This window comes from uncultured Dokdonia sp. (assembly GCF_947492535.1).
Lineage (GTDB): Bacteria > Bacteroidota > Bacteroidia > Flavobacteriales > Flavobacteriaceae > Dokdonia.
In genome coordinates, this window is record NZ_CANLNH010000001.1 from 461370 (window position 1) to 519040 (window position 57671).

Below are 57671 nucleotides of genomic sequence, written 5' to 3' on the forward strand. Positions count from 1 at the left end.
GCAACAAATATTAATAGGATAGAACCATCTAGACCTAATACATTTCAAGAATTGTTATTTGCTCCAGCAATAAATGCTAAAGTCAATAGCGATAAAAGTAAAAGTGTTGTAAGCTATGCAAGTGGACGAGATATATATTATGAGATGGCTTTTGATGATTTTAAAGCAAATCCTATTCTTGGATTAGGGCTAGGGAACTGGAAACTTGCCAATAAGGATAAGTATTTTGCGAGCGCAAAGAGAGATAAATTTATATATCCGTTACGAGTACATAACGATTTTTTACAGATTCTTGCAGAAGTAGGAATCGTTGGTTTTATTGCATATTTATTTATTTTTATTATACTTATATTTTTTATTCTAAAGTTGTTTTTTAAACATCAACATCATGATGATCGATGGATATATGCAGTTATTATTCTTTCCTTATTAGCCTATGGTTTTGATGCTTTGATTAACTTTCCATTGGAAAGAACTCCCATACAAGGACATTTTGTAGTGCTAGCTTCTTTAATTTTAGCTTTCTTTTATAGTAGATATAAGAAAGATGATGCTAAAAAAGTATCTATTGGAATGCCAATGATTACTACAATAGGGATTTTTGCTATAAGTGCTTCTGTTATTACTTTTATGAAATATCAATCTTATGTAACACAAAATTATGTTTTGGCAGATACATCGGGTAAAAACCTCATGCAGGATAAGTATGTGCTTTCTTATGATGAAATAGTAGAAGATCTTTCTGGTTTCTTTACCATAGCAGGAGTAGGTAGACCTAATGAACATGTAAAGGGAATGTATGCTATGAGTGAGGGAAGATTAGATAAAGCATTGTATCATTTAGATAAGTCTATTGAACTAGCACCAAATCACTACGAATCAAAAATGCTTAAAGGTATTATTTATGGGCAGCGTAGAATCAATCCTGATAGTGCTATTTTTTATGCTAAACAAGGTTTTGAAAAGTACCCAGCTATTAAAAATAATTATGTCATTCTATTAAATGCATACAGAGCAAAAGGAGATACTATAAGTTATTTTAATACAATAGATACCTTTTTAAAACGCGATCCAGATGATATTAGTCAATGGCAACTTAAAAGTCAACGCATCATAGATTTTTATAATGATACTGATCGTGCCATTGCAGTAATAGATGAGGCATTAGAGAAAAATCCAAATGATGAAGCATTAATTAAACACAAAGAAAAGTTTACAGTAAAAAATAGTGCCTCAGATATAAAAGAATGGTACGCAAAAGCATTTGAGTTTATTGGAGAAAAGAAATATAGAGAAGCCAAGTCTGAGTTTTTAAAAATATTAGAAATAACCCCTTCTAATAATCCTACACTCCTTAATCTAGGGATTATAGAAATAAAACTCAAAGAATATGAAAATACAGTAAAACACCTTACGAAAGTTATAGATTCAAAAAAGTATAAGGATGGACGTGCCGAGTATAATAGAGGGCTAGCGTATGAAAGATTAGGAGAGAAAACGAAGGCAGCTAAAGACTATCGAAAAAGTAAAGAATTAGGATATAAATTAGCGTTAAAGCTAAGTGATAGCAAATTTGAATAAATGCAAAAAATTTTAGGAATAGGATCTAGAATAGATCACCCTACTCACGGAGTCGGTGTAGTTACAAATGTAACCTCAGAATTGTACTGGGTTACTTTTATAAAAGAGGGTTTAGAAACCATTACAGTAGATGATACCTTTGAAATTATTGAAGCTGTAGAAGATGAGGTAGATACGGTAAGTTTTTATGAAGTAGAAAAAAGTTTAAGGGAAATGCTTAAACGGTATAGTGATATCTCAGAAGTAGTGCCTATTGCCGATAAATGGAAAGGTGGCACTATGACATTACGTCCTAAGGATACAAACCTTAGTTCTAAAGATATCCCGATAGATACATTTTTCCATAAAATTGTTATGGTACGAGATCGTATACGTGTCATGGAACAAAAAATTAATTCCAGCAAAACACTTGATGATCAAGATAAAATAGATTTACAACAGTATATCACAAGAATTTATGGAAGCTTAACAACATTTAATGTTCTTTTCAAGAATAGTACTCAGAATTTTAAAGGAGAGAGCTCTAAAAAATAGAAAATGTTTTTTTACGTTGTTATGGTATGCTTATAATTACTCAAGGATATGTTGAAGAATACGATTGGTTAATACCATATTTAATAGGATTTTTAATCTTATGGTTCCTCTATATATTCTTTCGGATTTATGAAAATTGGTATGCAAATAAGAATGATCGCTTATTGTATAGAGATATATTTGTTTTTAGAAAGCTTTCGCGAAAGCAAATAAAGGTGCTCTCCAATGAGTTTCACTTTTATACATTATTAACAGCTAAAGAAAAAAAACGTTTTGAGCACAGAGTTGCGTGTTTTATAAAAGATAAAGAGTTTATAGGAAGAGACAATCTTGAAGTGACAGATCGTATGATCGTGCTTATTTCTGCTATTGGTTGTATGCTGACTTTTGGAAGGAAAAATTATAAATATAAACTTATTGATTATGTTCTCATTTATCCAAAAGCGTTTTATAGTAGCATGAATGAGGAGTATCATAAAGGAGAGTTTAACCCTAGAGAGAAAGCACTTGTATTATCTTGGGAAGATTTCGAAAATGGATATCGTATTACCGATGATAATCTTAATCTAGGAATCCATGAATTTATGCATGCCTTGCAACTTGGGGCAAAACAGAGTAGTGATGTAGATGCTTTAAGATTTGAGCGTCAATTTCAAAAAATACTAAGAAGACTCACAGATCAAGATCTTAAAGACAAGCTAGATGAGGTGCGTTATTTTAGAGCATATGCCTTTACAAACGAATTTGAATTTATGGCGGTTCTGGCTGAATATTTTATTGAGTCTCCAAAAGATTTTGAAACACATTTTCCTCAATTATACGCATATCAAAAATGCTTGCTGAATTTTGATTTTGCAGGATATTAATCTATTTTAAAATAAATAATAATAACGAAACAATTAATAATTAAATCTATGGAATCTCCTGAATATCCTCAAATGATGCCTGTAAGTGGTTTGACCGATGAACGTCGTGCTGCTTTTTACAGGAAGACATATACACATGTTGCATTAGCCGTACTACTTTTTATAATAACAGAATTTTTGTTTTTCCAATCACCAGCAATTGTGAATTTTGCAGCTTCTTTGATAGGAGGCTGGAGTTGGTTACTACTGTTAGGAGTTTTCATGTTTGTTACAAACTATGCTGAAAATTTAGCATTAAAATCAGAAGATAAGAATACACATTATATCGCATTGGTTATATATGTGATAGCAGAAGCTTTCATCTTTATCCCAATGCTGTTATTTGCTTTACAAGCTATTGATGGTGTTCAAATGTTGCAACAAGCAGCTGTTATGACTATTGCTTTATTTGCTGGGCTATCTACTATTGTGTTTGTAACAAAAAAAGATTTTTCATTTTTAAAATCCATATTAGCGATAGGTTTCTTTGTTGCATTGGGTCTTATAGTCGCAGGTGTTATATTTGGATTTGATTTAGGATTATGGTTCAGTGTAGGAATGGTATTACTAGCTGGAGGGTCTATACTATATACGACATCAAATATGATTCATAAATATGAAGAAGAGCAATATGTGGCAGCTGCCCTAGGCTTATTTGCTTCATTGATGTTATTGTTCTGGTATATTCTGAGAATTTTTATGTCAAGAGATTAGACATCGTACTATAGAGATTATAAAAAAAGCGATCCTATTTTAAAAAAGGATCGCTTTTTTTTAAGAAGCTAATTGTATTTGTGGTGCTATTTTTTTACAATCACTTTTTGTGATTCTTGTATTCCGTCTATTCCAACGATTTTAATAAAATAGATACCTTCTGTGACATCTATTGCATTCCAGAAAACGGTTTCTTGCTGTAGATCAAGAGTGGTTACTTTTTGACCTAAAAGATTATAGACAGTTATATTTTCTATTTTTGATGTATCAATAATGTCTATATTGAAGGTGCGCCCTATAGTAGGAGATATGATTACTTGTTTAGCCGAAAAATCTTCTGTAGCAAGTGTTACTTCTCTACGTACAATAGCATTAGGGGTAATTAGATTGCCGGCTCCACTTTCAATAAATACCTCTACAAGCACCCCATCGCTAGTGTATCGATTTACAGCACTGTTATTTCCGTCACCTATTAAAATATCTCCGTCTGGAAGAAAGGCAAAGCCTTCGGCAAAATTAATTTCGTCAATGAAGATTCCTATAAAATTACCTTCACTGTCAAACCTTTTTACAGTTCCTCCATTGTAATCTATAACAATCAGATCACCATTTTCTTCAAACCAAATATTAGTAGGACCTAAAAGATTAGAATCTATAAACGTTTCTAAGAAAACACCATTTTGATCAAATTTCTCTACAGAATCTCCAGTGAATGAAGCAACATAAAGATTACCGTCACTATCCCAATCTATTCCTATACTTTGAGGAACTCCTATATTCGTAAATTCATCTACAAAAGTGCCATCTAATTGATATCTAAATACGTTACCATTGCCTAGCCATTGTAATACATATAATAGACCATCAGGACCTATCTTCATTCTGGTAGGTCCATCAATTCCAGAAGCAAAGTTTTCAATAAACTCCCCAGTTTGAGCATTATGTTTTGTGATAAGATCTGTATTAAGACTAGAGATTAATACTTCATTTTCTGATTCAAGAAATAAAATGTCTTGTGGCCAAGCAATATGATCATCTATAAATACTTCTGGATTTTCTCCGTTTTCATCAAACTTGAGTATTTGCCAGGGTGGGTTATTGAAATTTCCAGCATCGCTTACATAATAGTGTACTTCTTGTTCTTGTGCATTACTATGTATTGCAGCTAAGAATAAAAGGAAAATGCAGTGTAATTTTAATGTTTTCATAAAATCAGATTTTTAAGGTTATGAAAACTAATTTCAATCTTATCTCATAAGATATTGTCCAAAATTATAAAGGTTACCTTGTCACGACAAAGTTTTACTTCTATGTAAAGACCTGTATTCAAGAGGTGTGCAGTTATGTTTGTTTTTGAAAATAGTATAGAACGTAGTTCTACTATTAAAACCTAGATGAAAATACATTTGATGTATGCTCATATCTGGTTCTTTTATAAGAAGTTCTTCAGCTTCTTTTAATCGATATTCATTAATGAATTGATTAAAGTTTTTATGTGACATCTCATTAATAAGTTGGGAGACAATATGTGTGGGTAATCCTATATGAGATGCAATATCTACAAGCCTTAAATCATTATTTAAATAAGGCCTAGTGGTTTCTATGTGTTGGGTAAGTTGTTTGTAAAATTCTTTTTTAGTTTCCGGACGTAGTGTTTCTTTTTCTTTTTTGGAAGGTTTAAAAAGACTTGTAAATAATTCGCCATTAAATATTTTTGGCTCCATGTATACCATGTACCCTATACCATATACACCAATTGCCATTGTAAAACTAATTATGTAATCCCAAGTAGGATTAAAAAATGAAAATTTCACTAATACATAGTAGCTTATATATGCTAAGACAAAAAGACTAAATAGTGACAAAAGAAATGTAATCCATTTACCGCGTAGTTGCGTAGCTATATTTTCTTTAGGAGGTCTGTGTATTTTTATAAAATCATAGCATATAATTATATATATAATGAGCATGCCTATAGCGACCCATGGAGATTTTAATGCCCAATAAAGTTTAAATGCAATCTCTTCTTTACTTTCCTTAAATTCTGTAAAACCTTCCGTCTTTATAAAATAGATAGCAGTAAGTATTGTAAATATAATTGGGATTATAAAATGAAGAAAGTTGACTTTATAATCCTTTATATAGAATTTTAAAATGTATACATAAAAGAGAGGTCCAAAGAAAAAATACCATGCCTCATCAAAAAAATAAGCATGAGGGTATTCTCCTCTATATTGTGTCCATACGAGAACATACTGAACTAGAACTAATGAGAATCCAAGAATGATAGAAGCGATTGGCCAGTTATTCTTTCTGCCATTTTTGTCTGTAAATAAAAGAATAGACAAAAAAGATCCTATCGCACTAACGACTAAAAATAATGAAGTCCAAGTAGAAAAAGAAGGCGCTGACATATAGTACATTATTCATATTTAATATACTTAATATCAGTAATTAATTTACAAGCTTTCTTAATTCTTTTACTGTGGTAACTGGATCACTTGCTTTAAATACATAGCTTCCAGCTACAAGTACATCAGCCCCAGCATCTACCAATTGTTTTGCATTTTTATTTGTAACACCTCCATCTATTTCTATAAGAGTTGAAGCATTTTTGCGTGTAATTAGTTCTTTAAGAGCACTTACTTTAGAATACGTATTTTCTATAAAGCTCTGCCCTCCAAATCCAGGATTAACACTCATTATGCAAACCATATCTAAATCTTGAATAACATCTTCTAATAGATGTACACTAGTATGTGGATTTAAAGCTACTCCAGCTTTCATTCCTGTAGCTTTGATTGCTTGTACAGTACGATGTAGATGCGTACATGCTTCATAATGGACTGTAAGAATAGTACTTCCAAGGTCTGCAAACGTCTGGATATACCTGTCAGGATCTACAATCATAAGATGTACATCTATTGTTTTTGTAGCATGTTTTATAATGTCACGTAATACAGGCATACCGAAAGAGATATTTGGCACAAAAACACCGTCCATAATATCGATGTGAAACCAATCTGCATCACTATTATTTATCATTTCTACATCACGTTGTAGATTTGCAAAATCTGCGGCAAGTACGGAAGGGGCAATCAGTTTTTCTGACATGAATAAGAGTTTATAATTTTTTGTAAAACTACATCTTTTTTAAGAATTCTTATCCAGCACTTATAAAAGAATTAACCGTTTTAGAGAGCGCTTCCATTTCTGAAGACTCTAGATAATTGAGTAAATTAAGATACGAACGTAAACTCTTCGTTTGATTTTCTTCTAAGATCGATGTAAAACCAGCTTTATATCCTGTGAAGTATAAAACATCTATTTCTTTTTCAAACAACGTAATAATATTTTTATGTCTTGGGTCTTTTTTGATTTTTGAATAATAAAGCTCTTTTATTTTTACTTCATCTCCTTCAAAATACTGCAAAAAATTTCCTGAGTTATGCAATAGTATACCACTTATGCCCCTCTTAATATTTTTAGTAGAACAGGAATCAAACAACTCTTTTAGTTCGTTACCCTCTAAGGCGTTTCTTAATGTGCTGACATAACATATACTATATAGCATAGATAATTTGGGGGATTGTCTAATTATTAATAAACAAGGTGCAAAAAAAATCCTCGGTAATCAGCCGAGGATTCATTCATCAATCAAAAAACGAACAGTTATGATAAACTGTTGTTACCGTAATTAGGAATATTATCCTAAATAAGTTTTTAATATTTTACTACGAGACGTATGCTTAAGTCTGCGTATTGCTTTTTCTTTAATCTGACGTACACGCTCACGAGTAAGATCAAAAGTTTCTCCAATTTCTTCAAGAGTCATAGGGTGTTGATCTCCTAATCCGAAGTATAAACGAATAACATCTGCCTCACGAGGCGTTAATGTTTCTAATGCTCGTTCAATTTCAGTACGTAATGACTCGTGTAATAATTCACGATCAGGATTTGGTGATTCACCAGAACGTAATACATCATACAAGTTAGAATCTTCTCCTTCAACAAGAGGAGCATCCATACTTACGTGACGTCCTGAGTTCTTCATAGACTCTTTTACGTCGTTAATCGTCATATCAAGTTCTTTTGCAATTTCTTCTGCACTTGGCGGACGCTCATGTGCTTGCTCAAGAAATGCATAGGTCTTGTTAATTTTATTAATAGAACCAATCTTATTAAGTGGTAAACGTACAATACGAGATTGTTCTGCTAGTGCCTGTAAGATAGATTGACGAATCCACCATACAGCATATGATATAAATTTAAACCCACGAGTTTCATCAAAACGTTGTGCCGCTTTAATAAGACCAAGATTTCCTTCATTAATTAAATCAGGTAATGTTAATCCTTGGTTTTGATATTGCTTTGCAACTGATACAACAAAACGTAAGTTTGCTTTGGTTAATTTTTCTAAAGCACGTTGATCTCCGGCTTTAATACGCTGTGCTAACTCCACCTCTTCATCTGCGGTAATCAGGTCAACTTTTCCAATTTCTTGTAGGTATTTGTCCAGGGAAGCAGTCTCACGGTTAGTAACCTGCTTGGTAATTTTGAGTTGTCTCATGTAAAAATCAACTTTAGTTTGAGTGTTGTACTAGTTATACGTAATAAAGTCGCATAATGTTACAAAAACTTTACATTAATTTTAAATTATATTGAAAATAATCCTTTTTCCGCTTTCGCGAAAGCGTATAATACCTCTAAAAATTTATAAAATAAGCGTCCGTTTTTTAAGCTTTATAAAATCATAAGGCTCCTATTATATCTTACATATTACGGGTTTCTCTTAAAAAAACAGAATAATCAATACAATACATGGGATTGTTAGCAGAAAATGCAAAAAATAAAATAGCGTTTCGTACAAACTGCAAGAAGTAGGAGGTAGTTCTGATAAGAATAATAAGAGGAAATTATAAAATTTGAATTGTATTAATAAACAAAAACCTTTTGTCTTGTTAATGTATAGTACCTCAAAATGTGGTAGTGTATCAAAACTTTAATCTTAACATATATTCCTATGATCTTCCCAATACAGTTATATAACAAGAATATAGCATTACAGGTTTTGCAAAAAGCAATGATAGAAAACCCAAATCTTTTATGGATGACAGGCACTTGTAAAAAACGACTTAATAACTTGTATGAGTTTTGTATACGACTAGCAATGTCAAAAAAAGGAGCGTATCTAAATTCAGATACAAAAGGAGTGGTGCTATTTTATAGAGAAGGAGATGGAGTTACTCTTATAGGTCTTTTGAAAAAGATACAACTCTATTTCTTCTTTGTTGTCTCTGTGATAGATATTTTCAAAATAATAGAAATGATGAAATTACAGCGATTGATTAAACGTAAAATGCCTAATGCACCGTATTTATATTGTTTAATAATGGCGGTGCATCCTGAAGAAAAAAGGACACAAACAATTATTCAAATGAGGGATTTTTTGTTTGAACAAAGTAAACAACAACAATTGCCTATTTATATACAAACCTCTTTGAGAAGGAATAAAATTCTTTTTGAACGCTATGGTTTTGAATGTTTTGATACGGTTGTAAATACATCTGCAAACTATACGCTTTGGTTATTAAAAAGAGATTATGAAAAATACGATGCCCTCACTTAAATTTAAAAAAGATGATATTTTTTTTAAGTATTTAAGAACTGAAATCAACGCCTATTTTACAGCTACTGCATTGACTAAAAAAGCAACCTCATTTTGGTATGTTAAAGCTTGGAGTTTTATCACTTTGTATATAGTTACTTATAGCTTTCTTCTCATTTACGGAAAGCATATCTCTGTGCTTTATGCTTGTTATGCAACGTTAGGAACTTTGTCAATATTGTTAGGTTTGAATATAGGTCATGATGCAGCTCATGGCTCAATTTCAAAAAATCAATCTGTAAATAAACGGTATGCTATTGTTTTTGATATACTAGGTGGTAATTCCTATATATGGCGTATACGTCATGTATATGCACATCACCCCTATCCAAATGTTATAGGGTTTGATAGTGATATTAAACAATCAAAACTAGTACGTATATTTCCTAGAGACGCCTATCTCAAGTTCCATAGATTTCAGCATATATATACGCCTATACTTTTGATTTTTAGTTATACCCTTAATTGGTTTTTAATTAGAGACTTTCAAGATTTTTATGTACAACGATTTGGAAAGAAAATCATAAAAAAACACCCAAAGGGAACCTTTCAAAAAATAGTTTTATTTAAGCTCTTATATTTGAGTTTTATACTCGTAGTGCCTCTTCTTAGTATGGGTATTAATCGTCATCTATTTTTTGGATTTTTAGTAATGAACGTTTTTTCGGGAATACTTATTAGTATTGCTTTAGTGTCTACACATGTAGGAGCTCATCATGAATTTCCTCTTCCTAATGCAGAAGGGGATTTTGATCATACCTGGTCTACACACCAAATAGCAACTACATCTGATTTTTGCACAAATAATAAACTAACTAATTTCTTTTTTGGAGGTTTTAATCATCATGTAATTCATCATCTTTTTCCAGACATAAACCACGTGCATTATGTTAATATCACTCCAGTTTTAAAAAAAGCAGCTAGAAAGTTTGATGTAAATTATAGAACAGAAGAAAATTTATTTCACGTTTTTAAATCACACATTACCTTATTAAAAAGAGAAGGGTATGAATATAATATCTTACACCAGGAAATCTAAAATTTATAGGATATTCCAAATTGTAATCCCAGATAATACGGTTTAAAATTACCTATATTATCAGTATATGGATTTAGTTGATACTTAAATGCGGGTTCTACATCTAATCTCCATTTGTCAGAAAAGTTATAATGAGTCCCTAATCCTAAGTTTAATGCTAAACTTAAATCTTTAAGGCTAGTTTCTCTTCCAATAAAGATACTTTCTCCACTATCTGCTGTTGCAAAAACTCTATTATTTGTTAGAACGAATAAGCTTAGTCCGGAATTAAAACTCATAGAAAGACGCTTGTTTAAAAAACGATATTGATAATCAATAGGGACTTCTATGTAAGATATATCTTGTTCTATACTAACAACATCATTAGAATTAAAAAAGGCTAATGCTTCAGGGCTAGGTTCAATACCTCCTGATTGTTCTAAGTTTTGAGGATCAATTCCTGAGAGTTGAAATATATTAACATTATTGTTTGTAATAAGTACTTGGAAATTTTCTGTTTTATATTGTAAAGGAGCTAGACCTATTCCAAAACGTATACTAGATCTTTCCGAAAATTTATAGTCGGTTCTTATACCATATCCTATAGTTCCTATAGCATCTCTTGGATTGTCTACAAGTCTATTATCTATTGAAGAGCCTTTCGTTAGTGATCCATAACTTAGTATATTAGTATATGGGGATATTGCAAATTTATAATCTACAGATTCTTTGCGATCTTTTTCTCGCTCTTCATCTGTTTTAGGGAGTTTAGGCGCTTTTTTCTTAACTGGTTTTTCTTCTTTTGGAGCTGCAGTAGCAAGCGCGTCTTTTTTGATTTTTTCTGCTTTTTCTATCGCTTGTAAAGAGTCTAACCATTTTTGAGCTGTAATTCTACTGTCTTCTTTTTGAGCAGCAATTGCGGTCGCTAATTCTTTTTTGATTTTTGCTTGATATGCAGTTTTTGCTTCAAGTTCTTTTTGATCTCTAGCTTCTTGGGAAGCACTTTTCATTGTTTGTAATATCCCTAAAATCGACGCTACTCTTGCATCATCTTGTACACTTGCATCATCTTGTACAGAAGTATTTATGGCTGTTTGATTTAAAGTAGTATTAGTTGTGTTAGTATAGCGACCAGTTGGATTCTTAGTGCCAATTGTTTTAGTAACTGTGTTTTTTATGTTGTTAGCGTTTGTGTTTTGAGAAGATGTAGCAACACCCGATGTATTTGTTGTTAGAGATGTGCTACTAGTAGTAGCATTATTATTTGATGTATTTTGATTTGCTATTGCTTCTGTTTCAGATGGTATAGAAGATGTGTTATCTGTAAGTTTCGTGTCTGTTTTTTCGTTAGAAATATTCCTTTCTATAGAAGAAGATGATGTGTTATTTATTTCATTTTGAGAAGCCTGAGTTGTACTTACAATTTCTGGTACTTCGTTTGTATTTGGAGCTAAGGTACTCCAAGGTGCCCAGTATAATAATCCTGTTAGCATTCCTACAATTAGAAAACCTCCAAAATATAACCATAATGGAGCTATTCTTCGATCATTTTTTTGATCTAGTTCTGAAGCAATAGTATCCCATAAATCTGCACCAGGTGCTTGTTCAAAATCCTTGAACCGCTCATTGAATAATTTGCCTATGTCTTTTCTATTACCCATTTACAATTGAGTTTTTTTGGGTGGTTGTATATGTTGCAGTGATTTTTTCTTTTAAAATTAATTTGGCTCTATGCAAGTTTGATTTTGAAGTTCCTACACTAATTCCTAAGATTTCACTTATCTCCACATGTGTGTGATTGTCTAATTCATATAAATTAAATACCAACCTGTATCTACTCGGAAGTTCTTGTATGAGTGCTAGCATTTGTTGCAGGTTTACAGGAACTTCATCAATATCTACTGTTGTGTCTTCTTTTAAATGTTGGTCTGTTATAGGTTCTATAAATGGTTCTTTTTTATAACGATCTATAGCTCTATTTATAGTAATTCGCTTCATCCATCCCTCAAAAGACCCTTTGCCATTATAGGTCTTGATACTTTGAAATATTTTTATAAAAGAATCTTGTAAATTATCTTCTGCTTCTGCACGATTCTTACAATACTTTAAACAAAGCGCAAAAAGCTTGTCCTTATATGTATTATATAGGATTTGCTGTGATTGTCGATCACTTTTTTTACATTTTTCTATGAGTTGGACGAGCTCCAAATACTTTAGTTTGTTTTAGAATAGACTGAATAATGACAAATGGTTGCGTCATTATAAAATAAAATTTATTTTTTTTGAAAAAAATCAAAAATTCCTTCTAATTTAAAGATACTCATAATTATGAGTATCTTTTCTATACCTAGTAGACTTATATGATTAAGAATGGTTGCGTCATTTCTTATGAAGAAAACAACCTATACTAGAAACCCTTAGTATGGATGGTTCATCATTTAGTGTTTAATGATTGGTTTTTAAAGAATCTGTTTTTATTTGATTTGCTTTTATAATAGAATCTATTTCTTTTTTATTTGTGGTTTTCATTTCTTGACCATCTTTACTATTGTAATAGTAGTATACTTTTTGAGTTGTTTGAGTAACAGGTACATCATTTCTATTTACAATAGTATCTATATCCATTGTATTTACAGTTGTATGTGATGGAGAAGTTGTTTTTGGATTTTTCTCTTTTGGAATAACAACTACGTTAGAAGCATTCTTAGTTTTGCCTTTTGAAGGTTGCTCTTTTATATTAGATTCTTTTTGGGTTGTAGTTGATTTAACTACACTTTTTGAAGTTGGTGTTTCTTGCTTCTTATTAATTTTAAGATCTTGTACTTCGTTTTCTTCGTTGTTTTTAGGATCTGTACCTGCGGTAACATCAGGAGCTACTTCATAACTTGCTTTTTCTTCTATAGATATAGCCTTAGTGTCTACATTTTCTATAGTTGTTTTTTCTTCAAAAACGGTCGTATTTATAGAAGAATGACTACTATAATTTATTATAAATAGAACACCAATTAGAACTAATAACCCAGCAGATCCTAATTTTATATAAAATGCAAATCTTCTTTTTTGTTTACGTTCTTCTAAAGAATGTTGTATTCTCTCCCAAGTAGCTTCATTAGAAACTTTCTCTGTTGCTTGTAGTTTAGTTTTAATTAAACTTCCTATATCTTCTTGTGATTTCATAGGTTATAAATTCAATATTTTGGCACTAGAAAATGCTAGTATTTTTTCTTTTAAAATTTGCTTAGCACGATGAAAATTAGACTTTGATGTCCCTACAGAAATTGATAACATTTTTGCAATTTCTTTATGAGAGTAATCATCTAATTGATAAAGATTAAATACAAGACGATATCTGCCTGGTAACTCTTGAATAGCTTTAAAAATAAAATCAATAGGTATATCTATATGTTCTTTATCAATAGTTACTTCGCTAGTGTTACTTTCTATTTGATAGGGTAAATCTGTCGTTTTTCTTTGTCTAAACTTATCTACAGCTTTATGAATTGTAATACGTTTTATCCACCCTTCAAAAGATCCTTTGTTTTTATATTTATGGATCGTTTCAAATATGATGATAAAAACATCATGTACATTATCTTCAGCCTCAGCTTCATTTCTACAGTACTTTAAAGATGTTGTGTATACAAGATCCTTATACTTTAGAAATAATAATTTTTGGGCTGCTAGATCATTTTTTTTGCATCCAGCAATAAGTTGTGTTTTTTCCAATGATTTGTTATTCAGTTTATAGCTATTAAACTTATCTTAATAGTCTAGCAAATAGAAAAAGGTTGCGTCGCTAATGCATTAAATGTATATAATTTTGCTTTCGCGAAAGCGTATAAAGAATATTTTACTCAAAATCCAAGGTCTCAGAAGCATTAATAAGATGCTCTAATGCTTGGATTTTTTTATGAATTTTATTGAAAAACGTATTCCTTTCTTTCTCTCCGGCAGTATTCAATAACTTAGAATGTTGCAATTGCTTGTCTAGATATGTTTTTGCATGATCACAGGTAATCCTATCTGAAGTACGATAATAGGAAAGGAGTGTAAAAGGAATATATAGTGATTGTTGGTCTTCAACTTCTGCATAGATATTATTGTTCATTAATAATAACTCATTATAATATAACAGATATGTTGAGTCTTTAATCACCCGTTGCGAAATAGTAGTGATTGTTTCTTTAAGACTTGCTGTAATCAGAATAGCATCCTTTTCTGTAAGATGTCCAGCTTTAAAGTAAAAGTAAATTTGCTTTAAAGTACCATTTATTGTTGTGAGATCCCATATTTCTGTAATAGGTAAGTCATCATAAAGAAGACCTAGGCGTTTTGCTATTTTTTGAATGTCAAGACTAGGAGTGAAGTCACTATAACTCACAGAATGAAAATTAGAATCTAATAATTTTAACCAGACATATATCTTAAAACGCATCATGATATCACTTTTTAAGTCATAAAAAATGGGAATGTCTTTTGCCGAGTATATTAATTTGCACCCCTTTTTACCTAATAAAGGGATGAGGTTTGTATATGAATTTTCAAAATAGATTTTTAATTCTTCTTCATTACGTATAGGAGCTGTCTTTTCTACAGAAACCCAATTGCTTTGCTTACTTACAAATAACTTATCTAAAGAGAGTTTAAAATACTTTGCTAATGTGACACTTTCTGATAGTGAAAACTTACTTTTTAAACTCGTTCTTCTATGTGCAGCATCATAACTTATATCAAGTGCTGTAGCAATAGCTTCAATTAGAGATGTGTTAGAAGCTATTGAGTGTCTGATTTCTTTTAAGAAAAGTTCTTGTTCCATGATATGAAAATACAATTTTTGTGATTATCACAAAAATTAAATCCAATACTTGTGTTTTGAATGAATAAATATGCGAATAGTGCAATAGTTTTGATCTAAACTTTTAACACATACACTTATGAAACATATTCCTTTAGCTCTCATTATTTTTAGATGCGTTGCTGCTTTTATGATTTTTGGAATGTCTTATGCCTATAGAGAAGCTGCTGTTCCGTTAATTTTAGTTCTTATGTATTTAGGATTAATATCTGATATCCTAGATGGTATTATAGCAAGAAAATATCAAATCGCCACAGCGACACTACGCAGGTTAGACAGTCAAGCAGATATGATATTCTGGGTATCAATAGGTATAGCCACTTGGTTTATCTACCCAAATCTTATATTGGATCATATTACAGAAGTGCGTATTCTTTTATGCTTAGAGGTTTTCTGCTATGTAGTAAGTCTACTTAAGTTTAAAAGAGAATCTGCATCACATGCATTCTTATCAAAATTATGGGGATTAACCCTTCTTGCAGTCTTCACATCCATGCTTGGATTTCAGTATGCAGGTACGGTATTTTATATTTCACTAATTATTGGATACATAGCACATATAGATAGACTTCTTATTACATTACTGTTACCACAATGGACACACGATGTTCCTAGCTCCTATCACGCATACCTTATTAGAAAAGGAATCTCTTTTAAAAGAAATCCATACCTAAACTAAATAAAGATTCTCGCACGATCATTCGATTACAACATTGCGAGTAGACCTAACATTTTAAAATTAACAATTATGAAAAAAATATATTTTGTCATAGTAATGAGCTTATGCACATACATGATGTCAGCTCAGTCAGACTTAAGTAAGCCAAAGACAGTTACAAATGAGTATTGGGAATATGAAAAAGAATGGCAACGCCCTAAATTTGAAATAGGAGGAGGGCTCTTCATCCCACAAGGGCAATTAGCTACATTTGTTAAGCCCTCACCATTTATAGATGTAAATGTTTATTTCCCTTCTAGAAGAAATAAATCTATTGTAGCAGTATTTCAATTTATAAGACCTTCTCAAGAAAATCAGTTTATACTTCAAAATGCAGACGATATAGATCAATTAGAAGCTGTTTCAACTGATTTTATTGTAAATTCATTTTTGAGTTTTAATCAGAATTTAACTTCAGAAAATAGTAAAAGTAGGGTTGAATTAGGGTTAGGCGTCGGTATTTCTACCATGATTGTTCAAACACCTTTTAGTTTTTTTAATAATGATGATAGAAATGCAAGTAGAGGATTGGTATCTTTTTTAATAGCTCCAGGGCTACATTGGAAATTTGCGCCTACAAAAAATACACATATAACACTAGGGGCAGATGTTCAGTATTCCCCATATAAATTGAAAGGAGCTATAGAACAAGATATAGGAGGACTTGCAATTTTACCTAAAGTACTTTATCGTTTTTAAATATACCTTTTATATATAGTATAACACATATTGATAAGATTAGCATTAAGTTGGTGAAAAATAGAAATATTTTTGTTTTGGCAGCTGGATCATCACACAAATCAAAGAGCTTTTATAGAAGACTAAATGAATGTAAAGTATAGCTGTAAAAAAAGGAGTTATTTTTATAATAACTCCTTTTTTTATAATAACTATTTGTTTTTACTCAACAGAAGTTACTACATTAAATACACTAATGAGTCCTCCATTGCTTCCTATGTTGTTAATAGAGAATACACGACCATCGGTTAATGTAACTTCAAAACGAGTTAAATACTGATCTCCAGTTGCAATACCATCAAGGGTATTGTTGGTAATAGATAAAAAATCTTCAGTTGTGATGACTAGATTGTGAACTGGAAAATCATTTTCTCCATTAGAGAAACTAGTATCTTCTATAGTACGTAATAATACTTCTTCAGTAATAGCATTTTCACTATTTCCTGCGTCTTCGGTTCTATCTAAATAAGTAATAAATACATCTAATTTATCTAATAAAACTCCATTTTCTGCATCTCTATATTCTAAGTTAGCATTTAAGTTTCCATCTAAATTACCATTGAAGATAACATTGGTTGTAATATCTGCAGCGAGTACAATTCCATTTTCAAAATCGTCCGAACGAACATTAGAATCATCGCTACTGCAACTCCATAAAGCTACAGCTGCAAACGTAAGTAATAGTATTTTTTTTATTGTCTTTTTCATTTTCATAATTATGCGTTTATGTATTGATAATGCCAAATTACTAAAGATATATATATTGAAGAAAAAAAGGGGTGGTAACTATTATCGGGAATTACTTTAACGTTGATCTTACTACGTTCATGAGTTCGCTTTCGCGAAAGCATACTTAGCCCTATATTCTAGGAGTTTAGGATGCTTATAAAGAAACTAATTTGAAATTATATGCCAAAAAACACTAAATTGCGACGCCCCTAATCTGAATATTGTTTAATGAATACATTAATTAATCGACTTTTTCAAAAGTCATCGGTCATTGATGAGACATCAATTGGCTCAAGTAGTCCTTATCAAGAATTTTTACAACATTTTTATTCTCAAGGAATTACATCTCAGAAACTTGATGCTCTTAAAGAGAAAATATCCAATATTGATTTTAATCCTGATCCTACAAAATCAAGCTATCAACTAGTTGAGTGTTATTTAGAAATAGAACATTATCTCCTTTATCATGATGTTGGATTTTTAGGGAATACGGTATCTCTTCGCAAAGAGTTACAAGATTTTTTCCCTTCAATAGCAAATGCTCAACCGTTTTCTGTTTTATATAAAAATGAGTCTACAGAAGAGATTGCTTTAGCTCTTTTGCTTTCAGACTATTTACACAAAGCAGCTACAGACTATTGCGGCTATGTTTCAGTGCTTGAACCAACTTTTATTTTAGATAAGAATATAAATTTAGATCTCTTAGAAGGTAATATTGTACACTATCTTTCTTGTAAGCGTAAGATTAGAGAATATATAGATGCGCTCAGTATTGAAACACATAAAATTTGTGAGAAAAAAGCGATCATTAATCCATTTCATACATGGTTTTCACAATTTACCAACTTCTATCAAAACCTAAAAGCTTCTGATAAAATCATGTATTATTTACCTGAGGAAGGGCCTTTAGCTTCATCTGAAACTATTCCGACCACTCCTGAAGTTAAATTACAGAATAGAACCAACATACTAGACACACACCAAAATACACCTGCTATTGCTTCTGAAATAGATGCTTCTTTATATAAAGCAATGTTTGAAAACATGCTTGATGGCGCTATTCTATTTGAAAAAAGCGGAAGGGTGATCCTTGCTAATGAAAGAGCACGTACGTTTCTTAATTTATCAGAAGAAAATATAAATGAACAAAACATTTTTGGATTACTACCAGTAGAAATTTCCCAAAAATTAAAAGAAGATATAGAGGATCGTACTCACAAGAAAGAAAAAAATATTTTAGGTAAAAGAGAAGAGATTCATTTATATACATCTGACGGGTCTCTTGAATATTATGAGATCACGATCTCAAATAATTATAATAAAGGAGAGGATACCTATAGTGTTTTCTTAAAAAATATCACTAAGAAAAGAGATAGCCTAGATGTTTTAAGTAAGCAAATGGAACATGTCCAAAAAGCAGCAAAGGCCAAGTCGACTTTTCTTTCTAATATGAGTCACGAAATACGTACGCCACTCAATGTGATTCTAGGCCTTGCAGATATCATTAAAAAAAGTGATAATGAAGATGCAGAGCAATTTAAAAAAAATATTGAAGGCATAAATTTTTCTGCAAAAAGTCTACTGTCTATAGTAAATGATATTCTTGATTTTTCTAAAATTGAAGCTGGTAAGCTATCAATTCAATCGTATAATTATAACATACGAAAGGTAATTACCTCTTTAGCCGAAGGCTTTAAGACAAAGGCAAATGAAAAAGGGATTCTACTTTATACAGAAATTGATGAAAATATCCCTGATATTGTCGTAGGTGATCAATATAGGCTTAACCAGATTCTTACAAACCTGATTGGAAACGCCATAAAATTTACCCACGAAGGAGATATAGGTGTTATTGTATCGTATAAAGAACTTCATGAAGGTCAAATTGAAGTGCATTTTGAAGTGAAAGACTCTGGGATAGGGATTTCTAAAGACAAACTGAATCATATTTTCGATAGTTTTTATCAGATAGAAGAAGCCGGGCATTCAAAGTCAAATGGAACTGGACTTGGATTAGCAATCACTAAAGAACTTATCAATCTACAAAATGGAACACTTACAGCGTCAAGTATTGAGGGTGAAGGGTCTAGTTTTTGTTTTAGACTTCCGCTTACCAAGAGTAAATTGCAAAGCACCGAAGAAAACATTAAGACCCATAAGCGCTGTGATAAACAACTTGAAGGATTACGTGTGCTGGTCGCAGAAGATAATACCATGAATCAATTCTATATCAAGCAACTTATGAACCGTCTTGGTATTGAGGTAGATATAGCTGATAACGGACAGGAAGCTGTAGATGTTTATAGCCAAAAACAAAATGGGTATTATAATCTAATACTTATGGATATGCATATGCCCGTATTAGGAGGGGTAGATGCTATTAAGAAAATACGAATGTCTCATAAGGACTCGATAAAAAAAGTGCCCATAGTCATGTGTACTGCCGATGTTTTTCCAGAATCTAGAAAAAATGCCATAAAAGCTGGTATTGATTTTTACCTCACAAAGCCTGTTGATGAAGACGCTTTAAAAGAAGTGCTTTTTTGGCTTGTTTCTGATGAAGAAACAAATTTAGATGAGGTAAGCACTCCAAAGAAAGAAGATACGCATAGTGCTACGGTGAATATTGCTAAGCTAAAAGAGACTTTTGATAATGACGAAGAATTTATTATATCTCTTTTAGAAATATTTATCGCAGATACTCCTGATGATTTTAATAGTTTAAGTACATGTGTTGAGAGAAAATTTTATACAAGAGCTAGTGAGCTTGCGCATAAGTTAAAATCAAGTTTTATGAATCTGGGGATGACCCATCAAGGATATTTGTTGCAACAAATAGAAAAAAATATCAGTACAGGAGAAGGCGTTGAAACAGGTGTAAAATACTTTGAGCAGTTTAAGAAAATATACACAAAGACACTGCTAGATGTAAATATACAACTCATAGAACTCAAGCGTCTATAACCGTTGAGATCTTAAATTCTAGCAACTAGATGTTGTTAGGTGTAAAATAATAAATACGCTTTCGCGAAAGCAAAAAAAATCGACTACCTAATAAAAGATAGCCGATTTCTATAAGTGATCAGTCTTGAGCGCTATATTGTCTCAATACTAATAATTTATGTAAGTAAGATTAGTCCTTGTTACGGTTACGGTCTCTATTATCGCGACCACCGCCACGATTATCACGACCACCACGATTGTCTCTTCCGCCATTGTTATCTCTTGGTGGGCGAGGTTTCCATCCTTCTGGCTTCTCAAGTAATGCTTTACGAGATACTTTCTCTTTACGAGTTCTAGAATCTATACCAAAGTATTTTACTTCTAATTCTTCACCCATAGATAGTACATCACTTGCATTTTCTGTACGAGCCCATGCGATTTCAGAAACGTGAAGTAATACTTCATTTCCTGGAGCGTCTAGATACTCTACTACAGCACCAAAATCAAGCATCTTGATTACTTTTACTTTATAGGTGTCTCCTACAACAGGCTTAAATGTAATTGAATCTATTTTTGCTAATACAGCATTGATTCCATCTTGACCTGTTCCAAGAATCTCAACAATTCCTTCTTCAGTAACAGGATCTTCATTGATAACAATAGTACATCCTGTTTCTTTTTGAAGTTCTTGTATTACTTTTCCACCAGGACCTATAAGTGCTCCGATATATTCATTAGGAATACGTACAGTTACCATTTTCGGCGCGTGAGATTTCACATCCTCACGAGGTGTTTCAATCGTATCTGTAAGTTTTTCTAAGATATGTAAACGTCCATCACGTGCTTGTTGTAATGCATTTACAAGAATCTCATAGGAAAGACCTTTTACTTTGATATCCATTTGACAAGCTGTAATACCATCTGCTGTTCCAGTAACTTTAAAGTCCATGTCACCTAAGTGATCTTCATCTCCTAGAATATCAGAAAGTACCGCATATTTCCCAGAATCTGCATCAGATATTAATCCCATTGCAATACCAGAAACTGGCTTTTTCATTTGTACACCTGCATCCATCATTGCCATGGTTCCTGCACATACTGTTGCCATAGAAGAAGAACCATTAGATTCTAATACTTCAGATACAACACGTACTGTATATGGGCAATCATCTGGCACCATTCCTTTAAGTGCACGTTGTGCAAGGTTACCATGACCTACTTCACGACGTGAAGTACCACGGATAGGTCTTGCTTCTCCAGTACAGAAAGGAGGGAAATTGTAATGTAAATAGAATGTTTCTTCACCTTCGTAAGATGGCATGTCAATTTGATTTGCTTCTCTTGAAGTTCCTAGCGTTACAGTGGCAAGTGCTTGTGTTTCTCCACGTGTAAATACAGAAGATCCGTGTGTAGATGGTAAATAATCTACCTCACACCAGATAGGGCGTATGTCTGTAGTCTTACGTCCATCTAAACGAAGTCCTTCATTTAAAGTAAGGTCACGTACAGCTGCTTTTTCTGCTTTGCGGTAGTATTTTGAAACAAGGTCTCCAAAGTCTTCTAATTCTTCTTCAGAAAATGTTGCTTTAATTTCTTCTTTAATTTCACCAAAAGCAGCACCACGCTCTTGTTTTGAAGAACCTCCTTTTGCTACAGCATATACTTTATCATATGCCATTTCATGGATTTTCTTTTGTAAATCTTCATCTTCTCTTTCTGGATCATACTCGCGTACTTCTTTCTTTCCGAAAGCTTCTGCAAGACGCTCTTGAGCTGCACATTGTACTTTAATAGCTTCATGTGCAAACTTAATTGCTTCAGTCATTTCTTCTTCAGAAATTTCATCCATTTCACCTTCTACCATCATAACACTATCTGCAGATGCACCAATCATCATATCGATATCAGATTCTGCTAGTTGTGCTCTAGATGGATTAATTACAAACTCACCATTAACACGTCCTACTCTTGCTTCAGAGATAGCACATTCAAATGGGAAATCTGATAATTGTATTGCTGCAGAAGCGGCAAGTCCAGCCATAGCGTCTGGCATTACATCTTCATCATGTGACATTAACTGAATCATCACTTGTGTTTCAGAGTGATAATCTTTTGGGAATAATGGACGTAATACACGGTCTACTAGACGCATGGTTAATACTTCTCCATCACTTGGACGTGCTTCTCTTTTAAAGAAACCTCCAGGGTAACGTCCTGCTGCTGCAAATTTTTCGCGGTAATCTACCGTAAGTGGTAAGAAATCTACGTCTGCTTGTTTGTAGTTAGATACTACGGTACACAATAACATACATTTCCCAGATTGCACAACAACGCTTCCATGCGCTTGTTTTGCAAGTTTTCCTGTTTCGATGGAAATTTCACGACCATCACCGAGGTCTATTACCTCTTTGTAAACTTTTGGAATCATAATTAAGTTCTTCATTCTCGCAAAGACAGGCAATCTTACCAAACCTTACGAGTTGTTAATAATACATGGATGACACACTTCTATTAAGAAGGGGTATCCGTTTTTTAGGTCGTTGTGTTGTAGTTGTAGTTGTGGTGACCAATGAAAAACTAGCTGTTTAGCTTTCTCTGCCTCTTGTCTCGGAGGACTTAATGTGTTATACGCTTTCGCGAAAGCGTAAAAAAGAAGGGGGCACATAGCCCCCTTAAAAATTCTTTATTTTCTAATACCTAATTCTTTAATTATAGCACGGTATCTTAATACGTCTTTCTTGATTAAATAATCAAGAAGCGAACGACGCTTACCTACCAGCTTTACTAATGAACGCTCTGTATTATAATCTTTACGATTATTTTTTAAGTGCCCCGTTAGGTGATTAATACGGTGTGTAAACAATGCGATCTGTCCTTCAGCAGAACCTGTATCGTTTTTACCTTTACCGTGTTTTTCGAAAATTTCTTCTTTAACTTCTTTTGTTAAATACATTCCAATATTATTTAAATGATTTTTATGTATATGATAGACTGTCTATCAGCGTGCAAAGATACAATATTTAATAACATAAAATAAAGTGTCGTGAAAAAACAAATTTTGGAAAGAAATTAAACGTTTTCTTTTTTCTTAAGTCATAATATCGTAAACCATAAAATTGAGAATACGATGAAAAAATTTGAAATGATTAAAATGTTGAGTATGGCGATCATGGTGCTTTTTGCTATTGCATGTTCTGATAATGAAGATGAGGTAACAAGTCTTGATACAGATCCAACAGCAGCCGATTTGTTATTGTCTGCACAAGTAGATACTACCGAAGATGCTAGTTATGCTATTATAGAAAATCTATATATAGAGAATGTAGATGAGACTCACGCTAATGTGGTGAATTCGTTTTTTGCAGATTGTGCTTTGGTTACTGTAACGCCTAATGGAGATGGTAGCGGAAGTGTTTTAGTAGATTTTGGCGATAGTTGCGAACTAACTAATGGTGCTATTGTATCTGGGCAAGTCAATTTAGAATACACTATTGAACAAGGCAATTCACGCACAGTGATGTATACTTATATTGATTTTACGTATAATGGGAATGAAGTATCTGGAGGAGGTACCGTGCAACGTGTTTTTGAAAATGAAAACGGGAATCCACAATCTGAGGTGAATTCAGCAATCACTATTTATTTTCCTGAGCAAGACGTAACTGCTACTCGTGAAGCCAATAGAGTACGAGAGTGGATAGAAGGCGTGGGGTCTGGTACTTGGACCGATAATGCATTTCATGTGACGGGAAGTTGGGATACATCAGTAAGTAATGGATTTATGAGGAGTGGAGAGGTTTTAGAAACTTTAAGAAGAGAAGCTACATGTCCTCACTTTGTGAGTGGAACGTTAGCAATTACTAGAAACAATGTGAGTGGAACACTAAACTATGGAGATGGAGTTTGCGATAATATTGCAATCGTAACTATAGGAAATCAAGATTTTACCATTCAACTGTGAATTTGATGTAAGCGTTAGAATCCCTTTACATTTGTATATGTAAGGGGATTTTATTTTGAAGTAAGCTCAAGAAAAAGACTTTCTAAACTTGCATTCTTTTGATTCAATTGTAAAATTTTAAGTTCGTTGTCATGCGCAAAATCAAATACTTTAGAACGCATGTCTTCTTTTGTATTAAAAGTAATTTCATAGATGAAATCATGTGTGTTCTTTACAGACACAACTTTATCTAATCGTTCTAAAGCAACTGTTTCTACACGGTAGTCAAACTCTACAATAACAGCTTGTTGTTGCCCTTCTCTAAGTTCTTGTAGTTTTTTGTCAGCTACAATTTTTCCTTTATTAATAATAATAACACGATCACAGATAGCTTCTACTTCTTGCATAATATGCGTGCTCATTAAAATAGTCTTTTCTTTACCAATAGATTTGATAAGCCCTCGTATTTCTAGTAATTGATTTGGATCTAAACCTGTTGTAGGTTCATCTAGAATTAAAACTTCAGGATCATGTAATAAAGCATTTGCAAGTCCAACACGTTGTCTATATCCTTTGGAGAGTTGCCCTATTTTTTTATGTGCTTCAGGTGTGAGACCCGTAAGTTCTATCACTTCTTGTACGCGTTCTTTTTTTGTTTTATGCACATTTGCATTAAATGCTAAATACTCGCGTACATACATTTCTAAGTAGAGTGGATTGTGTTCTGGTAAATACCCTACAGATTTGCGTACGTTTTGTATTTGTTTTAAAGTGTCATACTCATTTACAATGGCAGTTCCTTTAGTGGGAGAAAGGTAGGTAGTTAAGATTTTCATCATCGTACTCTTTCCTGCACCATTAGGGCCTAAAAAGCCTACAATCTCTCCTTTGGTAAGTGTGAAAGAAACATCATCCAATGCTTTTTGAGTGTGATATGTTTTGGTGATATTTTTTACAGCGATAGACATAAAAGACGTTTTTACAAATCTAACGAATAAGAATAATACATATTTTATATTATTTCAGTAGTTTTTTTATGAAAACATAAATATTCAATACGAAAATTGAAACTACTGAAAAAAAAGTTAAAAAATAATTGACTTATGTTGTTTAACTTACTTTTTTTTCTACTTTTACAGCATAACAAATTCATAATGTTTACAAACATTTATTACTGGAATAACTATTTCTTTTTCTTCGGGCAGTTGAAATCGGGACGGTGATTGTAATAAATACACTCAAAAACTCTTAAAGTCCTGATTTTTTTATCAGGACTTTTTTTTGTTTTAATGGGAATCAGTTTACCCTGTGAATTGTTACTAGAAATATGAAGTAAAATAAGATTTTCACCTGTGTGGAAATAAAATAAAAAGTCGGATGTTGGGATGAGATTCCCGCCTTCGAGATAAAAAAAAGTCGGATGTTGGGTGAGATTCCCGCCTTCGAGATAAAAAAAAGTCGGATGTTGGGTGAGATTCCCGCCTTCGCGGGAATAAAATGAGTATAGCAATTCAAGGCGTAAAAGGTTCTTTTCATCACAAAGTGGCGCAGACATTTTTTGAGGCCAATGTATCTGTACTAGAATGCATGTCGTTTCCAATACTCGTAGATCAATTAGTGTCTGGAAAAGCGACGGCAGCAGTGATGGCTATAGAAAATTCGATTGCAGGAGCTATTCTGCCTAATTATGCACTTATAGATCAGCATCAACTCACAATAGAAGGAGAATTTTACTTAGATGTACAACATAACCTTATGGCTTTACCGGGAGAGAATATAGAAGATATTAAGGAGGTATGGTCACATCCAATGGCGCTCATTCAATGCCGTGCTTTTTTTGAACAGTACCCTACTATAAAATTAGTAGAAGCTACAGATACAGCAGCCGTTGCACATCAGATACAAGAACAACAACTTAAAGGGGTTGCTGCGATTGCTAGTGAAGCAGCTGCTCAGATTTACGGTTTGGATATTATTGCGCATCAAATACAAACGATTAAACATAATGAGACACGTTTCTTCATCTTAAATACAAAGGAGAAACAACTTAATACAGCTTGTAATAAGGTATCTATCTGTTTTAGAACAGATCATAAAAGAGGGAGTCTAGCTACTATTCTTAACGTTATGAGTGATTGTAAACTCAATTTGACTAAAATACAGTCAATGCCAGTTATAGAAATGCCATGGCAGTATGCCTTTTTTGTAGATGTAACTTTTGAGGCCTATAGCGATTATGAAAAAGCAAAAAAAGTACTGGCTATTATGTCTACAGATTTTAAAGTATTAGGGGAATATAAAAATCAAAAGCGATGATACAACCTGCAAATAGATTATTAGAAACCAAGGAGTATTACTTTTCGCGAAAGCTTAAAGAAGTACGCGCATTAGAAGCTGCAGGTCATCCTATTATAAATATGGGAATTGGAAGTCCAGATGTGGCTGCTCCAGATGCTGTTGTAACTGCTCTAAATACTGCGTTAGAAAACCCTAAAGTACATCAATATCAGAGTTATACGGGAATTCCTGAGTTAAGAGAAGCAATGGCTGTTTTTTATAAGAAACAGTACAATGTGCAGATAGATCCAACGACAGAAGTATTGCCTTTGATGGGGTCGAAGGAAGGGATTATGCATATAAGTATGGCATTTCTTAATGCAGGAGATGAGGTTCTGATTCCTAATCCTGGATACCCTACATACAGTGCAGTGGCTAAGTTGGTTGAGGCAGTACCTGTATTATATGATTTAGATGAAACAAATCATTGGTTGCCAGATTTAGAGGCATTACAAGAGCAGGATCTACGTCAAGTAAAAATCATGTGGATAAATTACCCACATATGCCTACAGGAGCCACCGTGAAAGATGGTTTTTTTGAAAAATTAATTGCTTTCGCGAAAGCAAACGACATCCTTATTGTTAATGATAATCCCTATAGTTTTATATTGAATAAAGACCCCATGTCAATTCTTAGCGTAGATGGCGCAAAGGAAGTTGCTTTAGAACTTAATTCCTTGAGTAAGAGTTTTAATATGGCGGGCTGGCGTGTAGGTATGGTGATGGGAAGTGAAACATTTATAAATCACATCTTGAAGGTGAAATCTAATATGGATAGTGGTATGTTTTATGGTATTCAGCAAGGCGCTATTGCTGCATTACAACTTGATGATTCTTGGTTTGAATCTATAAATACACGTTATAAAAAACGAAGAGCTCTTATCTATACGCTTGTAGAAAAATTAGGGTGTACCTATAAAGAAGATGGTGTAGGGCTTTTTGTGTGGGCAAAACTCCCAGAAGGTGTAGATGCTGAGGTTTTTATTGATAAAATATTGTACAATCAGCATGTATTTATAACACCAGGAACCATTTTTGGAAGTCAAGGTGAAGGCTATATACGTTTTAGTTTGTGCGTAACAGAAGATCAAATTCAAAAAGCGATTGATCGGTTTTAATAACGCTTTCGCGAAATCGAACTTGTGAGATTCACGACCACAGGGAGAGAGAAACGATAAAGCATATAAAGAAGAATAACAGTTGGAAAAAATATACATCATAGGGATCGGATTGATAGGAGGCTCTTTTGCAAGAGATCTTAGAAAATTATACCCAAAAGCTAAAATCTTTGGGATAGATACAACGCCTAGTCATATCACTGAAGCTATACGTATAGGATTAATTGATGAAGAGGCCACAATTGAAGGCTTAGGAGAAGCAGATATGGTAGTGTTATCTATTCCTGTTGATATTGCCGTAAAAGTACTGCCAAAAGTATTAGATCATATAAACGATCAAACATTGGTTATTGATATGGGATCTACCAAAGCATCTATCTGTGCTTGCGTAGCAACTCATGAGAAGCGAAGAAATTTTTTAGCCTGTCATCCTATTGCAGGAACAGAGTTTTCTGGGCCAATGGCAGCTATAGAAGGGCTTTATCATGGGAAGACTAATATTATTTGTGAAGTAGAGAAAACAAGTTTTAAACTACAAGAAAAGGCTTTGCAATTATTTACGTCTATAGGGATGCGTATTCGGTATATGGATCCTGTGTCTCATGATAAGCATATTGCTTATGTGTCTCATTTATCACATATAAGTGCTTTTATGTTAGGGAAAACAGTAATTGATAAAGAAAAAAACGAACGAGATATTTTTGATATGGCAGGAAGTGGTTTTGCATCTACTGTAAGACTTGCAAAAAGTAATCCAGTTACTTGGACTTCCATATTTAAGCAGAATAAGAAAAACATTTTAGAAACACTAGATGAGTATATTTCTAATCTCACTCACTTTAAAGAATTAATGCAAGAAGATAATTTTATAGCAGTGCATAAAGAGATGGAAAATACAAATCATATTAAAGAAATATTAAAAGGAATAGAATAAGCCTGAAGAGGTATAAATTTGTAATACTATGGAGAATAAGAAAGAACTTAGAAATTGGTTAGATGCTTTTGGTTTGGATCATCCACTTGTGATCGCTGGACCGTGTAGTGCCGAAACAGAAGAGCAGTTATTGAAAATTGCACATCAACTTAAAGATACAGATGCAACGGTATTAAGAGCTGGTATATGGAAACCTCGTACACGACCAGGTAATTTTGAAGGGGTAGGCGCACTAGGATTAAAGTGGCTACAGAAAGCAAAGCAAGAAACAGGAATGCTTACGACTACAGAAGTTGCAAATCCGCATCACGTAGAGCTTGCGTTACAACATGATGTAGATATTCTATGGATTGGAGCTCGTACGACAGTATCTCCTTTTATTGTGCAAGATATTGCAGATGCGCTTAAAGGAACCGATAAGACAGTATTAATTAAAAATCCTGTGAATCCAGATTTATCATTATGGCTAGGCGCTGTAGAGCGTTTTTATACTGCAGATATTAAAAATTTAGGAGTGATTCATAGAGGGTTTTCTACTTATGAAAAAACACGTTATAGAAACAATCCAGAATGGCAAATAGCAATTGATCTTCAAAACCGTTTTCCAGATCTTCCTTTAATTCTTGATCCTTCTCATATTGCAGGTCGTCGTGATATTATTCATGATCTGAGCCAGACGGCATTAGATCTGAATTACGATGGTTTGATGGTAGAGACACATTATGATCCAGATAATGCTTGGAGTGATGCTGCTCAACAAATTACTCCAGACACATTAATCCAAATGATGATTGATCTGAAAATTAGAAAAGTAGAAGGAAGTGAGGTAGAGTATAACAATAAAATTAATACCCTACGTACGCAAATAGATGTAGTGGATCATCAACTTATAGAGTCTTTAGGAAAACGTATGAAGATTGCAGATCAGATTGGACACCTTAAAAAAGATAATAATGTTGCGATACTACAAACAAAACGTTGGAATGAAATTTTAGGGAAGATGATTTTAGAAGGAGAACAAAATAACTTAAGCGAAGAATTTATTCTTAGAGTATTTAAAGCAATACATCAAGAATCTATTAATCATCAGCAAAAAATAGCACTTTCAAAGTAAGAATATATTTTTTGATTGTAATTCTTAATTATAAAAAATGTCCATTGAGGTTTCATTAAAACCTCAATGGACATTTTTTATATAGAAATATTGATAAGTAAAGTAACAATCTTTGTTATGTAATATCATGCCGATAGCTAATAAAAAGAAATAATTTTGTAAGTATTAGACTACTTTTTTGGTAATTAAAATGTTTTTTTTCGGTAAAAAGCAAAAAAAACATGATTAAGTGCTCAAATAATCCTAAATTAGTCAACTTAAATGTATAATGATAATTATTTTTTATTTTCCCTAAATGACAAAAAATACAAAATCAGTATTATTCATTGACGATGATAAAGCAACGAATTTCTTGAATGAGCGTATAGCTAGGAATTATGGTTGCTTTAATAAAGTAGTTACAGTTCAAAGTGGTATTCAAGGATTACAATATCTCACGACTTGTCATTCGGATATCAATAAGAAGCCTGATTTAATCTTTTTAGATATCAATATGCCAGCTATGAATGGATGGGAATTTTTAGATGAGTTTTATAAAATGCCAGAAACGTTTACTAGAGGAATAAAAATTGTCATACTTTCTACTTCTTCTGAGCCAAAGGATATTGATAAATTCAATAAAAATAAAAAATTACTTGATTATATAAATAAACCAATCAATCTAGATGTGTTAAATAATGTGATGCGAAAATTTTCTGACGTCACAAAATCTAATATAGGTTTCGGATGAAAAATAGAGTGCATAAAATACTATTAGTTGATGATAATAAAGCAACCAATTTTTTTAATAAACAAATTTTAAAAAAATATGGTTTTGAAGGGGAGATAGTAGTAAAAACAGACGGTTTAGAAGCTATAGAGGAAATAGAAAACTCTGAAATGGCGGATGTCATTTTTTTAGATATCAATATGCCAATTATGAATGGGTTTGAGTTTCTAGAAAAAATTCAAACCATAGAAGCTTACAAATTATATAATCCATTAATAGTAATTATGATGGGTGTAGAACTACCTACAGAAGATGTAGAGAAGATTAAAAGAATAAATAATGTGCTATTAATGCATAGAAAAATGCTATCTAATGAGTCTATAGACGAAGTGCTTTCTTACTTGCCAGAAGGTGTTGCTATATAGGTTTATTTATAAAATGATTTATTAAAATAGAATGCTTAAAAAACTATCCCTAACTGTTTTTCTTGCCTTTCTTTTTATAAGTATTGGACTTGCTCAAAATACTGTGAAAGTACATGGTAATGTGTCTGATCAATTTGGAAACCTTCCAGGCGCTCGTATCTTTATAGAAGGTGAAGGTGTATCTACATCTACAGATATAGACGGTAATTATACAATACAAATGATCCCTGGTGATTATATAATTACAGCTTCTTTTACTTTGTATAAGACAGTTTCTAAAACGATTTCTGTAATTGATGGTATAGAAGAACTAAAAGTTGATTTTCTACTTGAAACTGGTTTTTCGGTGAATCAATCTGTTAGTATTGATTCTAAATCTATAAATACGTCACTTTTTAATGCGAGTTCTCCTATTGAAGTAGTAACCGCTCAAGATATAGCAAACTCATCTCAATATGATTTAAGTCAAGTATTACAGTATTTAGTGCCTTCATTTCATTCTGCAAGACAAACAATATCTGATGGTACAGATCATATAGATCCAGCAGCTTTACGAGGTTTAGGGCCTGATCAAATTTTAGTGTTAATTAATGGGAAAAGACGACATAATAGTGCACTGCTACATGTAAATGGTACTGTGGGAAGAGGAACTGCAGGAATAGATTTTAATGCAATACCAGTAACAGCAATTGATAAAATAGAAATATTAAGAGATGGCGGAACAGCACTTTATGGATCTGATGCTATTGCTGGGGTAATAAATATTATTCTTAAAGAAGATATTAATGAAACCTTAGTGTTTGCAAAAAATAGAATAAATACAGAAGGAGATGGATATACATATGTGCTTGGAGCAAATTCTGGATTTAAAATAGGAAAAAAGGGATTTGCAAACCTTACAGGAGAGTATAGAAATCGAGAATCTACAAATAGATCTGGTAATTATACAGGTACAGTATATACAGATGATGTCGCGTTGGATGATCAACTTATTGAAGAAAATGATTTTTTTGGTCAAACTGGGTTTTCTGATAGAAGGATTATCGAAGCTGGAAATGCTGCTACAGAAAATCTTTCAATAGCCCTTAATAGCGAAATTGAAATTTCAGATAATACTTCTTTCTATTTATACGGATTACGAAATAGTAGAATAGGAAAATCTAGAGGTTTTTATCGTTTACCAAAAGACGAATTGAGAGTAGTATCAGAATTATACCCCAATGGCTTTTCTCCACAAATAGTTACCAATAGTATTGATAATTCATTGTATGCAGGATTTAAAAAAGAACGTAATGGATGGAGTGTTGACTTTAGTCATGGAATAGGAGCAAATCGTATTGATTTTAATATTTTCAATTCTAATAATGCGTCACTAGGCGTAAGCTCTCCTCGTAACTTTTTTGCAGGAACATATAGATATACACAGCATGCCACAAACTTAGATATAAGTAAAGAAATGAATTGGCTTAATGGAGTAACAGTTTCTTTTGGAGGAGAACTTCGAAGAGAAAATTATACCATTTTGCCTGGCGAAGAGGCCTCTTATATAGATGGGGGCGTAACGTATATTAATAGTGATGGAGAAGAGATTCCGCGTATCTCAGGTTCTCAAGTGTTCCCTGGTATATCTCCTGATAATGCGATTAGCCGTTCTAGAACATTAAACTCTATATTTTATCAAGTAGATGCTAAGGTAACTGAAAAGTGGTTTGTCAAAGCAGCAGGAAGGTCTATGGCTGGCAGAAATATTTTTGACGGTTTGATATGGAAATTATCCTCAAGATATAATTTTAATGAAAACTTTGGATTAAGAGTAGGGTATAATACAGGACGTAGACCACCATCATTACATCAATTGTTTTTTCAGAACATTGGCACACAATTTATCTCTACAGGTCCTGCTCAAATAGGAACTTTTAATTCTGAAAGTGAAGTGGCTAGAGCTTTTGGAACTCATAATATTAAACCAGAATCTTCTACATATTTTAGTGCTGGTTTTAATGGCAAAATAGCTGATAAGTTTACATTTTCATTTAATTATTATGATATAAAAATTAAAGATAGGATTGTTCTTTCTGGAAGGATTTCAGAAGGATTTGATGAGATTTTAGATCCTTTGCAAGTAGATATTGCACAGCTGTTCACCAATGCTTTAGATTCTAGAACAAATGGATTTGATGCCACTTTTGGATATCAAGCTTCTATAGGTAGAGGAAGGCTTAGTACTACACTTACTGGTAATATTACAGAGACAAAAATTAGAGGAGATATAAATGTGCCAGAACCTTTTGTAGAAGCTGGACTTGAAGATATCTTCTTTAGTAGAGAAGAAATTGCTAGAGTTGTATCATCTCAACCCAGAAGTAAGTTTATTTCTACTTTTACATACGATATTAATAAGTTTCGATTCTTGGCAAGAAATACCTACTTCGGTACAGTACTTTTTATTTTTCCATTAGATATAACCCCAGATGATTTTGTTATTAATGATTTTACTGGTTTGCCACAATCAAGAGATCAGAAGTTTTCTTCAAAAATTCTGACAGATATATCAGTGTCTTATAAATTGAATAATAGTATTGATTTTACAATAGGAGGAAATAATATTTTTGATATTTATCCAGATAAAATCAATCATTCTGCATTGACTGGACGAGGTCAATTTGTATATAGTAGAAGAGTGCAACAATTTAATGTGAATGGGGCTAATTATTTTATTGGATTTCAAGCAAAATTTTAATCACTGTGAGAATAACATCAAAATATATAATAAAGAGAAGCCAGATCTGGTATCTCTTGTTTTTTTGTGTTATAAATACAATGTATTCTCAAAAATCAAATGAAGAGGTAGAACGGCAACAGCGTGCAATTTTTATTTTCAATTTTGCGCAACAAGTTATTTGGCCTGAAGAAAGTAGAAAAGATGCATTTACTATTGGTGTAATGGGAGCAGATCCAACTATCGTCAATGTGAATCAAATGGCTCAAAAAAGGTTTGTATACGGAAAACCTATTCAAGTAAGACGTATTAATAGAATAAGTGAGATAGACGATCTTCATATTATATATGTTCATAAGAAGTATAACTTTAATGTAGAGTCTATTCTCAAACAAATAAGAGGCAAAAGAATTTTATTAATTACAGAAGGATATAGCTATAATGCTTCTATGATTAATATGATTAGAGCTGAAGGAACGTACAAATACGAGATTAATAAAAGACTAATTTCCAGAGCAAATTTAAAGATGACTTCTTCATTAGAAGAATATGCTATAAGCTCTATTGATAAATGGCAAGAACTCTATAAAAATGCTGAGGAAAAACTTTCTGCAGTTACTGAAGAAAATGAGCAGCAAAAAGAAATTATAGAACAACAACAGGAAGAAATCGGACATCAACAAGACGCTATTGTTACACAGCAAAAAGAAATAGAAACAAAAGAAGAGGTCATTCTTGAAAAGGACTATTCAATTCAAAATTTATCAGAAGATAGTGAATTGAAAAATATAGCATTACAAGAAAAAATAGCGTTAGAAAAAAAATTAGAACGGAGTATACAAAAACAGATAGAACAGCTAAAAACTCAAGAAGAAAAAATTAAGCAAAGTGATGAGCAAATAGAGCAGCAACGTCAGTTTTTGGAGTATCAAAATGCAGATATTGTAGAGAAAGAAGCCATTTTAGAAAAAAACACAAAAACGATTGTTAATCAAAAACGAGCAAACCAAATCCTTATTCTACTATTGTTTTTCTTAGGAGCTGCTAGTTTATGGATATTTTTAAGTAGAAGGAAAAGTAAAAGACTCAATAAACTATTAAAAAAACAACACACAGCTATAGAGGAGCAATCAGAACAATTAGCTTCAAAAAATAAAGAACTAGAACAGTTTGCCTATATAGCAAGTCATGATTTACAAGAGCCTCTTAATACAGTATCAAGTTTTATAGAACTATTAGAGATAGAATACAAAGAAAAATTTGATAGTGATGGAAAAGAAATTCTAAACTTTATAAAAGAAGGAAGCGTTAGAATGAAAAAACTTATTGATGCTTTATTACAGTATTCTAGGCTTGGTCGTAATTTGAATTTTAAAGCGGTAGATTGTAGCGTTATTCTAAAAGAACTTCAAGCAGATTTAAAAGTTGTCATAGAAGAAAATGATGTATTAATAGAAACTCATAATCTTCCTGTAGTACATGGAAACGATATTGAGTTGCGATTGTTATTTCAGAATTTAATAAGTAATGGGATTAAATTTAGATTGCCAGATACTAAACCACATATCTTTATCGATTGTAAACAGTTAGAAGAAAATATAGATGATGAGGTTAAAAAATATTGGCAGTTTTCTGTAAAGGATAACGGAATTGGAATTCCAAAAGAATACCAAGATCGTATTTTTGGAATTTTCCAAAGACTACATTCAAGAGAAGAGTATAAGGGATCAGGAATAGGATTAGCGCATTGTGAGAAAATTGTAAAATCTCATGGTGGAACTATATGGTTAACGTCTAAAAAAGATCAAGGGTCAACTTTTTATTTTACAATTCCAACATAAAAAAGCTCCCAATAAAAATAGTATTGGAAGCTTTATACTTAAGTACGTTTATGAAACGCTTATCTATTGTTTAGGTCTTTTAAAGATATATCTCGTAATAAAAATACCTTTTCCATCACCTTTTCCACCTTCACTCTCTACAGCACTTGCTACAAAAGCAAGATCCCATCCTTGCGCAAGCATATCGTTAATTTTTGATTCAATAAGAGCGTCATTAGAAGCGATGTTTTGGAAACGAATACCACCTAGGTTAAAGAAGTTTAAAAGTTTTGTTTCATCAAATCCTTTTACTCTAATCTCGTCTCTTTTTGACTTGTTACGTCCTTTGTCTTCTTCGGTTTGAGTAGATGTAAACTCTTTATAATCTCTTGTGTCATTTGCAGAAATAATACGACTACGACCTAATCCGTTAGGTACGATAGATTCTATAGAAGTTACAATTTTTACTTCATACTCCTGTGCTTGTATATCAAGTGATAGTAAAGAAATAAAAGCGAATACTAGTAAGATTTTTTTCATAATGTATTGTTATTAAATGGTTTTTACAATCGCAAATTAAATGAATTCGTATGTAAAAAGTAACTATTTTTGCTATAATTAATAAGTATGACAGGAATTGTATATAAATCTACCGGAAGTTGGTATACCGTAAAAACGGAAGATGGAGCTTGGTATGAATGCAGGATTAAGGGTAAATTTAGAATTCAAGGTATAAAAAGTACAAATCCAGTAGCAGTAGGGGATATTGTAGATTTTGATCTTGATACTAAAAGTGATGTAGCTACAGGAGTTATTACGACGATTCGAGAGAGAGAAAATTATATTATTCGAAAATCTGTAAACTTATCTAAACAAACACATATCATTGCATCAAATGTTGATCAGGTCTTTTTATTGGTTACATTAAATAATCCACCCACATTTACAGCTTTTATTGATCGATTTTTGATTACGGCCGAAGCCTATGGTATCAAAGCAATATTACTTTTTAATAAAATAGATACCTACACAGAAGATGAGTTACTTGAAATTAAATTTCTTGCTGCTATGTATAGAGAAATAGGGTATGAATGCATGGGGATTTCTGCTTTAAAAGAAACCAATGTAGATGCTGTTAAAGAACAGATGGAAGGGAAGGTTAATATGTTTACGGGACATAGTGGCGTTGGTAAATCTACCCTTGTAAATGCAATAGAACCAAATCTAAATCTTAAGACAAAAGCGATTAGCGAGCAACATATGCAAGGGCAGCACACAACTACGTTTGCCGAGATGTATGACCTTAGTTTTAATGCAAAAATAATTGATACTCCAGGAATTAAGGGGTTTGGAATTGTGGATATGGAGCGCGAAGAAATTGGGAACTATTTTCCAGAATTTTTTGCCTTAAAAAGTGAATGTAAATTTAATAACTGTCTTCATTTAGAAGAACCTAAATGCGCTATTAAGGAAGCTTTAGATAATGATGAGTTGCACTGGTCTCGTTATAAAAGCTATGTGCAAATTATGGAAGGAGACGAAGAGCAATACCGCAAAGATCAATATGCACCTCATTAACTAATTTATGAGAATAATTATACAACGTGTTTCTGAAGCATCCGTAACCATTGATGATCAAGTAAAATCTAGTATAGAACAAGGATTCTTGATATTGTTGGGTATTACTCATGAAGATACGCAAGAAGATATAGACTGGCTTACCAATAAAATTATCGGTTTACGCGTGTTTAGTGATGCCAATGGCGCTATGAATCTTTCGGTTAAAGACGTAGACGGAGATCTTTTAGTCATCAGTCAGTTCACGTTACATGCAAGTACAAAAAAAGGAAACCGCCCTTCATTTTTAGAAGCCGCTCGACCAGAAGTTGCCGTTCCGCTATATGAAGATTTTGTGAGTACGCTTTCGCGAAAGCATACCAAGGAAGTATACACAGGAAAGTTTGGAGCCGATATGAAAGTACGATTGTTAAATGACGGACCTGTCACAATTACAATTGATTCAAAAAACAGACAATAATTTTTTGCTATATCTATAAGTAGCTTTATATTACCCTCAAAAAAAGGGGAATGCGTTTATTATTTTTGTGTTGCATACTACTGCAATCCATAGTGCTTGTTGCTCAAAATCCATTTGATTTTACAAGTTCTACAATACCAGAAGATCTTAGAGAAAATGCTGATAGCGTTATTCGAGATGAGCAAATTACTATTAATATTCCGGATCAACGTACATTAGAATATAGTAAATACAGAGTCATTACAGTATTTAGTAAGAGAGGAATGTCAGATATTGATGCCTATGCTAGTTATGATAAAAATTCACGTATCAAAACACTAGAGGCCGTTATATATGACGAAAATGGGAATGAAATAAAAAAGTTTAAGAAAAATGATTTTATAGATGCAAGCGCGGTAGATGGAGGAACACTGTTTTCAGACTCTAGAGTTAAGTATTTAGATTATACGCCTATATCATATCCTTTTACCATCGCTTTTACGACTTCTTGGGTGAGTAATGATACCGCATTTATTCCTTTTTGGTTTCCTAATAGTACGTATGAAAGTAGTACCCTTAAGAGTCACTGTACCATAACGTACACCTCTGATCTAGAATTAAAGTATAAACTTTTAAACCCTATTGATCAGATTGTCATTGATGAATCTCCAGGGAAACTAGAAGTGTCTGTAGAGAATTATAAATCTTTTGTGCCAGAATCCTATAGTTTAGGTTTTAAAAATATGGTTCCTAAAATGATTTTTTCCTTAAACAAATTCCATCTTTCTGGAGTTGACGGTACTGCAACAGATTGGAGTAGTTACGGAAAATGGATGGATGAATTTCTTTTAAAAGGAACAAGAGAACTATCTCAAGAAACAAGAAATGAAATATTAAAATTAGTAGAAGGCGAGACCGATAAAATAGAAAAGGCACGCAAGATTTATGAGTATGTGCAGGAAAAAACAAGATATATCAGTGTTCAAATTGGAATAGGAGGTTGGAAACCTATGTTAGCATCAGAAGTAGATGCTTTAGGATATGGAGATTGTAAGGCATTGACAAATTATACAAAATCATTATTGGAAGTTGCAGAAATTCCTTCATACTATACCATTTTATATGCTGGAAATGATAAAAGAGATATCCAACCAGATTTTGTTTCAATGCAAGGAAATCATGCTATTCTAAGTATTCCCAATGGAGATGATTATGTATGGTTAGAATGTACAAGTCAAGAAATACCTTTTGGATTTATAGGAAACTTTACAGATGATAGAGACGTCGTAGTTATTACTCCAGAAGGAGGGAAAGTAGTCCACACAGATGTGTATGATTATACTAAGAATACACAACAATTGACAGGAAAGTGTAAGATTACTCCAGAAGGAACCTTAGAGGCGCAAGTAGATATGTTATCTAAAGGAATACAGTATAACGATAGGTATTTAATTGGAGATAAAATAGACAGTGATCAGAAGAAGCATTATTATAGTTTTTGGGAGCATATTAATAACCTGAAGATAGATGTAGTCACCATCGAAAATAATAGAAGAGATGTGTCTATGAAAGAGACTGTTGTGTTTTCTGCAGAGAATTATGCTTCTTTTGCAGGAGATGAAATGTTACTTTCATTAAATGCGCTTAATAGATATACGAGAACACCGAAGAGATATAAAGAACGGAATTTAGATGTGCATATCTCAAGAGGTTTTGTAGATGAAGATCAGGTAGAAGTTATAATTCCAGACAACTATAAGTTACCAGAAACTTTAGAAAATGTAGTGTTAGATAGTGAGTTTGGCTCTTATAATCTTACGTATGAAATACTAAACGAAACAACTGTAAAATACTCCAGAAAGTTCTCAATGTACGAGGGAACATACTCAAAAGATAAATATAAAGATTTTAGGTCTTTTATAAGAAAGGTAGTTCGTTACGACGGACAAAAAATAGCATTAAATAAAATAAAATAAATACGATGATTAAACATTACTTGATCCTTATAGGGTTCATTTTTTTAGGACAATCTGTAACTGCTCAGAATTATAAATTTGGAAAAGTATCTAAGGAAGAACTTGCAGAGACTGCTCATAAATCTGACCCGGAAGCTAGAGCCGCTGTTTTATATAGAAAAACGCATACAAAATTTAATTATTCGCAAGATGATGGTTTTGAGGTGGTTACTGAGTATCATGAGAGAATTAAAATATACAATAAAGAAGGGTATGATCTTGCAACACATCAAATTGGACTTTATCAGACTTCTAGTGCTAAAGAGGCAGTGTCGTCTATAAAAGCTGTAACGTATAACCTTGTAGATGGTAGCATAAAAGAAAGCAAACTTCAAAATAAGGGTGTGTTTGAAGAAGAACGAAATAAAACACTAAAAGTTAAAAAGTTTACCATGCCAGACATACAAGATGGCTGTATCATTGAATTTAAATATACGTTTACCTCTCCTTTTTATTCTACGATAGATGAATTTCGTTTTCAAGAAAATATTCCTGTAGATAAAGTTGAAATGAAATTTTATGCCCCAGAATACCTAGTTTACAGAACGCACGGAAAAGGAGCTATTCCTTTAGGTTTGGAGACTACAAAAAAATCTCGTACCATAAGGTATCGATATGAGGATAAGAGTTTAGCTAAAGCAGGACAAGAAGCAAATACTTCCGCTAGAGAATTACCAACAAAAAGGAGTACCACAGAAGTAGAGTTTACAGAAAACGGATATCTTATAGATCTTGAGAATATACCTGCACTTAAAGAAGAGCCTTTTGCAGGTAATCTCAATAATTATTTATCAGCATTACAATTAGAATTATCGTATACAAAGTTTCCAAATTCTCAAATACGTAATTATGCAACCACTTGGGAAGATGTCGCTAAGAAAATATACAAATCAGATAATTTTGGAAAGCAACTTCTGCAAACAAAATACTTTAAAAAAGACATAGATAATTTACTGTCAGGTGTTACAGATCCTAAAGAGAAAATGCTAAAAGTGTATGATTATGTAAAAGAAAAAATGAATTGGAATGAGTATTATGGTGTATATGCAGATGTTGGAGTTAAAAAAGCGTATTCAGAAAACGTAGGTAATGTGGCAGATATTAATTTGATGCTAGCCGCGATGCTTAATTATGCAGGGATAGAAGCAAATCCAATTCTATTAAGTACAAAAGCTAATGGAATTCCTTTCTTTCCTACTAGAAGCGGATTTAATTATGTCATCACTGGCGCGATCTTAAAGAATAATTTATACCTTCTTGATGGGGTTGATAAAACAGGGTCTCCTAGTATATTAAAGTCGAATCTTTTAAACTGGAAAGGAAGAATGATTCAATCAGATGGGAATTCATTATTAATAGATTTACTTCCACCTAAACCTGCAGTGCATACAAGTCTTATGAATTTAGAAATAGATGAAGACCTTATGGTAATAGGAAATTCAAAAAATAGATATACAGGACATTATGCTAGAAATCAAAGGACTAAATTTATAAGCTTGAATGAAGATGAGCAGTCTGAAAAAATGGAAGAAGATTTTGAATCTTTAGAAATGATTGACCATTCTTTTAAAGAAATAGATAATTACAGTAAACCTTTAACATTAGAGTATAATTTTGAAGTAGAAGATGCTGTTGAAGAAATTGGAGATAAATTATATATAAATCCTTTTTTACACTTAGCAACAAAAGAAAATTATTTCAAAGCAGAAGAAAGAGCGTATCCTATAGATTTTATATATCCTTGGTCTGATAAGTATAATGTATCTATAACTATTCCAGAGGGATATACTGTAGAGTCTTTGCCAGATCCACTGTCTATTAACCTTTCTAATGGTATGGGATCATTTAGATACGGTGTGAGTCAAAATGCAGGAAAAATAATAGTAACCTATCAAAATCTGATGAAGACACCAATTATTGGAGCTGAGTACTATAAAGATTTACAACAATATTATAAAATGGTTTTAGAGAAAGAAGCAGAAAAAATTGTTTTAGTGAAAATGTGATTATTTTTAAAATTACGCTCCTGTCTGCCGACGAGGCAGGTTCGCGAAAGCTATCAAAAACATAAAACAAAAAATGAGATACACAGTTCTTCTTTTATTAATACTCTCTTTTGTAACCCCTTTAAATGCTCAAGAATTTAAACTGGGTAAAATCAATAAAGAACATTTTGAAATTCCTTTAAGTAAGGAGGAAAAAGCTGCACCCGCTGTTTTTTTGAATAAGTATAGAAGAACACATTTTGAATATCGTGATGATCTTGATGGTTGGCTTTTGTATACAACAGTGCATGAGGTCATAAAGATCAATAGTATCTCTGGATTTTCCTATGGTACAAAGAAGATTCAATTGTTTAATGAAGGAAGAGAATCAGAAGCTGTAAAAAAGGTAGAAGCCTATACCTATACTATTGAAGACAACGAAGTAGTTAAGATTAAAACCCCTAAAGAGCGTATTATAAAGAATAGAATTAATGAAAATTTAGATGAAGTCACCATAACCATACCAGCGGTCAAACAAGGAGCTATTATTGAATATAAATATACTGTAGAGTCTTCTTATTATGAGATAGATGATGTTATTTTTCAAGAAAATATTCCTGTTAAAAATGCATTTGCTATCATAGAATCTCCACAGTTTTTTGATTATAATAAATTCATTAAAGGATATAGAGATATTCTCTCAAATGATTATGTGAAACTTCGTCAAGAAAATGCCAGTTTTGAACTCAGAAACCCTTTTGGTGGGAGGACTAGCAAAACGCTCACAAATAGGATAAAATATAATGATATTGTTTCAGAGTATCACCTTCAGGATATTCCAGCCTTAAAAGAAGAGCCTTTTGTAAATAACATGGAAAATTATAGAATAGCTGTTGTTTATGAATTGGCAACGGTAGAATTTAAGAAAGGAATTAAAGAAAAAAGAGCTAAAAGTTGGGATGAGGTAGCAGAATATCTAAATAATCCAGCACGTGTTACTGGACAAGTTGATAGGGCTAGTTTCTTAGATGGTGTAAGTGATACTTTAAAAGCAAAGTCTGTAGCAACCTTAGATAGAATGAATTTTGCTTATGACTATATACAGGATAGAATGACGTGGGATCGAGGCGTAAATAAGTATAGATCACAAGATTTAAAGAAAGCGTATTATCAAAAAAAGGGGACAGCATATGAGATTAATACATTATTAGTTTCCCTATTAAAAAGAATGGGATTACAAGCAGCACCAGTAATGGCAAGTACTAAAGATAATGGCATTCCTATATTTCCAACAGTAGATGGTTTTGATTATGCGATAGCAGCAGTATATTACAATAATGAGTGGATTCTAATGGATGCTTCTGGTAAAAACTTATATCCAGGTTTATTGCCAGAACGTGTAATGAATTGGGAAGGTAGGCTTTTAAAAGAAAATGGAGAGTCTTTGTCTATTCCATTGTTTTCAAGAAAGCATTCAGATAATAAATCTTCTATTATTATTTCTGTAAATAAAAAAGGAGAGATGTCAGGCAAATGCCGCCAGAAATATTCAAACAGTGAAGCACTCTATATTAGAAATATACTTAAAGGAGAAGAACAAGATTATCAAGAAGATATTCTGAAAGAAATCATAAGTGAAAATAATGTATATGATGTCGTTTTTGAATTGGAAAATTCATCAAAGCCAACAATGATTTCTTATGGTTTTGAAACGTCCAACTATACAAAGATTGTAGATGATAAAATGTATCTTTCTCCACATCTATTTTTAGAGAAATCTGAGAATCCATTTAAAGCATTTTATAGAGAGCTTCCTATAGATTTTAGATATCCTAGGATTGTTGAAAATATAATAACCTATAAATTACCTGAAGAATATACAGTAGATAGTATGCCTGAACCTTTAGAATTAAAGCTTTCAGGTGGGTTAGGGTCTTATAAAATAGCGTTTAAGCAAGTAAATGGTCAGAGCATACAAGTTCTGAGTTCTTTTAAAAGTAATAGCACATTAGTGAAAGCAGATGCTTATAACGAAATCAAAAATTTCTACGAACAAATTGTTGCTAAAGAAAAAGAAAAAGTAGTTTTGATAAAAAAATAACCATGAATATATCAAATGCACAACAAGCCGTAGATGATTGGATTAAAAATCATGGAGTTCGTTATTTCAATGAACTTACAAATATGGCACAACTTACTGAAGAAGTAGGAGAAGTCGCTCGTATTATAGCGAGACGTTATGGAGAACAAAGTGAGAAAGAAAGTGATAAGGATAAAGACCTTGGAGAAGAGCTAGCAGATGTCATGTTTGTTGTATTATGTTTAGCAAATCAAACAGGTGTCAACTTACAAGAAGCTTTTGATAAAAAACTAGATATCAAAACAAAACGTGATCATGATAGACATCATAATAACGAGAAGCTTAAATAGAATAGAGTATGCTTCTTAAAACACAAAATACAGAGACACACCTTACGGGTGCTATTGAAATAACAGGGTCCAAAAGTGAAACCAATCGCTTGTTATTATTACAAGCCCTTTTTAAAGGACTTGCCATAGAAAACCTTTCTAACAGTGACGACGGTATGTTGATGCAAAAGGCGTTACAAAGTGATTCTGAAGTGATAGATATTCATCATGCAGGAACTGCCATGCGTTTTCTTACTGCCTACTTCGCTATTCAAAAAGGACGTAAAACACTATTGACGGGAAGTACACGTATGCAAGAACGTCCTATTGGGATACTTGTAGATGCTTTGAGATCACTGGGTGCTCAGATAACGTATCAAAAAAATGAAGGCTACCCGCCGCTTTGTATTGAAGGAGTTTCTTTGACAAAGAGCGAAGTAACCTTGCAAGCTAATGTAAGTAGTCAATATATCTCTGCATTAATGCTTATTGGAGCAACATTACCAGATGGATTAACAATAACATTGGAAGGTAAAATAACATCTGTTCCATACATCAATATGACATTGCAACTTTTACATCAATTAGATATAAAAGCAAGCTTTGAAGGACAATCAATTAAGATTTTACCAGCAGCATTAGGTGAATTTAAAAAAACAATCACTGTAGAGTCAGATTGGAGTAGTGCTTCTTATTATTATAGTTTAGTCGCTTTGATGCATAGATACAAGGATAGTAGCCCTACACAAATTACGATTTCTAGTTATAAAAAGGATAGCTTGCAAGGGGATGCTGTTCTTGCAAAAATCTATACAGAATTGGGTGTGATTTCTCACTTTGAAAATCATACACTTACATTAACAGTAGATACCCGAAAAGAGCTTCCTGAAACACTAACACTAGATTTAAGTAATAGTCCTGATATAGCACAAACCATAGCTGTAAGTTGTTTTGGTTTGGGAATTGCATGTGATTTGACAGGTTTGCATACACTTAAAATCAAAGAAACTGACCGATTAGAAGCACTTAAAGCAGAAATTACAAAATTAGGAGGAACTATTGAGGTGACAGATAAAACACTCCATCTTAAAAAAAGAAATACTGCTATAAAGGAAAATTGTACTATTGCTACCTACCATGATCATAGGATGGCTATGGCATTTGCACCTCTTGGACTATGTGTGCCTATTTGCATAGAAGATGCTGGTGTTGTGTCAAAATCATACCCTGATTTTTGGGAAGATTTGAAAACTTTAGGGTTCAAACAAGAGATAATTGGTTAATTACTTGACAACCCCTATCTCGAGATTGTATATTTGCCATCTTGTAAAAACGATTGTGTTGTTATATACGCTTTCGCGAAAGCAAATAAATACCATTCATAACTAAAAACATTGCCAACGGATGAAATTATCGCATTTCAACTTTAACTTACCAGAAGAACTTCTTGCAGAACGTCCCGCTGAAAATCGTGATGAATCAAAATTAATGGTTCTTAATAGAAAAGAGCAAACCATAGAACATAAAACGTTCAAAGATTTGATTGACTATTTTGAGCCACAAGATGTCATGGTTTTGAATAATACAAAAGTATTTCCTGCACGTCTTTATGGAAATAAAGAAAAAACGGGAGCTCGTATAGAAGTTTTCTTACTTAGAGAATTAAATTCAGAAACACGTCTTTGGGATGTTTTAGTAGATCCTGCACGTAAGATTAGAATTGGAAATAAGTTATACTTTGGGGATGATGAAAGTCTTGTGGCAGAAGTAATAGATAATACGACTTCTAGAGGACGTACACTACGTTTCTTGTACGATGGTTCTTATGAAGAGTTCAGAAGAAAGCTTACTGATTTAGGAGAGACACCACTTCCTAAATACATTAAAAGAGATGTAGAGCCAGAAGATCAAGAGCGTTACCAAACCATTTACGCAAAAGAAGAAGGAGCAGTAGCAGCGCCTACAGCGGGTCTGCATTTCTCAAGACACTTATTAAAACGTCTTGAGATTAAAGGAGTTAATTTTGCTGAGGTTACATTGCATGTAGGATTAGGAACGTTCAGTCCAGTAGAAGTAGAAGATTTATCTAAGCATAAAATGGACAGTGAAGAAGCATATATCCGTAAGCCAGCCACAGATACAATCAATAGAGCTATCGGAGAAAAACGTAGAATATGCGCAGTGGGAACTACTGTGATGAGAGCACTTGAAAGTGCTGTGTCTAGTGCAAATACCTTAAATGAATTTGAAGGATGGACCAATAAATTTATTTTCCCTCCTTATGATTTTAGTATAGCAAACTGTATGATTACAAACTTCCATACACCAAAATCTACATTATTAATGATGGTATCTGCATTTGCAGGACATGACTTAATGAAGAAAGCATATGATGAAGCTATCAAAGAAGGATACAAATTTTATTCTTATGGTGATGCTATGCTCATCATCTAATTTCCGTGAAGACGGAAATCTATTGTGAAATCAAGAATCTTTAAAAAGATCTCATATAAAAAAACTCAAGTAAATCTACTTGAGTTTTTTTATACCCTGCTATTCCTTGTGAAAACCCTAAATTTGCATCGTGATTACACAGAAAAAAGACATCCGTAAATTATCTAAAGAAGAACTTCGAGATTTTTTTGTTTCAGAAGGAGATAAGGCCTTTCGAGGGAATCAAGTATACGAATGGTTGTGGCAAAAAGGGGCACATAGCTTTGATGATATGACCAATATATCAAAAGCTACACGTGAACTTTTAGATACTTATTTTGTAATCAATCATATCAGAGTAGATCAAATGCAGCGTAGTAGTGATGGTACTATTAAAAATGCAGTGCAATTACATGATGGATTGGTCGTAGAATCAGTATTAATTCCAACAAATACAAGAACAACTGCCTGTGTCTCTTCCCAAGTTGGATGTAGTTTGAATTGTAAGTTTTGTGCTACTGCCCGCTTAAAACGTATGCGTAATTTAAATCCTGATGAAATCGTAGATCAAGTGATGGTCATAGATCGTCAGAGTAAGTTATATCATGATAGGCCTTTGTCTAATATTGTCTTCATGGGCATGGGAGAGCCTCTTATGAATTATAATAATGTACTAAAGGCTATAGATAAAATCACCTCTCCAGAAGGATTAGGGATGTCTCCTAAACGTATTACTGTATCTACATCAGGAGTTCCTAAGATCATTAAGAAGATGGCAGATGAAAATGTAAAGTTTAATCTTGCAGTTTCTTTACACTCTGCATTGGATGATGTGCGTACAGAGATTATGCCTTTTAATGAGCAAATGCCTTTACAAGAGTTAAAAGAAGCGTTACAATATTGGTATGCAAAAACGAAAAAGCGTATTACCTATGAATATGTCGTTTGGAATGGAATTAATGATCGCAAAGTAGATATTCAAGCCTTATTGTCATTTTGTAAGGCCGTTCCTAGTAAAGTAAATCTTATAGAATATAATCCTATAGATGATGGGCAGTTTCAGCAGGCATCTCCAGAAGCAATAGATAATTATGTGAATACACTAGAAGCAAATGGAGTCACTGTAACTGTGAGGCGTTCTAGAGGAAAAGATATTGATGCCGCTTGTGGGCAATTAGCAAATAAGCAATAAAGAAATAAGATCTCTATTGCTTATTGATACTAAAGTTATTTTTAATTTCCGTATGTTATCTTTTCGACAGTATAATAAACAGTGTATATTGTGTTTTCAGTTTCCGGTCCATCAAAAGTAAAGTCTAACCCTACATAATCTATTCTTAAAAAGTAAGCTTGATTTGTTGAGATAAAACCTGGTAATGCATCATATGTAGCATCTATATCACAAGCAGTTTCTCTATATAAAATATTAGCGATATCTACAGGCATTTCTGAAAAAATATCAATTCCCGTATCAATTCCGTCTAGATCAGAAATAGGGAAAAAAGTGACTTCTCCTGAGCTTACAGTTTCTCTATTTAAAATTTCTCTAAAAGCAAATTGTCCTAATTGACTTCTTCTTCTATTGAATTCTGTTCTTAAAGAACGCGCCATTCTAACACCAAAACAAGTATTAAATACTGGATTATTACAAGTAGTGTCAAAAAAAGTGCTTTCTGGACTTGTAAATGGATCTTCTAAAATTAAATTACAAGAAGAACTAACTGTTGCAACGCTATTTGACGTAGTAAGACTATCATCAAGTTCGTCTCTTTCACAAGAAACGATAACGAAAGCACATGTGAGTATTAAAACTAATTTTTTCATAATAAATGTTTTTAAGGTTATAATTGCTTAAAAATAAGAGACATCCTCTTGTTGGAAAATAGTAATTGTATAAGCGTATTTATCTATTTCATATTTGTAAGTATTATTTATTGATGTTTTAAAACTGCCATTTCCTTATCTTTGGTTTTTATGAAAGTTGTAGCGCAAATCAAAGAACCTATATCCTATGAGATGGAACTTTTTGAAGAAAAGTTTGCTCTCTCAATGCGCTCAAAAGTAGCCTTGTTAAATCGTATTACACATTATATTGTAAATAGGAAAGGAAAGCAAATGCGACCTATGTTTGTGTTTCTTGTTGCTAAGATGATGGGGAATGGGCAAGTAAATGACCGTACCTACCGAGGAGCTTCTGTAATAGAATTAATCCATACTGCCAGCCTTGTGCATGATGATGTGGTAGATGATAGTAATAGACGACGTGGTTTTTTCTCTCTCAATGCATTATGGAAAAATAAAATTGCCGTTTTAGTAGGAGATTTTCTATTCTCAAAAGGATTATTACTATCTATTGATAATGGTGATTTTGATTTGCTACAAATTATTTCGGTGGCTGTACGAGAAATTAGTGAAGGAGAACTACTCCAAATAGAAAAAGCTAGAAAGCTTGATATTACGGAGGAGATCTATTACGAAATTATACGCCAGAAAACAGCAACACTGATAGCTGCATGTTGTGCTCTTGGAGCTTGTGCTGTTCATGCTTCCAAAGAAGAAGTAGAAAAGTTGAGACACTTTGGGGAGCTTATAGGTATGGCTTTTCAGATTAAAGATGATCTTTTTGATTACGGAGATGATAAGATTGGAAAACCTACAGGCATTGATATAAAAGAACAAAAAATGACACTACCGCTTATTTATGTTTTAAATAAAGTATCTGTTAAAGAAAAAAACTGGCTTATCAATAGCATTAAAAACCACAATACCAATAAAAAGCGTGTAAAAGAAGTAATTACGTTTGTAAAAGATCATGGAGGATTGGAATATGCAATTACTAAAATGAAGGCTCTGCAACAAGAAGCTTTAACCATTTTACATGGGTATCCTGAGTCTGAATACCGTGACTCTCTAGAGCTTATGGTAAACTATGTGATTAATAGGAAGAAGTAGAAAAGTGGTTTGCTTGCTGATTACGCTTTCGCGAAAGCGTATATATCTAACATCTAATACTCAAAGAATCAATGATGAAATCGTATTTATATACAGCAATACAAGCTGCAATTGATGGTGGTAAAGCCATCATGGAAATATATGCAACAGATTTTGATGTGATCATCAAAGATGACGAATCTCCTTTAACCATAGCAGATAAGAATGCAAATGCTATTATTAATGAGTATTTGAAAACAACACCTATTCCCATAATAAGTGAAGAAAATAAACAGTTGGCATATACAGATAGAAAAGACTGGGATAGCTGTTGGATTGTAGATCCATTGGATGGAACAAAAGAATTTATAAAACGCAACGGGGAATTTACAGTCAATATCGCATTAGTGCGTGAAGGAGCCCCCTTTTTAGGGGTTATTTATATTCCGGTGTCTAAAACCTTGTACTTTACTTCTGAAGCAGGTACAAGCTCATATAAGTATATGGTAGATGTGACTAAGGAAATTAATGTAGAAGAAATCGTTACAAATGCCACTGAAATTTCTCCTTCAATAAAGGAAGACAGCGTTAAAGTTTTGGGAAGTCGTTCTCATCTTAATGATGCGACAAAAGGATTTATTTCAGAAATAGAAAAAAACCATAAGGTAGAGATTCTCTCTAGAGGAAGTTCTTTGAAATTCTGTGTTATAGCAGAAGGAGAGGCCCATATATATCCTCGTTTTGCTCCTACAATGGAGTGGGACACAGCTGCAGGACATGCTATATGTAAAGCCGTGGGTGTTGAAGTAATTGATCAAGAGACACAACAACCGCTACAGTACAATAAAGAAAATTTATTAAACCCTTATTTCTTGGTAAATTCTTTGAAGAACCCTTCTTTTAATTAGTGTAGATTGTATATTTAAGAAATTATAGAATCAACACCCATTTAATTTTAAAAGCTCGTATTAAAAGTGTAGGAAAAAGTAATGAAGTTGAATAATCTACTAACACTGTGCATTGCTCATCTTTATTATTCACTTAAGAAGAGTTTACGGCAGTTGTACTACGTCACATATGTGAACCTCATTACAAGCATAAATATAATAAGAAAATAATAATTGTAGTTATTTTTTATTCTAAAAACGCTATGATTATATTGCATAGTAATAGCTGCGGAATATATGAGCAAGGAGTTTAGAATGAAAAAGGACAAGCTAATAGTGCAAAATTTTATAGTTAAATAGATATAACATGCAGGAACATATAATTCCACATAATTTTAGTGTTGATATTGAACAGCTTAAAGCTATAAAGAATCATAACCCTTTTCTGATATGGTTTACAGGTCTGTCTGGTTCTGGAAAATCTACGATTGCAAATGCATTAAATCAGTGTTTGCTAGAAAAAAAAATCCATACCTGTATACTAGATGGGGATAGTGTGCGAAAAGGGTTAAGTAGTGATTTGACTTTTTCTCCAGAAGATCGTAGAGAAAATATTCGGCGTATTGCAGAAGTGGCTAGCTTAATGATTAATCATGCGGGTTTAGTTGTATTAGGTGCTTTTATTTCGCCTTACAAAAGAGATAGAGAACGTGTTAGAGAAATTGTAGGAGCAGATAAATATATAGAAGTATATGTAAGTACGCCTTTAGAGGTTTGTGAAGAGCAAGATGTAAAAGGATTATATAAAAAGGCGAGAGCAGGACTTATAAAAGACTTTACAGGAATAGATGCTCCTTATGAAGTACCTTCAACTCCAGATATAGAAATTGATGCTACAACCTGTACAATAGAAGAAGCAGCTTCTGTTGTGTTAACGTATATTGAAAAGAAACTAGTGAGTAATGGGTAAATACTATTTAAACTATTTGGACGAATTAGAGTCAGAAGCAATTTATATTTTAAGAGAAGTTGCGGCACAGTTTGAAAAGCCTGTGATTCTTTTTTCAGGAGGAAAGGACTCTATCCTAGTAACATACCTTGCCAAAAAAGCCTTTTACCCGGCTGCGATTCCATTTCCGTTATTACACATTGATACAGGGCATAATTTTCCTGAAACGATACAATTTAGAGATCATTTAGTACATACGTTAGGTGTACAGTTACTTGTAGGGTCTGTTCAGGAATCTATAAATCAAGGAAGGGTTTTAGAAGAAAAAGGGCAACATGCAACGAGAAATGCATTGCAAACAACCACATTGTTAGACGCTATTGAAGAACATCATATAGACTGTGCAATAGGAGGGGGAAGACGTGATGAGGAGAAAGCGAGAGCAAAAGAACGATTCTTCTCCCATCGTGATGATTTTGGGTCTTGGGATCCAAAAAATCAACGCCCAGAATTATGGAATATCCTGAACGGAAAACATTTTGAAGGTGAGCATTTCAGAGCATTTCCAATAAGTAATTGGACAGAGATGGATGTTTGGAATTATATACTTAGAGAACGTATAGAGGTGCCTTCACTATATTTTGCACATCAACGTAAAGTCGTGTGGAGAAATGAATCTTGGATTCCGGTATCTGACTATTTAATTAAAAGAGAAGGAGAAGAAATTCAATCAAAAAAAGTACGCTTTAGAACCCTTGGTGATATAACCATTACGGGTGGTTTAGAAAGTGATGCCGATACGCTTGAAAAAATTGTAGCTGAGGTAGCGATGATGAAACAAACGGAAAGGGGTAACCGTGCAGATGATAAACGTAGCGAATCTGCTATGGAAGATCGAAAAAAACAAGGCTATTTTTAAGCTTTCATGCTTCGGTAAACTCAGTATAAAACGTCTTCCTTGAAGAAAGCGTATAATCTTAGAACTATAATATCATGCCAGCAGCCACGGTCTCATGGGTGTTGTCATCTATCAAAATAAAACTTCCCGTAACACGATTATCTCGATATTCATCTATTAATAAAGGACGTGTTGTCCTCACTTTAATACGGGCAATGTCGTTCATTTTTAAATCTTTATTCTCTACCTCTCGCTGATAAGTGTCAATATCTATTTTGTATACTACTTCCTTAATCATTGCTTTTTGTTCATTGGTAGTGTGAAGTATAGTATATTTTGTTCTTGGACGTGCTGTATGTGTATGTAACCAGCAAATCATTGCATCAAATTCTTGTGTTTGTTTAGGAGTGTTATTTTTTTTGATAATCATATCTCCTCTACTTACATCAATATCGTCTTCTAATGTAATCGTAATAGACATAGGTGCATAGGCTTCCTGTAAAGGTCCATCACTTGTGTCTATTGATTTGATCGTAGAGGAAAAGCCAGAAGGAAGTATCGTTACTTTATCATTAGGTCTAAAAATACCACTTGCTACACGACCTGCATACCCTCTGTAATCAAGGAAGTCTTTGCTTTGAGGTCTTAACACTGTTTGAACAGGAAAACGAGCATCTATTTTATTAATATCACTACTAATATGCATATGTTCTAATGTATATAGTAATGGCGCATCCTGAAACCAAGGCATGTGTTCAGATCTATTAACTACGTTATCTCCATGTAAGGCACTAATAGGAATAAAACGAATATCTTTTACATATAATTTTGAAGAGAACTCTTCAAATTGAGAACGGATAGTATCATAAACTTTTTCAGAATAATCAACCAAATCCATTTTATTGATGCACACAATAATATGTGGTATTTGTAGTAAAGAAGCTATGAATGCATGTCTTTTGGTTTGCTCAATAATTCCATGGCGTGCATCTATTAATATAAGGGCGACATTTGCCGTAGAAGCACCTGTCACCATATTACGCGTATATTGAATATGGCCTGGCGTATCAGCAATAATAAATTTACGTTTTGGAGTGGTAAAATAGCGATACGCTACATCTATGGTAATACCTTGTGCTCTCTCATCTCTTAACCCATCTGTAAATAAAGCTAAATCTATATTTTCATGACCTTTGCGTTTACTTATAGATGATACAGATTCTAATTGATCTTCAAAAATAGCTTTAGAGTCATATAAGAGTCGTCCAATAAGCGTACTCTTTCCATCATCTACACTCCCAGCTGTAGTAAAACGCAGTAATTGATTATTATTTATGATCATGAATTAGAATTATGGAGTGAATATACTAAATATGCAAAGTATATAAAGAGATGTTTTTTAAAATATATTTTATATGAGATTATATAAATAAACATAAAAAAAGCGACCCTAAGATCGCTTTTTTATGTTTATGTGGTAGTGTTGTTATTTTACAAACTTTATAGCTTGTAATTTACCTTCTACGGCTACTGTTGCAATATATACACCAGTGCTTAATCCATTAAGATTTACAGTTTCTGTTGTGTTAGATAATTTCTGAGAAATTACCTTTTGACCAGAAATACTGTGAATAGTAACAGCTTCTAATGGAGTTCTAGCATTTAATGTAAGAACGTTATCAGAAACAAAAGAAGAGAATCCTTCAATAGTGTTATCTTCTAAAGAAAGTGCTCCTTCTCCTGCCATGATAGATTCACCAGCTACTGAATTAAAAGCAAAATCTTTAATGGTCATTTCGTTACCAGCAGCAATAATATCTAAACGAGCCCATCCATAGAACGTTTCTCCTCCAACATTGATAGATAATCCCATATAACCGTCAGTAACTCCTCCACACCATTGGCTATTTGGATAGTTACAAGAATTAAAGTTATTATCAGCTCTTGCAGCAGTAACAAATGAAGCAGCAGCATCTATAACAGTTCCTTCCGTTAAATTCGAACCGTAGTTGTATCCACTAGCAGTAAACCCAACAAATCCATTAGAACTTAAGGCATACATTACAGCGCCGGCAGAATTGAAAATTTGAAAATCAAAATCGTTTGTTCCATCTCCATTTAAATCAACCATAAAAGATTCTGAAGCTGGACCCATTGCTTGATCAGGGTCAATATCTGTATAGACGATTTGCCCACTAGCATCTGCAATTCCCATAAGGGCAACAGACATAGCTCCGTAATTTAATAATTTTTTTGAAGTAATTTTTTTCATGAATAAATTGTTTATGTTAGTGATCTAATTACTATTTTACCGTATGTAAAATTAAGGTTCGATCTTACAAATTAGAAATAATTTTTAAGACAAACAAATATTAATAAAAATAAACTTTGGTATGGAGAATAAAGAACTGGGTAAAAAAATGAAGGTCAGCTTGTCTAATATGCCTATTGATAGTTCATTAGGGCATCTTGCGATTGGAGATATTGCGTTTGTTGAATGGAGAAAATTAAAAATAGCAAATGGGATTAAAAAAGGAACAGCTAAATAAAGAGGGTAAATAATGGGCAAGAAAAAATTATTATTGATAGGTTGGGATGCTGCAGATTGGAAAATTATAGGTCCGTTGATGGCAAAAGGGCAGATGCCTGCTTTAAAAAAAATGATAGAAAATGGAGTTCATGGTAATATAAGTACCATGAATCCTCCATATTCTCCAATGTTATGGACGTCTGTAGCTACTGGAAAAACAGCAGATAAACATGGAGTATTAGGATTTATTGAAATAATGCCAGATTTGGGAGGAGTACGACCTGTTACTGCACATTCCAGAAAAACAAGAGCTATATGGAATATCTTACATAATCAAGGATATAAAAGTAATCTAGTAGGTTGGTGGCCTAGTCATCCTGCAGAACCTATTAATGGAGTTGTTATCTCTGATAAATTTCAAAAAGTAAATATAGATCCTAATATTCCAAGCCCTCTTGATGAAGAGACAATACATCCAAAAGATGTAACAAAGGATTTTAAGGATTTAAGAATGTTTCCTTTTGAAATAACAAAAGAACATATTCTCCCTTTTATGCCAAATGCTGCCAAGTTAGATCAAACAAAGAATAATGGAATTCAAACTTTTGCAAAAGTTATGACAGAAAATGTTTCTGTTCATAATGCAGCTACACGATTATTAAGGACATCAGAGTGGGATTTTATGGGGGTGTATTATGATTTAATAGATCATATGTGTCATGGTTTTATGAAGTATCATCCTCCAAAATTAAAGGCAATCTCCGAAGAATTTTACGATATATATAAGGACATGGTAGCGAGTGCTTATCGTTTTCAAGATATGATGCTAGGTCGTATGTTAGAATTAATAGATGAAAATACGACAGTGATTGTTATGTCTGATCATGGTTTTGAATCTGGAAGTAAACGCATATTGAAAATGCCCAAAGTACAAGCCGCAGCTGCTTTAGAACATAGGCAGTTTGGAATGTTTGTCGCTATGGGACCTAATATCAAAAAGAATGAAAAGGTATTTGGGTTGGGATTGATGGATATCGCACCTACCATTTTACATCATTTTGGACTCCCTATAGGTAAAGATATGGATGGGAAAGTATCCTTAGATATTTTTAAAGAATTTAAAGAACCCGTTTTTATTGACAGTTGGGATACTATATCTGGTGATTTTGGTGAATTGGGGAAAAATAACTCAACAGCTACTTTTTCAGATCAAGATGCAATGGAGCAACTAATAGAATTAGGATATATAGAACGTCCTGATGAAAAAAAGGAAGTAGCAATTTTGAAAACCAAATGTGATTTAAAACATAATTTAGCAAAAGTATACTTAGGTAAAAAAGATTATGAGAAGTCTAAAGAATTGTTATTAGAATTAATCTTAGAAGAAGACCCTATTGATGTGACTCCTTATTATATAGATTTAATCAATATAAGTTTACATAATAAAGATTTTGAAAAGGCTGAAAACTATCTTGAAGAAGTTAGGAAATTAGGAAATAAAGTTGGATATAATTTATTTCTTATAGAAGCAGAAATATATGAAAAGACAGGACGATTACTAAAAGCTTTAGATTTACTTGAGAAAGTAGAAAAAATAAGATCAAATTCTGAAGTTTTATATAGAATTGGAAAAATAAAATATCAATTAACAAGATTTGAAGAAGCTAAAACTGCTTTTGAGAATGCAATAAAAATTGAATCAGATAGAGCAAAATATCATAGGGCTATTGCAGAAGTTTATATAGAGTTAGGTGATTACGAAGAAGCTGTAGATTATGCACTAACAAGTATAGAATTAGTGAGGTTTTATCCTGCAGCTCATTTTGTATTAGGTAGAGCTCTAGAAAAATTAGGTGATTTAGAAAATGCTAAAATTGCGTATGAAACAGCAGAAAGGTTACAGCCAAAAAACTATGAGCGATCAAAGATAGCTAAAGAAAATGTTATAGAGTTACAGCATTTATCTGCAGGAAATTCAGAAAAGAAATATTTTAAGCATGATAAAAATCAGATAGTTGTCGTTTCAGGATTACCTCGCTCAGGGACATCTCTAATGATGCAAATGCTAGCCAAAGGGGGACAAGAAATTTTGACAGATAAAAATAGAAAAGCTGATGAGTCTAATCCTAAAGGGTATTATGAATATGACCCAGTTATGTCTATCCATAAAGATAATTCTTGGTTAGAAGAGGCAAAGAATAAAGGGGTTAAGATTGTGGCTCCGTTGCTAAAGTATTTGGATACTAAATATAGATATAAAATTATCTTTATGGTTAGAGATTTAAATGAAGTGGTTAAATCACAACAGGTAATGCGTGGTAAAGATTCAAATACGATGCCTTTAAAACTTTATGATGCATATCAAAATTTGTTAAAAGGGGTTGATCTATGGAAGGAAAAAGAGCCTGGAGTAGAGATGATTTATATAAATTATAAAGAAGCTATAGAGAAACCTGAGGATGTAGTAGAAAAAGTTGTCGAGTTTATTGGAAAAGAGAATTTAGATAAATCAGCCATGGTACGTTGTGTTGATAAAAAATTATATAGAAATCGATCTAAGAAGGTTGAGAAGTGATTTCGTTTACAACAAAAAAGGGTTGCCTAATTTTTAGGCAACCCTTTTTTATTTATAGTAACTATTTAAGCTCTTACAGCTCTATTTAATATCAAATCTAAATATAGATTTATTTTATTTTTCAGCTCTTGACGAGGTGTAATAAAATCTAAAAATCCATGTTCTTGAAGAAATTCAGATGTTTGAAAACCTTCAGGTAATTCTTTACCTGTAGTATCTCGTACTACGCGAGGTCCAGCAAATCCGATTAATGCACCTGGTTCAGAAATATTAATATCTCCTAACATTGCAAAAGAAGCTGTTGTTCCTCCAGTAGTAGGATCTGTACATAAAGAAATATACGGAATACCTGCATCTGCAAGTTGTGCTAGTTTGGCTGATGTTTTTGCTAATTGCATTAAAGATAAAGCAGCTTCCATCATACGTGCGCCTCCCGATTTTGATATGATCATAAACGGAATATTGTTTTTAAGAGAATAATCTGCAGCACGTGCAATTTTCTCTCCAACCACACTTCCCATAG

Annotated in this window: 52 protein-coding genes (2 of these 52 cut by a window edge); 33 read left to right on the top strand and 19 right to left on the bottom strand. The window is 32.8% G+C overall.

The features are described 5' to 3' along the window. The 4 genes in view from Q1A60_RS02115 to Q1A60_RS02130 are tightly spaced (at most 48 nt apart) and all read left to right on the top strand, a layout consistent with a single transcriptional unit that may run on beyond the window. Positions 1–1581 carry the 3' portion of an O-antigen ligase family protein gene (locus Q1A60_RS02115; protein ID WP_299763491.1) on the top strand. Its footprint begins 792 nt before the window's first position, so 1581 of the gene's 2373 nt are visible here — the last part of the coding sequence; its start codon lies beyond the left edge, outside the window; the stop codon is at positions 1579–1581. Continuing rightward, positions 1582–2115, top strand: a complete 534-nt coding sequence (locus Q1A60_RS02120) for a hypothetical protein (protein ID WP_299763493.1) — start codon at positions 1582–1584, stop codon at positions 2113–2115. Between the two features lie 26 nt (positions 2116–2141). Then, on the top strand, positions 2142–2981 hold the full coding sequence (locus Q1A60_RS02125) for a zinc-dependent peptidase (RefSeq protein WP_299763495.1): 840 nt from the start codon (positions 2142–2144) through the stop codon (positions 2979–2981). A 48-nt stretch (positions 2982–3029) separates the two neighbouring features. Next, positions 3030–3734: a Bax inhibitor-1 family protein gene (locus tag Q1A60_RS02130; protein ID WP_299763497.1), complete on the top strand. Its 705-nt coding sequence runs from the start codon at positions 3030–3032 to the stop codon at positions 3732–3734. Between the two features lie 86 nt (positions 3735–3820). Here the strand turns inward: Q1A60_RS02130 and Q1A60_RS02135 are convergent, their stop codons facing one another. The 5 genes from Q1A60_RS02135 to Q1A60_RS02155 form a co-directional block, all read right to left on the bottom strand. Next, positions 3821–4942 (bottom strand): T9SS type A sorting domain-containing protein, encoded by a 1122-nt coding sequence (locus Q1A60_RS02135; RefSeq protein WP_299763499.1) that lies wholly within the window; start codon positions 4940–4942, stop codon positions 3821–3823. Positions 4943–5023: 81 nt separating this feature from the next. Further along, positions 5024–6148, bottom strand: coding sequence for an AraC family transcriptional regulator (locus Q1A60_RS02140; protein WP_299763502.1), 1125 nt, complete (start codon positions 6146–6148; stop codon positions 5024–5026). 40 nt (positions 6149–6188) lie between these two features. Further along, a complete protein-coding gene (gene rpe, locus Q1A60_RS02145) occupies positions 6189–6848 on the bottom strand; it encodes a ribulose-phosphate 3-epimerase (protein WP_299763504.1) in 660 nt (219 codons plus the stop codon). Positions 6849–6897: 49 nt separating this feature from the next. After that, on the bottom strand, positions 6898–7308 hold the full coding sequence (locus Q1A60_RS02150) for a BLUF domain-containing protein (protein ID WP_299763506.1): 411 nt from the start codon (positions 7306–7308) through the stop codon (positions 6898–6900). 132 nt (positions 7309–7440) lie between these two features. After that, positions 7441–8304 (bottom strand): sigma-70 family RNA polymerase sigma factor, encoded by an 864-nt coding sequence (locus Q1A60_RS02155; RefSeq protein WP_089373128.1) that lies wholly within the window; start codon positions 8302–8304, stop codon positions 7441–7443. A gap of 453 nt (positions 8305–8757) precedes the next feature. Between Q1A60_RS02155 and Q1A60_RS02160 the strand changes: the two genes are divergently transcribed. After that, on the top strand, positions 8758–9363 hold the full coding sequence (locus Q1A60_RS02160) for a hypothetical protein (RefSeq protein WP_299763508.1): 606 nt from the start codon (positions 8758–8760) through the stop codon (positions 9361–9363). Further along, entirely contained in the window at positions 9338–10441 is a 1104-nt protein-coding gene (locus tag Q1A60_RS02165) for an acyl-CoA desaturase (RefSeq protein WP_299763510.1), read from the top strand. The genes Q1A60_RS02160 and Q1A60_RS02165 overlap by 26 nt, the downstream gene beginning before the upstream one ends. Here the strand turns inward: Q1A60_RS02165 and Q1A60_RS02170 are convergent. From Q1A60_RS02170 to Q1A60_RS02190, 5 genes are all read right to left on the bottom strand, one after another. After that, positions 10438–12081, bottom strand: a complete 1644-nt coding sequence (locus tag Q1A60_RS02170; protein ID WP_299763512.1) for an outer membrane beta-barrel protein — start codon at positions 12079–12081, stop codon at positions 10438–10440. The genes Q1A60_RS02165 and Q1A60_RS02170 overlap by 4 nt on opposite strands. After that, positions 12074–12628 (bottom strand): RNA polymerase sigma factor, encoded by a 555-nt coding sequence (locus Q1A60_RS02175; protein ID WP_299763514.1) that lies wholly within the window; start codon positions 12626–12628, stop codon positions 12074–12076. The genes Q1A60_RS02170 and Q1A60_RS02175 overlap by 8 nt, the downstream gene beginning before the upstream one ends. Before the next feature lie 237 nt (positions 12629–12865). Then, entirely contained in the window at positions 12866–13597 is a 732-nt protein-coding gene (locus Q1A60_RS02180; RefSeq protein ID WP_299763516.1) for a hypothetical protein, read from the bottom strand. Positions 13598–13600: 3 nt separating this feature from the next. Then, positions 13601–14146: a sigma-70 family RNA polymerase sigma factor gene (locus Q1A60_RS02185; RefSeq protein WP_299763518.1), complete on the bottom strand. Its 546-nt coding sequence runs from the start codon at positions 14144–14146 to the stop codon at positions 13601–13603. Between the two features lie 124 nt (positions 14147–14270). Next, positions 14271–15236: a hypothetical protein gene (locus Q1A60_RS02190; protein ID WP_299763520.1), complete on the bottom strand. Its 966-nt coding sequence runs from the start codon at positions 15234–15236 to the stop codon at positions 14271–14273. A gap of 118 nt (positions 15237–15354) precedes the next feature. Between Q1A60_RS02190 and Q1A60_RS02195 the strand changes: the two genes are divergently transcribed. Both Q1A60_RS02195 and Q1A60_RS02200 read left to right on the top strand, forming a co-directional pair. Next, entirely contained in the window at positions 15355–15954 is a 600-nt protein-coding gene (locus Q1A60_RS02195) for a CDP-alcohol phosphatidyltransferase family protein (protein WP_299763522.1), read from the top strand. Positions 15955–16023: 69 nt separating this feature from the next. Further along, positions 16024–16692, top strand: a complete 669-nt coding sequence (locus Q1A60_RS02200; RefSeq protein WP_299763524.1) for a hypothetical protein — start codon at positions 16024–16026, stop codon at positions 16690–16692. 201 nt (positions 16693–16893) lie between these two features. Here Q1A60_RS02200 and Q1A60_RS02205 read toward each other — a convergent pair whose 3' ends face one another. Next, positions 16894–17439, bottom strand: a complete 546-nt coding sequence (locus tag Q1A60_RS02205) for a hypothetical protein (RefSeq protein ID WP_299763526.1) — start codon at positions 17437–17439, stop codon at positions 16894–16896. Positions 17440–17688: 249 nt separating this feature from the next. Between Q1A60_RS02205 and Q1A60_RS02210 the strand changes: the two genes are divergently transcribed. Next, positions 17689–20424, top strand: coding sequence for an ATP-binding protein (locus tag Q1A60_RS02210; RefSeq protein ID WP_299763528.1), 2736 nt, complete (start codon positions 17689–17691; stop codon positions 20422–20424). A gap of 169 nt (positions 20425–20593) precedes the next feature. Here Q1A60_RS02210 and Q1A60_RS02215 read toward each other — a convergent pair whose 3' ends face one another. Next, positions 20594–22831 carry a polyribonucleotide nucleotidyltransferase gene (locus Q1A60_RS02215; RefSeq protein WP_299763530.1) on the bottom strand — a complete coding sequence of 746 codons (2238 nt, stop codon included), beginning with the start codon at positions 22829–22831 and terminating at the stop codon, positions 20594–20596. Positions 22832–23086: 255 nt separating this feature from the next. Next, positions 23087–23356, bottom strand: coding sequence for a 30S ribosomal protein S15 (rpsO, locus tag Q1A60_RS02220; RefSeq protein WP_299763532.1), 270 nt, complete (start codon positions 23354–23356; stop codon positions 23087–23089). Between the two features lie 174 nt (positions 23357–23530). On the opposite strand from rpsO, the gene Q1A60_RS02225 reads away from it, so the two are divergent. Further along, positions 23531–24364: a hypothetical protein gene (locus Q1A60_RS02225; RefSeq protein WP_299763534.1), complete on the top strand. Its 834-nt coding sequence runs from the start codon at positions 23531–23533 to the stop codon at positions 24362–24364. A gap of 50 nt (positions 24365–24414) precedes the next feature. On the opposite strand, the gene gldA is transcribed toward Q1A60_RS02225, so the two are convergent. Then, positions 24415–25311 (bottom strand): gliding motility-associated ABC transporter ATP-binding subunit GldA, encoded by an 897-nt coding sequence (gene gldA, locus Q1A60_RS02230; RefSeq protein ID WP_299763536.1) that lies wholly within the window; start codon positions 25309–25311, stop codon positions 24415–24417. Positions 25312–25840: 529 nt separating this feature from the next. Between gldA and Q1A60_RS02235 the strand changes: the two genes are divergently transcribed. From Q1A60_RS02235 to Q1A60_RS02270, 8 genes are all read left to right on the top strand, one after another. Continuing rightward, the gene (locus tag Q1A60_RS02235; RefSeq protein WP_299763537.1) at positions 25841–26659 is read left to right on the top strand and encodes a prephenate dehydratase; all 819 of its coding nucleotides are present in this window, start codon (positions 25841–25843) and stop codon (positions 26657–26659) included. Beyond that, a complete protein-coding gene (locus Q1A60_RS02240) occupies positions 26656–27798 on the top strand; it encodes an aminotransferase class I/II-fold pyridoxal phosphate-dependent enzyme (RefSeq protein ID WP_299763539.1) in 1143 nt (380 codons plus the stop codon). The genes Q1A60_RS02235 and Q1A60_RS02240 overlap by 4 nt, the downstream gene beginning before the upstream one ends. 82 nt (positions 27799–27880) lie before the next feature. Continuing rightward, entirely contained in the window at positions 27881–28732 is an 852-nt protein-coding gene (locus Q1A60_RS02245; RefSeq protein ID WP_299763541.1) for a prephenate dehydrogenase, read from the top strand. Positions 28733–28760: 28 nt separating this feature from the next. Further along, positions 28761–29846 (top strand): chorismate mutase, encoded by a 1086-nt coding sequence (locus Q1A60_RS02250; protein ID WP_299763543.1) that lies wholly within the window; start codon positions 28761–28763, stop codon positions 29844–29846. A gap of 295 nt (positions 29847–30141) precedes the next feature. Further along, entirely contained in the window at positions 30142–30576 is a 435-nt protein-coding gene (locus Q1A60_RS02255) for a response regulator (RefSeq protein ID WP_299763545.1), read from the top strand. Continuing rightward, positions 30573–30980, top strand: a complete 408-nt coding sequence (locus Q1A60_RS02260) for a response regulator (RefSeq protein WP_299763547.1) — start codon at positions 30573–30575, stop codon at positions 30978–30980. Before Q1A60_RS02255 ends, Q1A60_RS02260 begins: the two co-directional genes overlap by 4 nt. 31 nt (positions 30981–31011) lie before the next feature. Beyond that, positions 31012–33720, top strand: a complete 2709-nt coding sequence (locus tag Q1A60_RS02265) for a TonB-dependent receptor (protein WP_299763549.1) — start codon at positions 31012–31014, stop codon at positions 33718–33720. A gap of 80 nt (positions 33721–33800) precedes the next feature. Beyond that, the gene (locus Q1A60_RS02270) at positions 33801–35540 is read left to right on the top strand and encodes a YfiR/HmsC family protein (RefSeq protein ID WP_299763551.1); all 1740 of its coding nucleotides are present in this window, start codon (positions 33801–33803) and stop codon (positions 35538–35540) included. A gap of 63 nt (positions 35541–35603) precedes the next feature. Here Q1A60_RS02270 and Q1A60_RS02275 read toward each other — a convergent pair whose 3' ends face one another. Beyond that, positions 35604–36059 (bottom strand): hypothetical protein, encoded by a 456-nt coding sequence (locus tag Q1A60_RS02275; RefSeq protein WP_299763552.1) that lies wholly within the window; start codon positions 36057–36059, stop codon positions 35604–35606. A gap of 87 nt (positions 36060–36146) precedes the next feature. Between Q1A60_RS02275 and rsgA the strand changes: the two genes are divergently transcribed. The 9 genes from rsgA to rlmN all read left to right on the top strand — a co-directional run bounded on the left by rsgA (position 36147) and on the right by rlmN (position 47570). Continuing rightward, positions 36147–37097 carry a ribosome small subunit-dependent GTPase A gene (rsgA, locus tag Q1A60_RS02280; protein ID WP_299763553.1) on the top strand — a complete coding sequence of 317 codons (951 nt, stop codon included), beginning with the start codon at positions 36147–36149 and terminating at the stop codon, positions 37095–37097. Positions 37098–37104: 7 nt separating this feature from the next. After that, positions 37105–37557: a D-aminoacyl-tRNA deacylase gene (gene dtd / locus Q1A60_RS02285; RefSeq protein WP_299763555.1), complete on the top strand. Its 453-nt coding sequence runs from the start codon at positions 37105–37107 to the stop codon at positions 37555–37557. 50 nt (positions 37558–37607) lie between these two features. Further along, positions 37608–39512, top strand: coding sequence for a DUF3857 domain-containing transglutaminase family protein (locus Q1A60_RS02290; RefSeq protein WP_299763557.1), 1905 nt, complete (start codon positions 37608–37610; stop codon positions 39510–39512). A 5-nt stretch (positions 39513–39517) separates the two neighbouring features. Continuing rightward, on the top strand, positions 39518–41557 hold the full coding sequence (locus tag Q1A60_RS02295; protein ID WP_299763559.1) for a DUF3857 domain-containing protein: 2040 nt from the start codon (positions 39518–39520) through the stop codon (positions 41555–41557). Between the two features lie 73 nt (positions 41558–41630). Continuing rightward, on the top strand, positions 41631–43637 hold the full coding sequence (locus Q1A60_RS02300; protein WP_299763561.1) for a DUF3857 domain-containing protein: 2007 nt from the start codon (positions 41631–41633) through the stop codon (positions 43635–43637). 2 nt (positions 43638–43639) lie between these two features. Continuing rightward, positions 43640–43966, top strand: a complete 327-nt coding sequence (locus Q1A60_RS02305) for a nucleotide pyrophosphohydrolase (RefSeq protein ID WP_299685068.1) — start codon at positions 43640–43642, stop codon at positions 43964–43966. Positions 43967–43974: 8 nt separating this feature from the next. Further along, the gene (locus tag Q1A60_RS02310) at positions 43975–45228 is read left to right on the top strand and encodes a 3-phosphoshikimate 1-carboxyvinyltransferase (RefSeq protein ID WP_299763563.1); all 1254 of its coding nucleotides are present in this window, start codon (positions 43975–43977) and stop codon (positions 45226–45228) included. Positions 45229–45349: 121 nt separating this feature from the next. Further along, positions 45350–46399 (top strand): tRNA preQ1(34) S-adenosylmethionine ribosyltransferase-isomerase QueA, encoded by a 1050-nt coding sequence (gene queA / locus Q1A60_RS02315; protein WP_299763565.1) that lies wholly within the window; start codon positions 45350–45352, stop codon positions 46397–46399. Between the two features lie 130 nt (positions 46400–46529). Then, positions 46530–47570, top strand: coding sequence for a 23S rRNA (adenine(2503)-C(2))-methyltransferase RlmN (gene rlmN, locus Q1A60_RS02320; RefSeq protein ID WP_299763567.1), 1041 nt, complete (start codon positions 46530–46532; stop codon positions 47568–47570). A 41-nt stretch (positions 47571–47611) separates the two neighbouring features. Here rlmN and Q1A60_RS02325 read toward each other — a convergent pair whose 3' ends face one another. Further along, on the bottom strand, positions 47612–48202 hold the full coding sequence (locus Q1A60_RS02325; RefSeq protein WP_299763569.1) for a hypothetical protein: 591 nt from the start codon (positions 48200–48202) through the stop codon (positions 47612–47614). A 150-nt stretch (positions 48203–48352) separates the two neighbouring features. Between Q1A60_RS02325 and Q1A60_RS02330 the strand changes: the two genes are divergently transcribed. The 4 genes from Q1A60_RS02330 (at position 48353) to cysD (ending at position 52064) form a co-directional block, all read left to right on the top strand. Beyond that, positions 48353–49330, top strand: coding sequence for a polyprenyl synthetase family protein (locus Q1A60_RS02330; protein ID WP_299763571.1), 978 nt, complete (start codon positions 48353–48355; stop codon positions 49328–49330). A gap of 71 nt (positions 49331–49401) precedes the next feature. Next, a complete protein-coding gene (gene cysQ / locus Q1A60_RS02335; protein WP_363322564.1) occupies positions 49402–50217 on the top strand; it encodes a 3'(2'),5'-bisphosphate nucleotidase CysQ in 816 nt (271 codons plus the stop codon). A 346-nt stretch (positions 50218–50563) separates the two neighbouring features. Further along, positions 50564–51166: an adenylyl-sulfate kinase gene (gene cysC / locus Q1A60_RS02340; RefSeq protein WP_299763573.1), complete on the top strand. Its 603-nt coding sequence runs from the start codon at positions 50564–50566 to the stop codon at positions 51164–51166. Next, positions 51159–52064: a sulfate adenylyltransferase subunit CysD gene (cysD, locus tag Q1A60_RS02345; protein ID WP_299763575.1), complete on the top strand. Its 906-nt coding sequence runs from the start codon at positions 51159–51161 to the stop codon at positions 52062–52064. Before cysC ends, cysD begins: the two co-directional genes overlap by 8 nt. A gap of 64 nt (positions 52065–52128) precedes the next feature. Here the strand turns inward: cysD and Q1A60_RS02350 are convergent, their stop codons facing one another. Continuing rightward, complete coding sequence (locus tag Q1A60_RS02350) at positions 52129–53385, bottom strand: GTP-binding protein (protein WP_299763577.1); 1257 nt, start codon at positions 53383–53385, stop codon at positions 52129–52131. Positions 53386–53529: 144 nt separating this feature from the next. After that, the gene (locus tag Q1A60_RS02355; RefSeq protein ID WP_299763579.1) at positions 53530–54315 is read right to left on the bottom strand and encodes a T9SS type A sorting domain-containing protein; all 786 of its coding nucleotides are present in this window, start codon (positions 54313–54315) and stop codon (positions 53530–53532) included. A gap of 121 nt (positions 54316–54436) precedes the next feature. On the opposite strand from Q1A60_RS02355, the gene Q1A60_RS02360 reads away from it, so the two are divergent. Together Q1A60_RS02360 and Q1A60_RS02365 are read left to right on the top strand one after the other, a co-directional pair. After that, positions 54437–54592, top strand: coding sequence for a hypothetical protein (locus Q1A60_RS02360; RefSeq protein WP_299763581.1), 156 nt, complete (start codon positions 54437–54439; stop codon positions 54590–54592). Positions 54593–54604: 12 nt separating this feature from the next. Further along, complete coding sequence (locus Q1A60_RS02365) at positions 54605–57148, top strand: alkaline phosphatase family protein (RefSeq protein ID WP_299763583.1); 2544 nt, start codon at positions 54605–54607, stop codon at positions 57146–57148. 65 nt (positions 57149–57213) lie between these two features. Here the strand turns inward: Q1A60_RS02365 and accD are convergent, their stop codons facing one another. Then, positions 57214–57671, bottom strand: the 3' portion of a protein-coding gene (accD, locus tag Q1A60_RS02370; RefSeq protein WP_299763585.1) for an acetyl-CoA carboxylase, carboxyltransferase subunit beta. Its footprint extends 400 nt past the window's final position; the window shows 458 of its 858 coding nt (coding positions 401–858); its start codon lies off the right edge, out of view — the gene reads right to left on this strand; it ends in the stop codon at positions 57214–57216.

Excerpts from the sequence above, each read along its gene's own strand:
- Q1A60_RS02120 (WP_299763493.1), top strand. The coding sequence starts at position 1,582 with ATGCAAAAAATTTTAGGAATAGGATCTAGAATAGATCACCCTACTCAC.
- Q1A60_RS02125 (WP_299763495.1), top strand. The coding sequence starts at position 2,142 with ATGCTTATAATTACTCAAGGATATGTTGAAGAATACGATTGGTTAATA.
- Q1A60_RS02130 (WP_299763497.1), top strand. The coding sequence starts at position 3,030 with ATGGAATCTCCTGAATATCCTCAAATGATGCCTGTAAGTGGTTTGACC.
- Q1A60_RS02135 (WP_299763499.1), bottom strand. The coding sequence starts at position 4,942 with ATGAAAACATTAAAATTACACTGCATTTTCCTTTTATTCTTAGCTGCA.
- Q1A60_RS02140 (WP_299763502.1), bottom strand. The coding sequence starts at position 6,148 with ATGTCAGCGCCTTCTTTTTCTACTTGGACTTCATTATTTTTAGTCGTT.
- rpe (WP_299763504.1), bottom strand. The coding sequence starts at position 6,848 with ATGTCAGAAAAACTGATTGCCCCTTCCGTACTTGCCGCAGATTTTGCA.
- Q1A60_RS02150 (WP_299763506.1), bottom strand. The coding sequence starts at position 7,308 with ATGCTATATAGTATATGTTATGTCAGCACATTAAGAAACGCCTTAGAG.
- Q1A60_RS02155 (WP_089373128.1), bottom strand. The coding sequence starts at position 8,304 with ATGAGACAACTCAAAATTACCAAGCAGGTTACTAACCGTGAGACTGCT.
- Q1A60_RS02160 (WP_299763508.1), top strand. The coding sequence starts at position 8,758 with ATGATCTTCCCAATACAGTTATATAACAAGAATATAGCATTACAGGTT.
- Q1A60_RS02165 (WP_299763510.1), top strand. The coding sequence starts at position 9,338 with ATGAAAAATACGATGCCCTCACTTAAATTTAAAAAAGATGATATTTTT.
- Q1A60_RS02170 (WP_299763512.1), bottom strand. The coding sequence starts at position 12,081 with ATGGGTAATAGAAAAGACATAGGCAAATTATTCAATGAGCGGTTCAAG.
- Q1A60_RS02180 (WP_299763516.1), bottom strand. The coding sequence starts at position 13,597 with ATGAAATCACAAGAAGATATAGGAAGTTTAATTAAAACTAAACTACAA.
- Q1A60_RS02190 (WP_299763520.1), bottom strand. The coding sequence starts at position 15,236 with ATGGAACAAGAACTTTTCTTAAAAGAAATCAGACACTCAATAGCTTCT.
- Q1A60_RS02195 (WP_299763522.1), top strand. The coding sequence starts at position 15,355 with ATGAAACATATTCCTTTAGCTCTCATTATTTTTAGATGCGTTGCTGCT.
- Q1A60_RS02200 (WP_299763524.1), top strand. The coding sequence starts at position 16,024 with ATGAAAAAAATATATTTTGTCATAGTAATGAGCTTATGCACATACATG.
- Q1A60_RS02205 (WP_299763526.1), bottom strand. The coding sequence starts at position 17,439 with ATGAAAAAGACAATAAAAAAAATACTATTACTTACGTTTGCAGCTGTA.
- Q1A60_RS02210 (WP_299763528.1), top strand. The coding sequence starts at position 17,689 with ATGAATACATTAATTAATCGACTTTTTCAAAAGTCATCGGTCATTGAT.
- Q1A60_RS02215 (WP_299763530.1), bottom strand. The coding sequence starts at position 22,831 with ATGATTCCAAAAGTTTACAAAGAGGTAATAGACCTCGGTGATGGTCGT.
- rpsO (WP_299763532.1), bottom strand. The coding sequence starts at position 23,356 with ATGTATTTAACAAAAGAAGTTAAAGAAGAAATTTTCGAAAAACACGGT.
- Q1A60_RS02225 (WP_299763534.1), top strand. The coding sequence starts at position 23,531 with ATGAAAAAATTTGAAATGATTAAAATGTTGAGTATGGCGATCATGGTG.
- gldA (WP_299763536.1), bottom strand. The coding sequence starts at position 25,311 with ATGTCTATCGCTGTAAAAAATATCACCAAAACATATCACACTCAAAAA.
- Q1A60_RS02235 (WP_299763537.1), top strand. The coding sequence starts at position 25,841 with ATGAGTATAGCAATTCAAGGCGTAAAAGGTTCTTTTCATCACAAAGTG.
- Q1A60_RS02240 (WP_299763539.1), top strand. The coding sequence starts at position 26,656 with ATGATACAACCTGCAAATAGATTATTAGAAACCAAGGAGTATTACTTT.
- Q1A60_RS02250 (WP_299763543.1), top strand. The coding sequence starts at position 28,761 with ATGGAGAATAAGAAAGAACTTAGAAATTGGTTAGATGCTTTTGGTTTG.
- Q1A60_RS02255 (WP_299763545.1), top strand. The coding sequence starts at position 30,142 with ATGACAAAAAATACAAAATCAGTATTATTCATTGACGATGATAAAGCA.
- Q1A60_RS02260 (WP_299763547.1), top strand. The coding sequence starts at position 30,573 with ATGAAAAATAGAGTGCATAAAATACTATTAGTTGATGATAATAAAGCA.
- Q1A60_RS02265 (WP_299763549.1), top strand. The coding sequence starts at position 31,012 with ATGCTTAAAAAACTATCCCTAACTGTTTTTCTTGCCTTTCTTTTTATA.
- Q1A60_RS02270 (WP_299763551.1), top strand. The coding sequence starts at position 33,801 with ATGTATTCTCAAAAATCAAATGAAGAGGTAGAACGGCAACAGCGTGCA.
- Q1A60_RS02275 (WP_299763552.1), bottom strand. The coding sequence starts at position 36,059 with ATGAAAAAAATCTTACTAGTATTCGCTTTTATTTCTTTACTATCACTT.
- rsgA (WP_299763553.1), top strand. The coding sequence starts at position 36,147 with ATGACAGGAATTGTATATAAATCTACCGGAAGTTGGTATACCGTAAAA.
- dtd (WP_299763555.1), top strand. The coding sequence starts at position 37,105 with ATGAGAATAATTATACAACGTGTTTCTGAAGCATCCGTAACCATTGAT.
- Q1A60_RS02290 (WP_299763557.1), top strand. The coding sequence starts at position 37,608 with ATGCGTTTATTATTTTTGTGTTGCATACTACTGCAATCCATAGTGCTT.
- Q1A60_RS02295 (WP_299763559.1), top strand. The coding sequence starts at position 39,518 with ATGATTAAACATTACTTGATCCTTATAGGGTTCATTTTTTTAGGACAA.
- Q1A60_RS02300 (WP_299763561.1), top strand. The coding sequence starts at position 41,631 with ATGAGATACACAGTTCTTCTTTTATTAATACTCTCTTTTGTAACCCCT.
- Q1A60_RS02305 (WP_299685068.1), top strand. The coding sequence starts at position 43,640 with ATGAATATATCAAATGCACAACAAGCCGTAGATGATTGGATTAAAAAT.
- Q1A60_RS02310 (WP_299763563.1), top strand. The coding sequence starts at position 43,975 with ATGCTTCTTAAAACACAAAATACAGAGACACACCTTACGGGTGCTATT.
- queA (WP_299763565.1), top strand. The coding sequence starts at position 45,350 with ATGAAATTATCGCATTTCAACTTTAACTTACCAGAAGAACTTCTTGCA.
- Q1A60_RS02325 (WP_299763569.1), bottom strand. The coding sequence starts at position 48,202 with ATGAAAAAATTAGTTTTAATACTCACATGTGCTTTCGTTATCGTTTCT.
- Q1A60_RS02330 (WP_299763571.1), top strand. The coding sequence starts at position 48,353 with ATGAAAGTTGTAGCGCAAATCAAAGAACCTATATCCTATGAGATGGAA.
- cysQ (WP_363322564.1), top strand. The coding sequence starts at position 49,402 with ATGATGAAATCGTATTTATATACAGCAATACAAGCTGCAATTGATGGT.
- cysC (WP_299763573.1), top strand. The coding sequence starts at position 50,564 with ATGCAGGAACATATAATTCCACATAATTTTAGTGTTGATATTGAACAG.
- cysD (WP_299763575.1), top strand. The coding sequence starts at position 51,159 with ATGGGTAAATACTATTTAAACTATTTGGACGAATTAGAGTCAGAAGCA.
- Q1A60_RS02350 (WP_299763577.1), bottom strand. The coding sequence starts at position 53,385 with ATGATCATAAATAATAATCAATTACTGCGTTTTACTACAGCTGGGAGT.
- Q1A60_RS02355 (WP_299763579.1), bottom strand. The coding sequence starts at position 54,315 with ATGAAAAAAATTACTTCAAAAAAATTATTAAATTACGGAGCTATGTCT.
- Q1A60_RS02360 (WP_299763581.1), top strand. The coding sequence starts at position 54,437 with ATGGAGAATAAAGAACTGGGTAAAAAAATGAAGGTCAGCTTGTCTAAT.
- Q1A60_RS02365 (WP_299763583.1), top strand. The coding sequence starts at position 54,605 with ATGGGCAAGAAAAAATTATTATTGATAGGTTGGGATGCTGCAGATTGG.